Consider the following 56,139-nt stretch of genomic DNA (forward strand, 5'->3'; position numbering starts at 1 on the left):
GTCGGGCAGACCCTCATGGCCGTAGCGCTTGGCCACTTCGCCGGAGAGCATCGCGCCGGCTGAGCGGTCTGAGCTGCGGATCGTCGCCTCGATGGTGACGGCCTCGCCATTCTCGAGCGCAGGCGCGGCCTGCGCGATGAGCTTGCGGTCGAGCACGTCCGCGATGGGATGAAGCTGACGCTCCTGGTGGCGGATCGCCACCTCGGCAGGCACCTCCGGCTTGTGGAACAGCTTCGTGAAGTCGAGGCCCTTCGCCTTCCAGTGATCGATGGCAGCGTTCTTGTCGAGAAGGTCGGACTGGCCGATCAACTCGTCAATCGTGCGGAAGCCCATTTCAGCCATCAGCTCGCGCACTTCCTCGGCCACAAAGAAGAAGTAGTTGATGACGTGCTCGGGCAGCCCCTTGAAGCGCTTGCGCAGAACCGGATCCTGCGTGGCGACGCCGACAGGGCAGGTGTTCAGATGGCACTTGCGCATCATGATGCAGCCTGCAGCGATCAGCGGCGCGGTCGAGAAGCCGTATTCATCGGCGCCGAGCAACGCCGCGATCACCACGTCACGACCGGTGCGGAGGCCGCCGTCGGCCTGCAAGGCCACGCGACCGCGCAGGCGGTTGAGCACCAGTGTCTGCTGCGTTTCGGCAAGGCCGATTTCCCACGGCGAGCCAGCATGCTTGAGCGAGGTGAGGGGAGATGCGCCCGTGCCGCCCTCGAAGCCCGAGATCGTGATGTGGTCGGCGCGTGCCTTGGCGACGCCTGCCGCCACGGTGCCGACGCCCACTTCGGCCACGAGCTTCACCGACACGTCGGCGGAGGGATTCACGTTCTTCAAATCGAAGATCAGCTGCGCGAGATCCTCGATGGAGTAGATGTCGTGATGCGGCGGCGGTGAGATGAGACCGACGCCTGGAGTCGAGTGGCGCACGCGGGCGATCTTCGCATCGACCTTATGGCCGGGAAGCTGTCCGCCTTCACCGGGCTTCGCACCCTGTGCGACCTTGATCTGCATCATGTCCGCATTGACGAGATATTCCGTCGTCACGCCGAAGCGGCCCGAGGCCACCTGCTTGATGGCGGAACGCTTGGAGCGTCCGTCGGATAGCGGACGGAAGCGCTCCGGCTCCTCGCCGCCTTCGCCGGTGTTCGACTTGCCGCCGATGGCGTTCATGGCAAGCGCGAGCGTCTCGTGCGCTTCCTTTGAGATCGAGCCGTAGGACATGGCGCCCGTGGAGAAGCGCTTCACGATCTCCTGCGCGGGTTCGACCTCATTGACGTCAATGGGCGCACGGCCGTTCTCTTCCGCCTTCTTGATGCGGAAGAGGCCGCGGATGGTCTTGAGCTCGTTATCCTGCTCGTTCACGAGACGCGCGAATTCGCGGTAGCGATCCTGCGCGTTGAGGCGAACGGCGTGCTGCAGTGTGGCGACCGTGTCAGTGTTCCAGGCGTGAACCTCACCGCGCTGGCGGAAGGCGTATTCGCCGCCCACATCGAGCGCGTTGCGGTAGATCGGCGCGTCGCCGAAGGCATCGCGGTGACGGCGCAGGTTTTCTTCCGCCACCTCGTCCATGCCGATGCCTTCGATGGAAGTCGCGGTACCGAAGAAGTCGCGGGCCACGAAATCGGACTTGAGGCCGACCGCATCGAAGATCTGCGCGCCGCAATAGGATTGATACGTGGAGATGCCCATCTTCGACATCACCTTGAGAAGGCCCTTGCCGATGGACTTGATGTAGCGCTTTACCGCCTCATCGGCGTCCACTTCTTCCGGCAGCTCGCCGGCCTCGTGCATGGCTTCGATGGTTTCAAAAGCGAGATACGGATTGATCGCTTCCGCGCCGTAGCCGGCAAGACATGCGAAGTGATGGATCTCGCGCGGCTCACCGGATTCGAGCACGAGGCCGACCGAAGTGCGCAGGCCCTTGCGGATCAGATAGTTGTGCACGGCCGCAGTGGCGAGCAGCGCTGGGATCGGAATGCGGTCCGGGCCCACCATGCGGTCGGTGAGGATGATGATGTTGTAGCCGCCATGGACGGCCGCCTCCGCGCGGTCACAGAGACGGTCGAGTGCGCCGTCGAGCGCTGATGCGCCGAGTTCCGCATCATAGGTGATGTCGAGGGTCTTGGTGTCGAAGCGATCCTCGAAATGGCCGATGCAGCGGATCTTCTCCAGATCCTCGTTGGTAAGGATCGGCTGGCGCACTTCGAGACGCTTGCGGCGCGAGGTGCCTTCGAGATCGAGAATGTTCGGACGTGGGCCGATGAACGAGACGAGGCTCATGACGAGTTCTTCGCGGATCGGGTCGATCGGCGGGTTCGTCACCTGCGCGAAGTTCTGCTTGAAATAGGTGTAGAGAAGCTTCGGCTTATCGGAGAGCGCGGAGATCGGCGTGTCCGAGCCCATCGAGCCGACGGCTTCCTGGCCTGTCACGGCCATGGGCTGCATGAGGAGCTTCAGGTCTTCCGAGGTGTAGCCGAAGGCTTGCTGACGGTCGAGAAGCGACACATCGGTGCGTGACTCGCGCGCCTGCACGGGCTTCAGGTCTTCGAGCACGATCTGTGTGCGCTTCAGCCACTCCTTGTAGGGATTGGCCTGCGCGAGCTGCTGCTTGATTTCGTCGTCGGAGACGATGCGGCCCTCTTCCAGATCGATGAGGAGCATCTTGCCCGGCTGAAGACGCCATTTCTCGACGATCTTCTCTTCCGGAATCGGCAGCACGCCCATCTCGGAAGCGAGCACCACGAGGCCGTCATCGGTGACGAGATAGCGCGCGGGGCGCAGGCCGTTGCGGTCGAGCGTCGCGCCGATCTGCTTGCCGTCGGTGAAGCACACGGCGGCGGGGCCGTCCCACGGCTCCATGAGGGCGGCGTGATATTCGTAGAACGCGCGGCGGTCGTCGTTCATGAGCGGGTTGCCGGCCCATGCTTCCGGGATCAGCATCATCATCGCGTGCGACAGCGAATAGCCGCCGCGCACGAGGAATTCGAGCGCATTGTCGAAGCAGGCGGTGTCGGACTGGCCCTCGTAGGAGATCGGCCAGATCTTCGAGATGTCGTTGCCGAAGAGTTCCGAATCGACGGAAGCCTGGCGCGCGGCCATCCAGTTCACGTTGCCGCGCAGAGTGTTGATCTCGCCGTTATGCGCGACCATGCGATAGGGGTGCGCGAGCTGCCAGGTCGGGAAGGTGTTCGTCGCGAAGCGCTGGTGCACGAGAGCGATGGCGCTCTCAAAGCGCGGGTCCTGCAGGTCGAGGTAATAGTCGCGCAGCTGCGTCACCAGCACCATGCCCTTATAGACGATGGTGCGCGAGGAGAGGCTCACCGGATAATAGCCGGCGGTGCGCTCGTCCTTCATGTCGTAGACGGCGTTGGAGATGACCTTGCGGGCGAGGAACAGACGACGCTCGAACGTCTCCTGGTCGTCCATGCCCTTGCCCTTGCCGATGAAGATCTGGCGGTGCAGGGGCTCGGTGGCCTTCACGCTCTCGCCGAGATCAGTGGAATCGACAGGCACCTCGCGCCAGCCGAGAACCTGCAGGCCCTCATCGGTGATCGCCTTGGAGACGATCTCCTCGACGAGCTTGAAGCCCTCAGGATTGCGCGGCATGAACAGGTGGCCGACGCCGTATTGGCCTTCTTCCGGCAGCCAGATGCCGACCTTGGCGCATTCGGCCGCGAAGAACTTGTGCGGGATCTGGACGAGAATGCCGCAGCCGTCGCCCATCTTCGGGTCTGCGCCCACCGCGCCGCGATGGTCGAGATTGTGCAGGATCGACAGGCCCTGCTCGACGATCTCATGCGTCTTGCGGTTCTTCATGTCGGCGATGAAGCCGACGCCGCAGGAATCCTGCTCATTGGAGGGATCGTAGAGCCCTTGGGCCGGAGGCAGGCCCGGATCGCGTACCGTCCGCGGATCCGTTTTGACGGCCGTGCGGCTCGGGACTTTCGCTTCCTGGCTTCTCATCGGCACGTCGCTCATCTTTAGATCCTCACATCCGAACACGTCATCTGAGCATCGGGCCCAAAAGTGGGACGCACTTTTGGGAGCAATCCGATGCTCCGCTCTATTTTCCGCATCGTATGGGACGGAAAACCGGTTCCCACTTTTCCGCACGATGCGGTTCTTCAAGGCGGTTTTCGGGCCGCCGGATGACAGGAGGATCGTCCGGAGTGCCCGCCGCTTTTCAGGGTTTCGAGGGTTTGGGTCCGGCAGGGGAGCCCGCACCTCGCGGGCACCTTTGGGCTGTCTTCAGCCCAGAGTCGCCCGTTCCGCCCACGTTTTGCGGGCGGTTTTCGTGGTATCTCGTTTCGTTCGCGTCAGGCGAAGCATCAAGAAAACCTCAAGGCGAGAGGGTGCAGGCACCCGAAATGGGACAGCATGGCTGTCCTAATGCGGTCAAACTGCCAGAGATCGCGGCACCGCACAAGAGGGTTTAGAAAAATTTTAGACAAAAGTTACAAGCCGCCGACTCGGAATGTAACAAAAGCAATTTTTGGAAAGCCCAAACGAAAGTCTTAGCCGAAGGGTCAATGATCTTGACATGTTGGGGCATGCGTACGGGGAACCCAAGGGAATACATCCCTCGCAGAGGAAGCTATGCATGCATGGCGCCAGGGCAGAGCCCCGGCGCCAGGGTAGCGTCATTGTGCAGCCAGGCTCTGCGCGCCTTCGAGCTTGATGACCGGGGGCGGGTTCCAGCGGCCCGTCAAAGCTGCCGGCATGGGGGCATAGAGCCTCATGGTCAGGTTGAAGGCCCCTTTCGGAGCAGGAAGCCAGTTGGCTTCCCTGTCCTTGCCGGGATTCTCGTTCTGGAAATAGAGATCGAGCGAGCCGTCCATATTGTACTTGAAGGGCATCCAGCTGCTCAATGCGAAGCGGTTGAGGCTGTTCGGGATCTGGAAGCCTTCCGGATCGTAGAGGGTAATCGACCAGAACGCGGCAGCCGGAGGCGTTGCCCCCTTCGCGAAGTGGATCGTGTACCTGTTGGTGCCGTCGAGCGGCTTGCCGGTATCGTCGAACAGGTTGAGTGGGTAGATCGCATCCTCGGGCAGGTTGGCGCCTAGTCCAAGCTGACTCACGATAGCTCGCTTGAGATAGTAATTGCCGTACACGCCCATCGTGTCGGTATTCATCGACCAGCCATTCGCGACGCGGGCCAAGGTCTTCACCTTCCATTCCATGAGCTGCTGTGCACTGGCGGGTGCGGCGTCGAGGGCGCTCTTGACGATGGGTTCAACCTTCTCGACGTCGAAGCTCTTGCCTGCTTCGATGCCGATCCGTTTCATGCGGGCTAAAATCGGCTCGTCGGTCAGGTGGGGTCCGTTGACCTTCAGGAGTTCAGCCGCATAGGCGAAGTACCTGGGGCCCGGCATCGTATCGACTTGGGTCTTGGGCGGTGTCTTCATATCGATGTTCGGATCGATCTTCACTTCGGGCGTTCGCGGGGACTTACCCCACTCGGACAGCGGGGTGACCTTGAGCCCCGCTTGGACCTTGTGGACTGCATCATAATCAGATGGGCCATCTGTTCTGGTCCGGGCGATGATCCAGACATAAGGTGTCGGCGCATCGATACGCTGCGTGCTGGCAGGCAGCCGGAACTCTTCGGCAAATTTCTCGCGCAGATCGGGACGCCAATTGGATGGGGCGACCAGAAACTCACCTGCCTGCGTTCCCGTTGTGCGCCAGCCCGGCGCTGCGAACACATTCGTCCACATGTCGAGCATGGGCAGCAGATAATAGCGGCCGCCCGTGTCCGGAACAGAGACGATCATGGGCTCCTTGGTGAGATCGAGATACGAGACCGAATAGAGCGTATCGAAGTTCGGGCGCACCACGGCCTTGTCATCCGCAGCCGGATAGGTCGGCACATGGTTGAACATGTTCATCGGGCCACGGCCTGGTACTTTGCCCGGTTCGTGGTTGGTGAGCTGCTTGCGCGTCACGTCCATGGTGACGAGCGGATAAAAATACAGATAGGCCTCGACTGCGATGTCGTGCGCCTCCTGATCGGTGAGGGCGGAGGCATCTGTCGCCAACGCTCCAATCCCGAACGCGCTCGCCAGAATTGTCACGCTGAATAACTTGGCAGGGGAATTGAGAAGCCGAGACATGGGATGATCACTCCTTGGAAGATGCCCAGCCCGCTTCTGAAGCTTGATACTACGTCTGTTGGCGCAGGGCTGTGATGTTGAGCACGTGCGCAATCTGGTCGACTCGGGCGCCTCATGCTTGATCGGACGTGACAGAAGCCTGACCATTATGGACAGCCCTGAACCGCATCGCTGCTTCATGAGTATCGCGGGCGGTGCAAGTTGGAGTTACCTTGCTCGATGATGAGGTGCGGCCAGGGAGGGGCGTAGCTGGTCGCAAGGCAGGCTTTCCCGCCCAAAGATGACGGCACTTTGAGCATCCTTCCACCCATGATACTGGCTCCCCATGAGAGCGCATCGACCCTCATCGGGGAGTTTCGCCCAAGGAGATCATTTGATGAATTTCGCAAGCGACAACATCGTGGGTGCCAGCCCTCAGGTTCTGCAGGCTCTGGCTCAGGCCAATGCCGGGGCCATGGCTGCCTATGGGGGCGACGAGATCACCAAGCGGGTGAAGGCGCGCTTCAACGAGATTTTCGAGCGCGAGGTTTCGGTGTTCTTCGTGACCACCGGCACGGCGGCGAACGCGCTGGCACTCTCCTCCGCCGTGCCGCCCTACGGCCTCTGCGTCTGCCATCGCGAGGCGCATATCATCGACGATGAATGCGGCGCGCCGGAATTCTTCATGCATGGGGCGAAGCTCGCAGGCCTCCCCGGCGTTGGAGCCAAGCTTTCGGCCGAGAGCGTTTCGGCTTATCTCAAGAGCCTGCCGAAGGCCGTGAAGCAGATGCCGCCGAAGGCCCTGTCGATTTCGCAGGTGTCGGAATGCGGTCTTGTTTACAGCCGCGAGGAGATCAAGGCGCTTGGCCAAGTCTGCCGCGAGCATAACCTTGCCTTCCACATGGATGGCGCGCGCTTCGTGAATGCGCTCGTGGCGCTCGGCTGCACGCCTGCCGAGATGACCTGGAGGCAGGGCGTCGATATCCTCTCCTTCGGCGGCACCAAGAACGGCTGCCTCATGGCCGAGGCCATCGTGGTGTTCAAGCCGGAGCTCGCAGAGGCGCTGGATTATCGCTCCAAGCGCGCGGGCCAGATCATCTCCAAGGGCCGCCTGATCTCGGCGCAGTTCGAGGGCTATTTCGAAGGCGATCACTGGTATGCCAATGCCCGCCACGCGAACCGTCTGGCAAAGCTGCTCTCGGACGGGCTGTGCGAGCTTCCGGGCGTGCGCCTGGCCTGGGCGACGGAAGCCAACGAGGTCTTCCCGATCATCCCCGCCGCCATGGACAAGGCCCTGCGGGATGCGGGCGTGCTCTACCATCCCTGGACGGAGCTGAGCCTGCCTGCGGGTGAAAAGGTAGGGCAGGGCGAAGCACTGATCCGCCTCGTTCTCTCCTTCGCCACGAAGGAGGACGACGTGCGCAAGGTGCTCGACATTGCCCGCTCTGTGGCCTCCCGCCAGGCGGCGGAGTGATGTTGCCCTAACCTTGCCGCATTCTCCCGCAATCTGTGGCCCATCGAGACCTTACCAACGGGGCCCTCTCCAAGCCCCGGCGGGATACCCAGGACCAGGGTTTCAAAAACAAAAAAGCGCCCCGGATCAACCGGGGCGCTCTTGTTTTGGGCTTCAGGCAAAGACCTTAGGCAGCCTGCTTGGCCTCGATGGCCTGGGAGCCGTTCGCTGAAATCGGGATGAGCTTCGGCTTCTTGGCCTCGGGGGTCTCGCGGAAGAGATCGAGGTGGAGCAGACCGTTCTCGAGGGAGGCACCCGTCACCTGGACGCCGTCGGCCAGCTGGAAGCGCCGGTCGAAGCTGCGGGCCGCGATGCCCTGATGGAGCACCTCAGCCTTGCGCTCTTCATTGGGCTTCTTCTCGCCGCGCACGGAGAGGGTGTTTTCCTTCACCTCGATGGTGAGGTCCTTGTCGGTAAAGCCGGCGACCGCGACCGAGATGCGATAGGCATTCTCGCCGGTGCGCTCGATATTGTAGGGCGGGTAGCTCGGAGCCGCATCGACGCTGACCATCTGGTCGAGCATCGAGAAAAGTCGGTCGAAGCCGACCGTGTTGCGGTAAAGCGGAGCAAGATCGAACTGACGCATGGCATATTCTCCTTAGAAGCAACATGCAGTTTTCGCGATGGACCCACCTTCAAAAGGCTGGGTCCGTAAAGTTGTGACGCCCATTGGGCCGTCACGGTTTCGATGTGGGAATAGGCATCTTTGCTTTCAAGAGGCTCGCCCCAAGCGAAAAAAGCGCCCTATATAGAGAGCAATAGCCTCCCTAGAGATCACGCCCGTGGAATTCTTCCCCACCCCCGACAATCCCGTGCCCGGCGAGCCGGTGCTCACCAGCATCACCACCGCCGACGGCGTTGCCTTGCGCGTCGCCTATTGGATGCCCGAGACCGATCAGCCCAAGGGCACGGTCTGCGTGCTGCATGGACGGGCGGAGTTCATCGAGAAATATTTCGAGACGGTGGGCGACCTTCTGAAGCGTGGCTTTGCCGTGGTCACCTTCGACTGGCGCGGGCAGGGGCTCTCGGGGCGTCAGGTGAAGAATCCGCGCAAAGGCCACGTGCGGCGCTTCGCCGATTACCGGCATGACATCGAGGCCGTGCGCGATCAGATCCTGATGCCGCATATGCCGGAGCCGCATTTCGCGCTTGCCCATTCCATGGGCGGGGCGATTGCGCTCAATGCGGCCTATGAAAGCTGGCTGCCCTTCCGCCGCCTCGTCACCACGACGCCGATGATCGCGCTGTCGATCATCAGGCGCACGGGCGGCGCGGTCTTTCTCGCGCGCTTGTTGAGGATGCTCGGGCTCGGCAAGATGTTCGTTCCAGGCGGCGGCGAAACATCGATCTCGACCCTGCCGTTCAAGGGCAACCGTCTCACGAGCGATCCCGCGCGGTATGCGCGCAATGCGGATGCGGCGACCGCCATCGGTCCCGGCGCCATCGGTGCGCCGACTGTGGCGTGGATCGATGCGGCGTTTCGCTTCATGAAATGCTTCACCGCGCCGAACTACGCGCTGAAAATCCGCCTGCCGACGCTCATCGTCGCTGCCGGCGAGGATCCGGTCTGCGCGACGCCGGCGACGGAGCGTTTCGCAGCGCGGCTGAAAGCGGGCCATGCCATCGTGATCCCCGGCGCGCGCCACGAGATCCTCATGGAGCGCGACGAGATCCGCGACCAGTTCTGGGCGGCTTTCGATGCGTTCATTCCCGGAACGCCCGATCCGGTTTTCGAACCGAAGGCCGAATTGGAGACTATCGGCTGAGCAGCTCGACGGCGGCGGCGTGAACGCGCTTGTCACCTGCCGCCACGATGCGCCCGCCTTGAGCGGCAGAGCCGCCTTCCCAGGTGGTGACGATGCCGCCGGCACCCTCGATGATCGGAACCAGCGCCGCGATGTCGTAGGGCTTGAGGCCCGATTCCACGACGAGGTCGATATGGCCTGCGGCGAGCATGCAATAGGCATAGCAATCGCAGCCATAGCGGGCGAGGCGCGCCACGCTCTCCACACGGTCATAGGCGCGCAGGTCGTCGCCTGCGAAGATGCGCGGGCTCGTGGTTGAGATCACCGCATCCTTCAGCGACGCGCAGCGGCGCGTCATGAGCTTCCGCTCACCGCCGGGGCCGCGATAGGTGGCGCTGCCGCCGTCGCCGAAAAAGCGCTCGCCGGTAAAGGGCTGATGCATCATGCCGAAGACAGGTTGGCCCTTGTAGGTGAGGCCGATCAGCGTGCCCCAGGTCGGCAGGCCCGCAATGAAGGCGCGGGTGCCGTCGATGGGATCGAGCACCCACACGTAATCCGCATTCTCGTTCTCGGAGCCGAACTCCTCGCCGATGATGCCGTGGGTGGGGAAGCTGCGCTTGATGAGATGACGGATGGCCACCTCGGCGGCGCGATCTGCCTCCGTCACCGGATCGAAGGCGCCGCCGCGGGATTTGTCCTCCGTCGCGATGGCCGTGCGGAAGAACGGCAGGATCGCCTGGCCGGACGAGGTGGCAAGCTCGTTGACGAAATGCGTGAAGTCGATGAGCCCCATGCCCGGATGTCCTCGATGTAATCTTAAGCAGGTATCTAACCTTAAGCAGGTCTTGGCCTGCACTCGTCTCGCTTTTATCAAGCGTTTTGCGCGCGGCAAGTGAGCGGCGGCAGATTGAGGGCAAGACATCCATGGATTCTGCAGCCAAGGTTACCCCCAGCCGCTCGGAGACCGCCGCTGTACTCATTGCCGCCCTGGTGGCGATCTATGCGGTGAGCCAGTTCCTGCGCAATTCCGTCGGCGTCATCGCGAATGATTTGGCCCGCGAGTTGAGCCTGTCCGCCACGCAGACAGGGTTCCTGTCGAGCGCCTTCTTCTTCACCTTCGCGGCGGTGCAGATCCCCATCGGCATCCTCATCGACCGCTACGGCCCCAAGCGCGTGACGCTGGCCACCGCCGTGATCGCCGTGGCAGGCACCGTGCTGTTCGCGCTCGCGCCCTCGGCCTCGATGCTGATCGCAGCCCGCGCTCTGATGGGCCTGGGCTGCTCCACCTTCTTCATGGCCCCATTGGTGATCTATGCGCGGCGCTTTCCGCCACAGCGCTTCGCGGCGCTCACCAGCATTCAGATGGGCGGAGCCAATCTCGGCACGCTTGCCGCCACCGCGCCGCTGGCCGCTTCTTCCGCCGCCATCGGCTGGCGCGGCTCGTTCCTGGCGGTTGCTGCCATCACCGTGGTCCTGGCCCTCGTGATCGTGGTTGCGGTGCCGAAGGATTCGGACACGGCCAAGGGTCGCGAGAGCTGGGCCGATGCCTTCAGGGGCGTGGCGCAGGCGGTGAAGGTGCCGTCCTTCCGGTCGGTGTTCTTCATGCATCTCACCACCTATTCCTGCTTCGTCTCCATCGTCGGCCTGTGGGGCGGGCCTTGGCTGACCGATGTGCACGGGGCCGATCTCACGACACGCGGCAACATCCTGCTCCTTGGGGCAGGGGCTCAGATCTGCGGCATGTTTCTCTGGGGGGCGATGGATCGCTTCTGGGGCAGCTATCAGAAACCGGTGCTCATCGGCGGTTCGATGGCCGTCGTGATGATGGCCATCCTGGTCTTCGTGCCTTTGGACCTGACCCTGGTCTCGGTCTGGTTCGTGCTCTTCGGCCTGAGCGTGTCCTGCACGCCGATCCTGACCTCGCATGGGAAGTCCCTGTTTCCGACCCATCTGACCGGCCGAGGGATCACGCTCATGAATATCGGCACCATGGGCGGAGCGTTCCTGTCCCAGAGCGTCACCGGCGTGCTGATCGATGTGATGGGACGTTCAGGAACGGGCGGTTACTCGCCGGAGGGATACCGCCTCGTCTTCGCGGCTTTGGGCGGCTGGCTGCTTCTGAGCTTGTTCTTTTATTTCAAGGCTATCGATCCGCATCCAACCAGATATGCATCTAAGGCATAGCTAAATTGGAATTTTCTATTGATTTTTGTGCGCTGCGAAGCCAATATTGCACTGCGATATGGCGATGGCGTCGCCTTATCGTAAGCCCTTCTTGGGCGTTTCCTCCCTAAACTTCGGGCTGCTGGCAACGGCGGCCTTTTTCTTTTTCTGACCCAGCCTTACTCGGCCGCAATGGGCCTGGTGTTCAGCTCGCCTTCGATATCCGAGATCACCTGGATGAAGGCCTGGAATAGGTCATCCGCCAGCACCGCGAAGCCCGGCTTCTTCTCCATGCTGCGCTCATCCATGTAGAGCGCCCGGTTGATCTCCACCTGCAGAGCATGCCGCCCAAGGGCAGGCTCCCCGTAATGCTCGGTGATGAAGCCGCCCGCATAGGGCTTGTTGCGCACCACCGTATAGCCACGCCCCCTGAGGGCCGCTTCCACGAGATCGATGAGCAGGGTGTGGCAGGCGGTGCCGTAGCGGTCCCCCAGCACGATATCGGCCTTGGGCCCGTCGTCCCGGCTTACGCTGGAGGAGGGCATGGAATGACAATCGATCAGGATGGCCTGGCCGAACAGGTCGGCGGTGCGGCGCACGAGCTGGCGCAGGGACCGGTGATAGGGCTTGTAGAGCCATTCGATGCGATGGAGCGCCTCGTCCACGGGGAGGCGGGAATGGTAGATCTCCTGCCCGTCGGCGACGATGCGGGGGACCGTGCCCAAGCCTCCAGCCACCCGCATGGAGCGGGTATTGGCGAAGGGCGGCAGCCTGCCGTCGAACATGCGGGAATCGAGTTCGTAGGGCTCCCGGTTGACGTCGAGATAGGCCCTGGGGAAGCGGGCGGCCAGGAGAGGCGCGCCGAGTTCCGTCACCGAGGCGAAGAGTTCGTCCACATAGGCGTCCTCCGACCGGCGCAGGGCCACCGCATCGAGCCGCGAGGCGGCCAGGAACGAAGCCGGGTAGACTGCACCGGCATGCGGAGCGTTGAAGACGAAGGGAATCGTCTGCGCCTGAGGCTCATTGAGGACAAAGGGGGGATCGAACTCGTCGACGATGGCTGGCTGCATGAAAATTGGCTGTTCTGGAAAAGAAATCACGTTTCCTGGGTAGTGTAAGGCAGCCGGGCCGCCTGTCCATGACAATATCATGGGGGCGCTGCGTCCTTCTTTCACGGGTTATTTACCCCTCGGACGGCATGAAGGCTCTTAAATCCACTCGCCACGATTCGGGGCTTGGCAGCCGATGAAGATCCTTCTCGCCGAAGACGACAATGACATGAGGCGCTTTCTGGTGAAGGCGCTGGAGAACGCAGGCTACGAAGTGGCCCCGTTCGATAACGGCCTTTCCGCCTATAACCGCCTGCGTGAGGAGCCCTTCGAGCTTCTCCTGACGGATATCGTCATGCCGGAAATGGACGGCATCGAGCTGGCCCGCAAGGCCACCGAGCTCGACCCGGACATCAAGGTCATGTTCATCACCGGCTTCGCCGCCGTGGCCCTGAACCCGGATTCCCAGGCTCCGAAGGATGCGAAGGTGCTTTCCAAGCCCTTCCATCTGCGCGATCTGGTGAGCGAGGTCGATAAAATGATGGCAGCCTGAAAAAGGTTGCCGATCAAGTCTTGCGCATAGGCCCACTTGTGGGTATATCGCCCCCACAGCCGAGACGGGACGTCAAACATCACCGTTTCCCGGGCGCGTAGCTCAGCGGGAGAGCACTACGTTGACATCGTAGGGGTCACAGGTTCAATCCCTGTCGCGCCCACCATTTTCTTTTTTCCGGCCTTCCCGAAGGGCCGCAGGAGACCGGATATGAAGATCCGTAACTCGTTGAAGTCGATCCGCGGCCGTCACCGCGACAACCAGCTGGTTCGTCGCAAGGGCCGGGTCTACATCATCAACAAGACCCAGAAGCGCTACAAGGCTCGTCAGGGCTAAAAGCATCGTCCGGGGAAGTGGACACCGGTTCCCCGAAAAGACGATGCGGCCTTAGAGCCTTTTCGCTGCGGCAACGCCGCGCACAAGATTATGAATTGACCGCGCATGCCGGGATCCTAAAATCCCGGCATGCGCTTTTTTGCGTCTATACTCGTCCTATCGCTGAGCTTGGCCCCGTACCCTTTGAGTGCGCAGGAGCCCGCTCGTCCCAAGGCGCCCGCCAAGGAAGCTCCCAAGGAAAAGCCGCCTGCGCCCAAGCCTGTCACCATCGATGACCTGTTCGACCGTCTCGGCAAGGCCGGGTCCGAGAACGAGGCCGAGGGCATCAGCAAGCTGATCGAGCGGCGCTTCGCCCGCTCCGGCTCCGACACAGCGGATCTGCTCCTCGCCCGGGCGACCCAGGCTTTCGAGGACAAGAATTACCCGCTCGCCGTCGAGCTCCTGGACCGCGTCCTCGCGCTCCAGCCGAACTGGGCGGAAGCCTGGTATCGCCGGGCGACCGTATTCTACCAGATCGACGATCCCGTGGGCGCCATGGCCGATCTCAGCCGGGCGATCAAGATCGAGCCGCGCCATTTCAATGCCTGGACCGGGCTCGGCCATATTCTCATGGCCTCCGACGACAAGGCGAGGGCGCTGCAGGCTTACCAACGTGTCCTGAAGATCAACCCGCAGGAATCGAGCGTCCAGACCATCGTGAACCGCCTGACCCCAGACGTCGACGGGCAGAGCCTCTGACATCCGGGCCGCGATGGATCTCGTCTTAAGCCTTCTGACGGCGCTGTTCATTATTATCGTCACCGGAGCGATCTTCACCTACCTTCATGGCTGGATCATCGAGCGGCTTTACCCGCCGACCGGCCGCTTCATCGAGGTGGATGGCTGCAGGCTGCACTACCAGGACATTCAGCCTCCTACAGTCGCGCGCGGCACCATCGTGCTTCTTCATGGAGCATCGTCCAATCTCGTCGAATCCATGCTGGGATTGGGCTCGCATCTCGCGCAGCATTACCGCGTCATCGCCTTCGATCGTCCCGGACACGGCTGGAGCGAGCGCAAGGGCGGCTTGAGCGCGGCAGAGCCGGCATATCAGGCGGCGTTGATCGCCCGCGCTTTACGCAGGCTCCATGTGCGCGATGCGGTGATCGTCGGTCATTCCTGGTCCGGCACCATCGTTCCGCACTTCGCTCTCGATCATCGGGATGTCACAGGCGCGATCCTCGTTCTCGCGGGCATCACCACACCGTGGCCGGGAGGCTATGTGGGCTGGTACCGGCGCTTCATCGGGTCATGGGCCGGATGGTTCGTCATCCGCACGGTGGCGCTCCCGGTCACCCTGATGCTGCGGCCCTGGATGAAAAGGAAAACCTTTTCTCCGCAGAAGGCGCCCGAGGGTATCGTGCGAAAGGGCTTCATTCCGCTCGCCTTCCGGCCTCGGACTTATGAAGCCAACATGCAGGACTTCGCCGTCATGTACGATGCGGTTTCAAAGCAGAGTTCGCGCTACGGCGAGATTCGCATGCCGGTGATGGTTATCGCAGGAGAATGCGACGAGATCGTTTGGACGGATCTGCACAGTCGCGCCTTCGCGCATGCGGTTCCAGGTGCGGAGCTGACGATCATGCCGGGCATCGGGCACATGCCGCAATATGCGGATGGATCGCGCGTTCTTGCAGCGATCGAGGCTCTGGCCGAACGCATCGCGCCGGCCAGAGCCGAAGTGGATCAGGCCTGAGCGGCGTGCTCCTGATTGACGAAGGCGATGCGCACCATGTTGGTGGCGCCCGGCGTGCCGAAGGGCATGCCTGCCACGATGATGATGCGGTCGCCCACATCCGAGTAACCTTCGCGCAAGGCGAACTTGCACGCGCGGAAAGCCATGTCGTCGATGTCGCTCGCATCCTTCGTGCGGATCGAGTGAACGCCCCACACGAGCGCGAGACGGCGGGCCGTATCCTGGCTCGGCGTCAGCGCGATCACCGTGGAATTCGGACGCTCGCGCGCGATGCGGAAGGCCGTGGAGCCTGAGAAGGTCCAGGCGGCGATCGACTTGAGGTTCAGCGTGTCGGCAATCTGGTGCGCGCCGGCGGCAATCGCGTCGGAGCCGGTGGCTTCCGGCTCCGTGTTCAGCGTGCGCATGATCGACCAGTAGTTCTGGTCCTGCTCCACCTCTTCCGCGATGCGGCTCATGGTGGCCACTGCATCGACGGGATACTGGCCCGAGGCGCTTTCTGCCGAGAGCATCACCGCATCCGCGCCGTCATAGACGGCGGTCGCCACGTCGGAGACTTCCGCGCGCGTCGGCACCGGCGAGGTGATCATGGATTCGAGCATCTGGGTTGCGACGACCACAGGCTTGCCGAGGCGGCGCGCCGCGCGAACGATGCGCTTCTGGATGCCGGGCACTTTCTCGAGCGGCATTTCCACGCCGAGATCGCCGCGCGCCACCATCACCGCGTCCGAGATTTCCATGATCTCGTCGAGGCGCGTGATTGCCTGCGGCTTCTCAAGCTTCGACATGACGAGCGCGCGGCCGCGAGCGACCTTCTTCACCTCGGCCACGTCCTCGGGACGCTGCACGAAGGAGAGCGCGATCCAGTCGACGCCCGCATCGAGAGCGGCTTCGAGATCGGAGCGATCCTTGTCCGTCATCGCCGCAACCGGAATTGTCGTGTCCGGCAGGCTCACGCCCTTGCGGTTCGAGATCTTGCCGGCGACTTCCACGGTAGTGGTGGCAGAACCCTGCTTCACGCTCTTCACGCGCAGGCGCAGCTTGCCGTCGTCGATGAGCACCGTGTGGCCTGGCTCGAGGGACGAGAGAATTTCAGGATGAGGCAGGTGAACGCGATCCTTGCCACCGGGCGTCGTATCCGCATCGAGCGTGAAGGACTGGCCGGGCTGCAGCATCGCGCCGTCGCCTTCGAAGGCGCCGACGCGCAGCTTCGGCCCCTGCAGGTCGGCGAGGATGGCGATGGGGCGCTTGAACTTCGCTTCCACCGCGCGGATCATCGCCACGCGTTCCTTCAGTTTCTCACGCGGCAGATGGCTCATGTTCAGGCGGAAGACGTCGGCACCTGCCTGAAAGAGCTTCTCCAGCATCTCCTGAGACTCGGAAGCCGGTCCGAGAGTTGCGAGAATCTTTGTGCGCCTTGAGCGTCTCATGGTTGTAGTCCCCCACGGTTCGTGTCTGTGAGCTGAATAGTCCAGCTCTTCTGTTCTCCGGTATCGACTTCAAAGAAGCCGCTGCGATCAAAGCCTCTGGCGAGGCAATCTTCGGTGCCGCGGATCGTGAACTCCCGCTCGCGGGTGCACATGAAGGAGCGTCCGCTCCATTCGCCGCCCCGGTCGTAGTCGATCGCGTAAATGTAATAGAAGCGGCCGCCGAGCTGCCCCTTGAGCAGGGTCTCGCAGCCGCGCGCAGTGAGGTTCCACCAGCCTTCCGTGACCCAGCCCTGCGCATCGCGATAGCCGATGGCGATGCCGACGCGGCTCGGGGTCATGTTGCACAGACGCAGGTCCGCGCGCGCGGGCGTCGCGGCCAGGAAAAGGCCGCCGAACAGGAAAGCCGCCAAAGCAAGGCTTTTCTGCCAGCGCAAAGCCGATGTGAGGAAAGGGGCCTTCATGGATTCGGTTCGGTCAATAGGTCAGGAATGAAATCGCACAATGCTTCGAGAATGATGTCGATTCCTTGTCGGTCAGAAGACGAGGCGCATCAAGACAAAATCCGCACCGGCGAGACATTTAGCCTGCTAAAAATTTTCGTCCTGTCACCTGCAGGAGCCAAAAGGGGCTCTTTCCTCCTCGTTTGAAGAGGAAATCGCGGACTCAAGTCTGTGGGCGTGCCACCCAAATTCCCAACAGAATCAAGGCGCCGCCCAGGGATTGGACCAGGGTGAGCGGCTCGCCCAGGATCGCCCAGCCGAAGACCGCGGCGGCCACGGCCTCGAGAAAGATCACGAGGGACGAGAACACGGCAGGCAGGCTGCCCAGGGCAATGGAGAGCAGGCCCTGGCCACCGGCGTGGCTGACATAGGACATGGCGAACAGAGCGGCTGTCCCCTGCCAGGTCTGGGGCATCAGGCGGCTTTCGAAGATCAGCGTGAACGCGAGAAGGCAGACGGATGTGATGAGGCTCGCCTCGAAGGTCACCCGTGCCGCGCCTGCGGTCTGACGCGCCTTGCTGGCCATGATGAAGTAAAGGCCGAAGAAGAAGGCCGTGGCGAGGCCGTAGAAGTCGCCGGCCAAGCGGGTCGGATCGGTCCGCATGCTCTGGCCGATCAAGGCCGCTCCGCCGAGAAGGCAAAGCCCCAAGCCGATGAAGGTGCCGCGCGACACTTTCTGGCGCAGCACGAGCCACACCACCAGCACCACGAAAAGCGGGGCCATGGTGGCGAAGAAGGTGGCGTTGGCGACCGTCGTGTTGAGGATGGCGAGATGCCAGAACAGGAGATCGCCCGTGAAGACGAGACCGGCCAAGATTGCTGCTTTCGAGAACGGGATTCGCGGCGCGCCCTTGGGCGCCTTCCGCTCCTCGATCCGCATCCAAGCATAGAGCAGCGGCAGGCAGAGCGTGACGCGCCAGAAGGCGCTGGCGAAGGGTCCCACATCGGCGGGCGCTCCGTCCATGCTGGAGGAGGCGAAGCGCACGAAGATCGGCGAGATGCCCATGGCCACCGCGCCGAGGCACAGGGCTGCGAAAGCGGTGGCAAACCCTGGCTTGAGGGCAGCAGATGTGGATGTGGCGGACATCTTGTCTTTCGTGAGGATGTTGCGCGGAACGTCGCGTTGTCACGGATCGGGGCGCAGGGTAAGGATTTTCCTCCACCGATCAACGCCTTGTTTCATAAGCCTCCCGCCATGTCCGCCTCTGCCGCGCTCAAGAGCGCCGAGCCCGCCCTTGAGCCCCATCCCGTCGAGATCGTCGAAGGCGCTCTCGAATCCGGTCTTCTCATCCTCTGCGATCACGCTTCCAACGCCGTGCCGCCCGACCTGGGCGATCTCGGCCTGCCGGAAACCGAGTTCCAGCGCCACATCGCCTATGACATCGGAGCGGCGGCGGTGACCCGCTCGCTCGCCCGCCGCCTGAACGCGCCGGCGATCCTCACGCAGTTCTCTCGCCTCATCATCGATCCCAACCGGGGGCGGGACGATCCGACCCTGGTGATGCGCCTCTCCGACGGCGCGGTGGTGCCGGGCAACGCCAAAGTGGACGAGGCGGAGGTTCAGCGCCGCATCGAGCGCTTCTACGACCCCTATGACGCCGCGATTTCCACAGCCATCCACAGGGCGATTGCCGCAGGTCACCCTCCCGCCATCGTGACGGTTCACAGCTACACGCCGGTCTGGCGTGGATGGCCGCGTCCCTGGCATGTGGGTATCCTCTGGGATGCGGATGACCGCTATGCCAAGCCGCTGCTCGAGGGCCTGATGACGGAAGAAGGACTCGTGGTCGGCGACAACGAGCCTTATGATGGCGCGCTTGCGGGCGACACGGTCGACCGGCACGCCACGATCCGCGGTCTCGCTAATGCGCTGATCGAGATCCGGCAGGATCTGATCGCGTCCGACGAAGGCGCGGAGGAATGGGCCGAGCGCTTCGCGCGTCTTCTCAAACCCCTTGCGGCACAAGGAGATTTGAGAAAGCCGGCAATCTTCGGCACGCGCACTCGCGAACGTTTGCGCCAGCAGTAAAGGGGAGGGCTGTTCTGATGAAGGATCTCGATGCGGCAACCCGCACGGAGCTCGAAGCGGCAGCTTTCCGCAGGCTTCTGGAGCACCTGCGCGAACGTACCGACGTGCAGAATATCGACCTCATGAACCTTGCGGGCTTTTGCCGCAACTGCCTGTCGAATTGGCTGAAAGACGCTGCGGATGCCAAGGGCGTGGCGCTCTCCAAGGATGAAAGCCGGGAATACGTTTACGGGATGCCGTACGACGAATGGAAGGACCGCCACCAGAAAGAGGCGTCCCCCGCCCAAATGAAGAGTTTTGAGGAATCGAAGCCGTCGCATTAAAAGGGCTTCAACCAAATCGAGAGTAACACTGGCTTCAACGCCATCAATCAAAAGGGGCTCATCATGGATGACGCAGCTTTCAACACCGAATCCGTCGCCGCCGACCAGCTGAAGGCCTTCATCGAGCGCATCGAGCGTCTCGAGGAGGAAAAGGCCGGTATCGCCGGAGATATCAAGGACGTCTATGCCGAGGCCAAGGGCAACGGTTTCGACACCAAGGTCCTGCGCAAGATCGTCTCCCTGCGTAAGCGCGACTACGCCGAGCGCCAGGAAGAGGAAGCGATCCTCGAGCTCTACATGCAGGCTCTCGGCATGGCCTAGAAGCTGGTGCGGCCTTTACGGGTATTTGAAAAGCGGGGCCTCGACCCCGCTTTTTCTATGCCCTGCGCAGCCACTCGCGTGGATCGCTGAGCCGGTTCGACTCACCGGACAAAGCCCGGCAGAGCTGCTCCATCGATGCCATGTTGTGAATGGGGCGGAATTCATCGACATGAGGCAGCATCGCCTTGATGCCGGAAGCCCGCGCCTCGAAAGCGTCGAAACGCAGCAGCGGGTTCAGCCATACTAGGCGACGGCAGGAGCGCCTGAGACGGTCCATCTCGAAGGTCAGCTCTTTCGTGACCTCCCGTTCGAGCCCGTCCGTGAACAGAAGAACGATGGCGCCCTGGCCGAGAACGCGGCGGGACCAGTGACGATTGAAGTCATGCAGCGCATGGGCGATCCGCGTTCCTCCCTCCCAATCCTGCACGCGCTTCGACGCGCGGGCGAGAGCATCATCCGGATCGCGGCTCGTCAGCTCGCGGCTGATATTGGTGAGACGCGTGGCGAAGACGAAGGAGTGAACGCGCCGCCTTTTCTCCGCGATGGCATGGAGAAAATGCAGAAAGAGTTTCGAGTACTCCGCCATGGAGCCCGAAATGTCGATGAGCGCCACCACCGGCGCATGACGGACAGCGGGAGAGCGATAGGCGAGATCGATGACCGCGCCGCCGCCGCGTAGCGAGCGCCGGAATGTCTTACGCGGATCGATCCGTCGGCCTCGCGGATCGGGCAGGAAACGACGCGTGGTCACCTCGTCCTCAGGCAAGGACATGGCGGCGACGAGGTGCTTGGCCGTTGCGATTTCAGCAGCCGACATCTGCGCGAAATCCTTCGTCTTCAGAATCTCACGATCCGAGACGGTAAGGCGGGCGGAGAATTCGGTTTTCTCGACCGGATCCGGTTTCTCCTGTCGGGGTGTGGCCAAGGCTTCTGCCACACGCAGCGCACCCGCCTGCGGTTTCTTCTCCTCCTGCCCGCCGGGTGCGAGAGGCGACATCTGCGCGATAAGCTTTTCGATCAGCCCGCGCCGACGCCAGAAAATCCTGAAGGCCTGATCGAAGAGAATGCTGTGCTCATGCCGTTTCACGAAGACGGCATGAAGCGTCCAATAGAAATCATCACGCGTTCCGATCCGCGCTGCATCGACGGCTGCGAGCGCATCGAGAACCGCGCCGGGGCCGACGGGCAGGCCCGCATGGCGCAAGGCTCGCGCGAAGTAGGCGATGTTATCCGCAAGGCGGCCTTCGCCGGTCACCCCGCTGTCCTCAACGCGTCCTGAATCCGGTCGAGCATGTCCTTCGCCCGGCTGCCCTGCATTTTCTGAATGTCGTCCTGATATTTCAGAAGAACGCCGAGTGTGTCGGAGACCAAAGCCGGATCGAGCGCGACCGCATCGAGCTCCACGAGGGCCGAGGCCCAATCCAGAGTTTCGGCGACGCCGGGAGCCTTGAACAGGTCTTCCTTGCGAATTGCCTGAACGAAAGCGACAATCTCCTGCGACAGCCGCTCCGGCATTGTCGGCGCGCGGCTTCTCAGGATGGCGAACTCCCGTTCCGCATCCGGGTAATCGACCCAATGATAGAGACAGCGGCGCTTCAACGCGTCGTGAATCTCACGCGTGCGGTTCGAGGTAATGATGACGATGGGTGGATGCTCGGCGGTGATGGTGCCGAGTTCCGGAATCGTGATCTGAAAATCGGACAGCACTTCGAGAAGAAAAGCCTCGAACGCCTCGTCGGTGCGGTCGAGCTCGTCGATGAGCAGAACCGGCGCTCCCGCCGTATCGGGTTCGAGGGCCTGCAGGAGCGGCCGCTTCACCAGATAGCGCTGCGAGAAGAGATCACTCTCCAGCGTATCGCGATCCACAGTTCCACCGGCTTCGGCAAGCCGGATGGCCATCATCTGTCCGGCATAGTTCCACTCGTAGACGGCCGAGGCGACATCGAGCCCTTCATAGCATTGCAGGCGGATGAGGCGTCGTCCGAGCCCCGCCGACAGCACCTTCGCGATCTCCGTCTTGCCGACACCAGCCTCACCTTCGAGGAAAAGCGGACGCCCGAGCTTCAGGGCGAGAAAAAGTACCGTCGCAAGCGGACGGTCGGCGACATAGCCTGTATCTTTCAGCAGAGCCAATGTCTCGTCGATGGAACCGGGTTGTTCAGCCACGGATTCGGCTGCTCCTCAAGAATATGATGCCCGGGCAAGGCCGGGCATCGTTCGATGATCTTCCGTCGTGCGCTCAGCCCAGCGTGGCGGCCTGCACAGCCCGGCGGGCCATGACGCCGACGAGATGCGCGCGGTAGGCGGCATCCGCATGAATGTCGCCGTTCATCTCGTCTTCCGCGACCGAGATGCCGTTCAGCGCATCGGCGGCGAAGTTTCGGGAAAGCGCATCCTCCATCTCCGCCACGCGGAATACGCCGTTGGAGCCTGCACCTGTCACGGCGACGCGCACGCCGTCCGTGTGTTTCGCCACGAACACGCCGACCAGTGCATAGCGCGAAGCCGGGTGGCGGAACTTGGCATAGGCGGCTTGTGATGGAATCGGGAACGAGACCTGCGTGATGATCTCGCCCTCGTCCAAAGCCGTGGTGAAGATGCCCTGGAAGAAATCGTCCGCTGCGATCTTGCGCCTGTCGGTGACGATCGTCGCGTTCAGGGCGAGGCAGGCCGCCGGATAATCCGCGGAAGGATCGTTGTTGGCAATCGAGCCGCCGATCGTGCCGCGGTGGCGAACATGAGGATCGCCTACGAGCTCGGTCATTTCGACGAGGGCCGGGATCGCATCACGGACTTCGGCTGAGTTCAAGACCTCGACATATCTGGTCATGGCGCCGATCGTGAGCGTGTCGCCGGATCTCGTGATCCCACGCAGTTCGGCGATCTGACCGAGATCGATCAGGTTGGCGGGTCCTGCAAGCCGCATCTTCATGGTTGGCAGCAGGGTGTGTCCGCCGGCAATGAACTTCATGTCATCTGCTTGGCCAGCGAGTTTGGCTGCCTCGCTCACGCTCGTCGGGCGGTGATATTCGAAAGCGTACATTGAGCGTCCTCCCTTATTCTGCCGCCATGGGCATGCGCGTCTTCTGCGCCGCGCGCCAGACAGCCTGGGGTGTTGCGGGCATGGCGATATCCTCGTGTCCGAGGGCATCCGTGATCGCGTTGATGACGGCGGGTGGCGCCGCGATGGCACCAGCTTCGCCGCAGCCCTTGATGCCGAGCGGATTCGAGGGACACGGCGTGACCGTCATGCCGACCTGGAACGACGGCAGGTCGATGGCGCGCGGCATGCAGTAATCGTTGAAGCTGGCGGTGATGAGCTGGCCGCTCTGATCGTAGAATGCGCCTTCGAGCAGCGCCTGCCCGACACCCTGCGCGATGCCGCCATGAACCTGACCCTCGACGATCATCGGATTGATGATCACGCCGAAATCGTCCACCGCCGTCCAGCGTTCGATCTTGGTGACGCCGGTATCGGGATCGATCTCCACCTCGCAGATATGCACGCCGGCGGGGAAGGTGAAGTTGGTGGGATCGTAGAACGCTCCCTCCTTCAAGCCGGGCTCCAGATCCTGGCCCGAGAACTTGTGGGCGATATAGGCCTGAAGCGCCACTTCGCCGAAGCCGAGGGTCTTGTCCGTTCCGGCCACGCCGAACTTGCCGTCTTTGAACTCGATGTCGCCTTCGGACGCTTCGAGAACATGGGCCGCGACCTTCTTGCCCTTCGCGATCACCTTGTCGATGGCTTTCGCGATGGCCGACATGCCGACGGCGCCGGAGCGCGATCCGTAGGTTCCCATGCCGAACTGCACCTTGTCGGTATCGCCATGGACGATGCTGACCTGATCGATGGGAATGCCGAGCCGATCAGAGACGAGCTGCGCGAAAGTGGTCTCGTGGCCTTGGCCGTGGCTGTGCGAGCCCGTGAGCACCTCGACCGATCCGGTGGGATTGACGCGCACTTCCGCGGATTCCCACAGGCCCACGCCTGCGCCGAGAGAGCCTACCGCTTGCGAGGGCGCGATGCCGCACGCCTCGATATAGCTGGAAAAGCCGATGCCACGTAGCTTGCCGCGCCGGGCGCTCTCCTGCTTGCGCTGCGGGAAGGTCTTGTAATCGGCAAGTTCCAGCGCCTTGTCGAGCGAGGCGGCATAATCGCCCGTGTCATAGGCCATGATGACAGGGGTCTGATGCGGGAATTGCGTGACGTAGTTTTTGCGGCGCAGCTCCGCCGGGTCCTGGCCGAGTTCGCGCGCGGTCTTCTCGACGAGGCGTTCGACAACGAAGGTGGCCTCGGGCCGTCCCGCGCCGCGATAAGCATCGACAGGCGCGGTGTTTGTATAGACCGCATCCACTTCGCAATAGATCGCCGGAATGTCGTATTGCCCCGACAGGAGCGGCGCATAGAGATAGGTCGGCACCGAGGATGAGAAGGTGGAGAGATAGGCGCCGAGATTGGCGATGGTGTGAACCCGCAATCCGATGATCTTGCCGTTCTCGTCCGTCGCCATCTCAGCATGGGTGACATGGTCGCGACCATGGGCATCCGACAGGAAAGCCTCGGTGCGATCCGACGTCCATTTCACCGGACGCTTCACCTTCTTCGCCGCCCAGACGCACACCGTCTCTTCGGCATAGATGAAGATCTTGGAGCCGAACCCGCCACCCACATCGGGAGCGATGACGCGGAGCTTGTGCTCCGGGGCGACGCCGATGAAGGCCGACAGAACGAGCCGCGCCACATGGGGATTCTGGCTCGTCGTGTAGAGCGTGTAATTGTCGTTGCCTGGATCGTACTCGCCCAGGGCCGCGCGCGGCTCGAGCGCATTGGGCACCAGCCGGTTGTTGACGAGGTCGATCTTGGTCACGTGCTTTGCCCGCGCGAAAGCCGCTTCCGTCTCGTCCTTGTTGCCGAGATGCCAGTTGAACACCGTGTTGTCGGGCGAGACGTCGTGGATCTGCACCGATGACTTGGTGGCCTGCGCGGTGTCGGCAACGGCGGGAAGAACCTCGTAATCGACCACGATGGCTTCCGCGGCGTCCTTGGCCTGGGCGAGCGTTTCGGCGATCACTACCGCCACATGGTCGCCCACATAGCGCACCTTGCCCTGCGCAAGCGCCGGGTGAGGCCCCGCCTTCATGGGCGAGCCGTCCTTGGAATGGATCATCCAGCCGCAGATGAGACCGCCGATCTTGTCGGCGGCGAGATCATCGCCCGTGAAGATGGCCACGACACCCGGCATGATCTTGGCGGGGCCGGTATTGATGGACCTGATAGTCGCATGAGCATGCGGCGAGCGCAGGAAATACGCATAGGTCTGGCCGGGACGATTGAAGTCGTCGACATAACGTCCTTGGCCCGTGACGAAACGCTGATCCTCTTTCCGGCGCACGGGGGCGCCGATTCCTGTTGCGGTCATGAAATCATCTCCTGTCTTCGTTGGCCCTCACCGGGCGGAGACGAGGCGGGATCATCGAGGAAGGCTTTTCAAGAAAGGCGCCTGCTCGAAGGCTCACCTGCGCTCGCACCTGTCCGGGAAGGCGCTGTCCTTTGGATCAGCGTGCCGGATTGACTTATTCCGCCGCCTGCCTCAGCGGCGTTTGAGCCATTGCCTGCGCGCCGGCTGCAACAGCCTTGACGATGTTGTGATAGCCCGTGCAGCGGCACAGATTGCCTTCGAGCTCGGTTCGGATGGTCTGCTCGTCGAGCGCGTTTCCTTTCCGGTTCACGATATCGATGGCCGCCATGATCATGCCCGGCGTGCAATAGCCGCATTGCAGGCCATGATGCTCGCGGAAGGCCGCCTGCATCGGGTGCAGCTCTCCTCCTTGGGAAATGCCCTCGATGGTGGTGACGATATTGGCATTCGCTTGCACAGCGAGAACCGTGCAGGACTTCACGGCCTGTCCGTTGAGATGCACGACACAGGCGCCGCATTGGCTGGTATCGCAGCCCACATGGGTTCCGGTGAGGCGTAGATTGTCGCGAAGAAACTGAACGAGCAGGGTGCGGGGATCGACGTCTGCGGTGACGGATTGACCGTTCACCGTCAGGGAGACGGTGGTCATGCGGGGCTTCCTCCTCAAATACCGGGAGTCAGGCCAACCTTCAGGTGGTCTCAGACACCGGCAGGTTTCTTGTTGGACGACCGCACGGATGCAGTCAGTCGAAGCCGAGTGTGAACCTCCCTCAATGAGCGGTCAAGTATTGGAAAAACGTAACAGCTGCCCTAGTGCATCGTGCGGAAAAGTGGACCCGGTTTTCCGGACACACGATGCACCCTCCAAAGAAGAGAGCATCGGATTGTCCCAAAAGTGCATACCACTTTTGGGTCCGAGGCTCTGTAGGCGATCACGCGGCGGATTCTTCGGGCGACAGGATCTTGGCGAAGTTGCCGAAGAATTCGTCGGCATATTTCTTGGCGACGCCGTTGATCAGACGCCCGCCAAGCTGTGCGATCTTTCCGCCCACATTGGCTTCCACGTCATAGACCAGCTTGGTGCCGCCCTCGATGTCTTCAAGGCGAACCGTCGCGCCGCCCTTAGCCCAGCCGGCGATGCCGCCCTGTCCCTCGCCGCTGATGGTGTAGCCGTTGGGCGGGTCGAGATCGGAGAGGGTGACGCCGCCCTTGAACGTCGCCTTCACGGGGCCGACTGCGACTTTGGCAATTGCCTGAAATTCCGTGTCGCTGATCTTCTCGAGTTCCTGGCAGCCGGGAATGGACGCCTTGAGAACGTCCGGATCGTTGAGCGCCGCCCATACCGCTGCCCGATCGGCGGGAAGGGTGACCTCACCCTGCATCGTCATTGCCATGCGGATGTCTCCTCCTGTCTGCCAGTCCAGTAGAAGAGTATGGGCAAATCAGGGCGCACGTCACCTCCCAAGCGTTGCTGCAATGCACACTCGAAAGAGGTACGCGTGGGTGAATTATCACTCATTACCGAGGTGGCTCTTCCGGGCCGCCTCGATCTGAGCGAGCGCATCGGCAACCGCATCGAAGGTGAGAAGAATGGAGGCGTGGCGGGCTTTGAGATCCCGCGCGGGTTCCAGCAGGGCGAGTTCCGCCCACTTGCCGGAAGGCGGCTTACCGCCCGCTTTCAGCATGCGCTGCATCTCTTCCCGAACGTTCCGGAGTTCCGCGACCGTCGAGCCGATCACATGGCGGGCCATGATTGATGAGGAGGCCTGACCGAGGGCGCAGGCCTTGACCTCGTGGGCGAAGCCGCTGACGACGTCGCCGTCGAGCTTCAGTTGCACCGTGACGGTGGATCCGCACAGCTTGGAATGCGCCTTCGCGCCGGCATCCGCATCCGGCAGGATTCCCTGAAGCGGGATATCGGCTGCAAGTTCCAAGATCCGCCGGCTGTAGATATCGTTCAACATCCTGCCCGCGCGCCGCCCGAAAATGGTGACTTTCAAGAGGGATGAGACGCCGCATCAGCATACCTGTCAATGCGTCTCGCCGACGTCTCTCGCATGCCTGTTGCCGGATGAGGGGAGCCGGTGGCACTATCACTCATCGATGGCGGCTCCTCTGGCCGGGAGGTCTCATGCACGCGACTGATACGGATATTCTGAAGGCGGCGGAAGCCTGGAGGCGCGAGGGCAGGAATGTCGCGATCGCGACGGTGGTCGAGACCTGGGGCTCAGCGCCGCGCCCCGTCGGCAGTCATCTGGTAATCGATCAGGATACGAACTTCCTCGGTTCCGTCTCTGGCGGCTGCGTCGAAGGCGCGGTCATCACCGAAGCGCTCGATGTCATCGCCGACGGAAAATCCCGTATGCTCGAATTCGGCGTCGCCGATGAGACCGCCTGGCAGGTCGGGCTATCGTGCGGAGGGCGGATCAAGGTTTATGTCGAGCGGGTGGACTAGAATGCGCTGGAGTTCTCTGATGTGGAGGCGGCGGAACGCATGCGGCTGAGCCTCCTGTCCGCTCTCAACGCGGAGCGCGCCGCGCGGCGTGCCGCCGTTCTCGTGACTGACATTGCTTCCGGCGAGCAGCGTCTCGTTCGGGAGGCGGAAATTGCGGGCGATCCGCTGGCGCAGGAGCTGGAAGAGAAGCTACGCCAGGGCAAGAGCGGCCTGATCGAGCAGGGCGGAAATCAATTCTTCCTCACCGTGCAGACACCGCCGGTGCGATTGCTCGTGATCGGCGCCGTGCATATCAGCCAGGCGCTGGCGCCCATGGCGAAGGGCGTGGATTTCGATGTGACCATCGTCGATCCGCGCACAGCTTTCGCGACACCGGAACGGTTTCCCGATGTGCCTGTTCTGGCCGAATGGCCCGATGAGGTTCTGCCGCGTTTCGGCATCGACCGATATACGGCTGTCGTGGCGCTCACACACGATCCGAAGATCGACGATCCCGCACTCGGCATGGCCCTGAGATCGGAGTGTTTCTATATCGGCGCGCTCGGCTCGCGCAAAACCCATGAGCGCCGCGTGCAGCGTTTGACGGATGCCGGTTTCACGGAATCCGACATCGCCCGCATCCATGCTCCCATCGGTCTCGATATCGGAGCCATCTCGCCTGCGGAGATCGCGGTGTCTATCCTGGGCGAGGTCGTCGCCTCATTGCGCAAAGAGCGGAGGCGCTCGGCGTGAAATTCGGACAGGTCCCTGTTGAGGAAGCCATCGGCGCTCTCGCCGCTCACAGCGTGCGGGCGGGCGACATGGTGGTGAAGAAGGGGACCGTCATCTCGCCTGAGATCGCGATACAGCTCACACACGCCGGAATCGAAACCATCATCGCAGCACGGTTCGAGCCCAGCGACGTGACCGAGGACGCGGCGGCCTTCAGGCTGGCGGGCATTCTCGCCGGAGAGAATATCATCGTGGAGGCGCCCTTCACGGGACGCTCCAATCTTCACGCCGAAACCGCGGGCGTTCTCGTGATCGATGCCAATGCGATCAATCGGCTCAATGCTATCGACGAGGCCATGACCGCCGCCACTCTGCCGGCTTTCAAGCCGGTCGTCGCGGGAGAGATGGTCGGCACCGTCAAGATCATTCCCTATGCCATTCCGGATGTTCTGCTGCAGAGAGGAATCGCTGAAGCAGGCAGCGGGGCTTTGCGGGTCGCGCCCTATAGGCGCCGCTCGGTCGGAGTCGTGTCGACGCTCCTTCCCGGCCTTAAACCCAACGTGATCGACAAGACACTTGCGGTGCTCTCGAAACGGCTGGAGTCTGCCCATGCAGCAATCGTGTGCGACCGGCGCGTGCCGCATGAGACGCAGGCCCTTGCGCAGGAGCTTGGCCGTCAGGCCCAGAGTGATGCCCAGATCATCGTGATCTTCGGCGCTTCCGCCATTGCCGATCGCAGGGATGTCATTCCCTCCGCCATCGAGATGGCGGGTGGAAGGGTGGAGCATTTCGGGATGCCCGTCGATCCCGGTAATCTGCTTCTCATCGGAGAGATCGGCGGCAGGCCCGTCATCGGTGCGCCCGGCTGTGCCAGATCGCCGAAGGAGAACGGGTTCGACTGGATCCTGCATCGCCTCCTGGCGGATGTTCCCGTCACACGCGCTGACATCATGTCGCTCGGAGTCGGAGGGCTTCTTATGGAGATCGTTTCTCGGCCGCAGCCACGCGAAGGCGGCAAAAGCGAGAACGACGAATGAGCCCGACGACGAGCCCCGTGGCGGCCATCGTTCTGGCGGCGGGACGTGGCACGAGGTTCGGCGAAGAGCCGAAGCTGCTGGTGCAGATCGGCGGCAAGGCTCTCGTCCGTCATGTGGCTGAGGCCGCCGTTCACTCTATCGCGGATCCAGTGATCGTCGTGACGGGCCATCGCGCCGAAGACGTCCACTCGGCCCTGCTCGGGCTTCCGGTTCAGATCATCCACAATGCGCAATTCGCGCAAGGACTCTCCACGTCCTTGAAAGCCGGATCTGTGGCGCTTCCTGACACCGCCCGCGCCGCGATCATCCTTCTCGCGGATATGCCCTTCGTGAAAGCCGATCTCATCGATGCTCTCTGCAAAGGCTGGCATGAGAGGGGAGAGCCGGCAGCCCTTATCCCGACATTGAAAGGCCGGCGCGGGAACCCGGTCGTGATCTCGCGCAAGCTGCAAGGTCTGATCGAAGATCTCTCCGGAGATGTCGGCGCGGGGCCGATCCTTCGGGGAAGATCGGATGTGGAGGAATGGCCGACCGATGACGTCGCTGTCGTTCAGGACATCGATACGAAAGAGACATTCGCCGAGCATCATCGCGAATGAAGATGTGGCGACCGGCGGATCATGGATGAGGCCGCCGGCCGCATGATGACGTTTAGTCCCAGGCCAGCGCGCCGCCGCTCTGGTAATCGATCACACGGGTCTCGAAGAAGTTCTTCTCCTTCTTGAGATCCATGGCCTCCGACATCCAGGGGAAGGGGTTCTCCGTTTCGGGGAAGACCGCCATCAGGCCGAGCTGGCCGCAACGGCGGTTGGCGATGAAGTGCATGTATTGCTCGCAGAGCGCTGCATTCAGGCCCAGAAAACCTCTCGGCATCGTGTCCCGGCCGTAGGCCGCCTCCAGCTCGGCGCCTTCGCGCAGCATGGTACGGATCTCTTCCTGGAAGGACGGCGTCCAGAGATGCGGATTTTCGAACTTGATCTGGTTGATGACGTCGATGCCGAAATTCAGGTGAATGCTCTCGTCGCGCAGGATGTACTGATACTGCTCGGCAATGCCCACCATCTTGTTGCGGCGGCCCAGCGCGAGAATCTGCGCGAAGCCGGTATAGAACCACATGCCCTCGAAGATCACGTAGAAGGCCACGAGATCGCGCAGGAAGGCCTGGTCCGCTTCCGGTGTGCCGGTGGCGAACGAGGGGTTTTCGATTCCCTGCGTATGCTTGAGCGCCCAGGCCGCCTTGTCGGTGATCGAGGGAACCTCGCGATACATGTTGAACAATTCGCCCTCGTCGAGACCAAGGCTCTCGACGATGTATTGGAAGGTGTGCGTATGCACGGCCTCCTCGAAGGCCTGGCGCAGCAGATATTGGCGGCATTCGGGATTGGTGAGGTGGCGGTAGATCGCCAGCACGATGTTGTTGGCGACAAGGCTCTCGGACGCGGCGAAGAAGCCGAGATTGCGCTTGATCATGCGCCGCTCGTCTTCCGTCAGGCCATCGCGCGACTTCCACAGGGCGATATCGGCCTGCATGGAAACCTCGGTCGGCATCCAGTGATTGTTGCAGGCCGCGAGATATTTCTCCCAGGCCCATTTGTATTTGAGCGGCAGAAGCTGGTTTACGTCGGCGCGGCAATTGATCATCGCCTTGTCATCGACGCTGACGCGGCCGCCCGCACGGTCAATGTCGCCGAGACCGGTGGTCTCGGTGGATGAGGCAGGAATGTGCGATGGGACAGGTCGCTTTTCGGACCAATCGAGCATGAGAGGAATCCTTGAATTGAGAAACGGGAGCCGCACCGACGCGGTGCGGCTCGAGAAGGGAAGGGAGGCTTACTGACAGGCCTCGCATTCGGGATCGTCGATGGAGCAGGCCTTGCCGTCGGGGACGACGCTTGCCGGCATGACGATGGGCGCCACCTGCACTGCATTGAGCTTGCCGTCTGTGCCCTTGAGCGTGGATTTCTCCACATGGGTCGCGGAGGTCGCGCGCAGATAATAGGTAGTCTTCAGTCCGCTCTCCCAAGCCAGCCGATACATGGCGTCCAGCTTCCGACCGTTCGGATTGGCGATGTAAAGATTCAGCGACTGCGCCTGGTCGATCCACTTCTGGCGACGTGCTGCTGCTTCGATCAGCCAGGACGCCTCGATCTCGAAAGCGGTGGCGTAAAGCGCCTTGAGATCGTCCGGCACCCGATCAATCTGGGCAAGACTGCCATCGAAATACTTCAGGTCCGCGATCATCACCTCGTCCCACAATCCACGCGCCTTCAGGTCGTGGACGAGGGCGGGGTTCACCACGGTGAAGTCTCCCGACATGTTGGCTTTGACGTAGAGATTGCGGAAGCTCGGCTCGATGGATTGCGAGACGCCGCAGATGTTCGAGATCGTCGCTGTCGGCGCAATCGCCATGCAGTTCGAGTTGCGCATGCCGGTTGTCTTCACCTGCTCACGCAGGCCCGTCCAATCGAGGCGGGACGAGCTTTCCAGGGCGACACCGCGCGAATCGGCAAGCAACTGCACGGAATCGATGGGCAGGATTCCCTTCGACCACAGCGACCCGTCGAAGCTCGGATAGCGGCCACGCTCGGCGGCAAGCTCGACCGAGGCCGAGATGGCATGGAAGGAAATGGCCTCCATGCTCTCATCGGCAAAACGCACTGCTTCATCAGAAGCATAGGGCAGCCTCAAGGCTTGCAGCGCATCCTGGAAGCCCATGATCCCTAAGCCCACTGGGCGGTGGCGCAGGTTGGAGCGCCGCGCCTCCGGAATGGTGTAGAAATTGATATCGATCACGTTGTCGAGCATGCGCATGGCAATGCGCACCGTGCGCTCCAGCCGCTTCATGTCGAGGCCGGAAGCCGTGACATGGCGGGCGAGATTGACCGAGCCGAGATTGCAGACGGCCACTTCATCGTGGGACGTGTTGAGGGTGATCTCCGTGCAGAGATTCGAGGAATGCACGACGCCCACATGGCCCTGCGGCGAGCGGATGTTGCACGGGTCCTTGAAGGTGATCCAGGGATGACCCGTCTCGAACAGCATGGTCAGCATCCGCCGCCAGAGATCGACGGCGCGAACCTGCTTGAAGATCTTGAGGCCGCCCTGCGCGGCCTTCGTCTCATAGGCCTCGTAGGCTGTCTTGAAAGCAGAACCGTAGAGATCGTGCAGGTCCGGCGTCTCGTCCGGCGAGAAAAGCGTCCATGCGCCGTCTTCAGCCACGCGCTGCATGAAGAGATCCGGCACCCAGTTCGCCGTGTTCATGTCATGTGTGCGGCGGCGATCATCCCCGGTGTTCTTGCGCAAGTCCAGGAATTCCTCGATGTCGATGTGCCATGTTTCCAGATAGGCGCAGACCGCGCCCTTGCGCTTGCCGCCCTGGTTGACCGCGATGGCGGTGTCATTCGCGACCTTAAGGAACGGCACCACGCCCTGGCTTTCGCCATTCGTGCCCTTGATATGCGCGCCAAGCCCGCGCACCGGCGTCCAGTCGTTGCCGAGGCCGCCGGAATATTTGGCGAGCAGCGCGTTGTCCTTCACGGCCTTGAAGATGCCGTCGAGGTCGTCGGGAACAGTCGTGAGGAAGCAGGAGGAGAGCTGCGGGCGCGTCGTGCCCGAATTGAACAGGGTCGGCGTCGAGGCCATGAAATCGAAGGAGGAGAGAAGATCGTAGAACGCAATGGCCTTCTCTTCCCGGTTGATCTCGCGCAAAGCCAATCCCATCGCGACGCGCATGAAGAAAGCCTGCGGCAATTCGAAACGCGTGCCGTCCACATGCAGGAAGTAACGGTCGTAGAGCGTCTGAAGACCGAGATACTGGAAAGACAGATCGCGCTCTGGCTTGAGCGCCGCAGAAAGGCGAGCCAGATCGAAGCGGGCGAGTTCCGGATCGAGCAGTTCCGCCTCGATGCCTTTTCTCACATAAGCGGGGAAGTACTCGGCATAGCGCTCTGCCATCTCTCCCTGCGTCGCCTGCTGGCGTGAGCCATGCACCGCGCTCAGCGCCTCACGGCGCAGGCTGTCGAGCAGCAGCCGGGCGCTGGCAAAAGCATAATCGGGCTCGCGCTCGACCAGAGTGCGCGCCGCCATCACGGGCGCCTGAGCGAGTTCCGCTTCCGTGATGCCGTCATAGAGATTGCGCATCGTCTCGGTGAGGATCGCCTCGGGCGATACGTCGGAGAGACCCTCGCAGGCTTCCGTGACAAGCGTCTGAAGGCGTGTTTGATCGAAAGCAACTCGGGTTCCGTTTTCCAGGGTGACGTGCAGAGCAGCGCTCTTGGGAGCATCGGCTGCGGGCGTTGTCTTGGCGCGCTCAGCACTACGCTGCTCGCGATAGAGCACATAGGCGCGCGCCACCTTGTGATGGCCGGAGCGCATCAGCGCGAGTTCAACCTGATCTTGCACTTCCTCGATATGGAAGGTGCGGCCAGCCTCCGCACGCCGGGTGAGATTCGCCACGATCTCCTGCGTCAGCTCCTCCACGGTTTCATGCACGCGGCGCGAGGCGGCGGCGGTGGAGCCTTCAACGCCGAGGAAGGCCTTGGCGAGGGCCACGCCAATCTTCGAGGCGTCGAAGGGAGTCACCGCGCCGTTGCGGCGGATGATCTGATAGCTCGGTTCCGCACGCGAGGTCTTCGGCGTAGCGGGCGAGACGGGCAACGCCGCCGGAGCGGCGTGATCGGTGAGAGGAGAAGAGGACATTCGGCAACCCCAAAATGTTGGGGGCATGGGCCGAGGAGCGCGTATCGTGACCGCACAGGGAAGTGCGGTTCGGCAAGCGATCCATCGGGGCACCCCGCCCGAGGACATGATCGTCAGCCCTGGGCAGGTCTCCTGGCTCGCGGGTCGTTGCTTCCTGCCGGCCTTCCCGGTGATTGTTCACCAGTGACGCTGAAATGGCAGAAAGCTCGTCGCTTACAGTTGCGGGGGCAGCCCCGGATTCGCCCAAAGGCTCACCGGGTTCCCTCTTAGCCCCAGACGCGAATCTGGGGACCCATGACTACAACATATAGTGCTTGGACGGGCGCTCGCGTCAAGATGTGCGAATGAACGGTTTCGGCTTATCCAGATGGGAAATGCGTTCAGCGTGAGGGCGCGGCATCCGGCACGTTGCTCTCCAGCTCCTCCAGCCAGATCTGGGACCCCGCATCCGAGGGAGCGCGCCAGTCGCCACGAGGAGACAGGGAGCCGCCGGACGAGATTTTCGGGCCGTTGGGCATGGCGGTGCGCTTGAACTGGCTCGTGAAGAAGCGCGACAGGAAAACGCGCAGCCAGCGCTTGATCTCGGGAAGATCGTAGGCGCGATGCGCGCTGTCCGGAATGTTAGGCGGCCATGTGCCGGCTTTTGCATCGGCCCAGGCATGCCACGACAGATAAGCGATCTTCGACGGACGATAGCCGAAGCGCGTGAGGTAATAGAGGTTGAAATCCTGCAACGCATAAGGACCGATCATCGCTTCCGTCGATTGGATCTGTCCTGTTGCATCCTGCGGAACGAGTTCCGGTGAAATTTCAGTTGCGAGGATCGCGTGCAGAATATCGGCGGTTGATTTGTCGACATCGCCGGAGGCTGCGACGAAGCGGATCAGATGCTGAATGAGCGTCTTCGAGACGGAGGCATTCACATTGTAGTGGGACATCTGATCGCCGACGCCATAGGTGCACCAGCCGAGACCGAGTTCGGAGAGATCGCCCGTGCCCACCACGATGCCCCGGTTGTGGTTGGCGAGGCGGAACAGGTAATCGGTGCGCAATCCCGCCTGCACGTTCTCGAAGGTCACGTCGTAGACAGGCTTCCCCTCGGCGAAGGGATGATCCATGTCCTTGAGCATCTGCTTCGCGGCAGGACGGATGTCGATCTCCGCCGCGCTCACGCCGAGCGCGCGCATCAATGCCCAGGCATTGCCCTTCGTGCCTTCGCTGGTGGCGAAGCCGGGGAGCGTATAGGCAAGGATGTTGGTGCGCGGCAGCGACAGCTTGTCCATGGCGCGGCAGCAGACGAGAAGCGCCTGCGTGGAATCGAGGCCGCCCGACACGCCGATGACGACCTTTTCCGTGCGCGTGGCCTGCAGGCGCTTCGCCAGCCCCTGAACCTGAATGTTGTAGGCCTCGTAGCAATTCTCCGCGAGCTTCGACGGATCGGATGGCACGTAGGGGAAACGCTCGATGGGACGTTTGAGCGGAAGGTCCTCTTCCGGCGCATCGAGGTTGAGCTCAATGGTGCGGAAATCGCTCGGGGTTACATCGAGTACGCGGCCATTGTCGCCGAAGGTGACGCGACGCATGCGCTCCGCCCGCAGACGGCCCAAGTCCACATCCGCAATCGCCATGGTGGAGTCTGACGGAAAGCGCTCCGTTTCCGCAAGGCGCAGTCCATCTTCGAAGATGCCGCCATGTCCATCCCAGGCAAGATCGGTGGTTGACTCGCCGGGGCCCGCCGCCGAATAGGCATAAGCCGCGATGCAGCGCATGGATTGCGAGCCGCACAGCAACCGTCGGTCATCGGCCTTGCCGATGGTGATGTTGCTGGCGGAGAGATTGAGCAGCACCTCCGCTCCCGCAAGGGCTGCGAGCGTGCTCGGCGGCTGCGGCACCCACATGTCCTCGCAGACCTCCACATGGAACGTGAAGGCGCAGGTGCCGCCCGAGCGGAACAGCAGATCGACGCCGAATGGCACGCGGCTGCCTGCTATCTCAATCTCCTCGCCATGGATCGTGGCTCCCGGCGCGAAATAGCGGCGCTCGTAGAACTCGCGGTAATTGGGCAGATAGGCCTTCGGCACGACGCCGAGGATGCGACCGTCATGGATCACGATGCCCGTATTGTAGAGGCGGTTCTGCCAGCGCAGCGGCGCTCCGACCACGAAAACGGGAAAGAGGCCGACGCTCTCGGTGACCAGGCGCGCGATGCTCTCCTCGACCGCGTCCAGCAGGGCATCCTGATGCAGCAGGTCGTCGATGGCGTAGGCCGAGAGGCCAAGCTCGGGAAACACCATGAGGGCGATGCGCTCCCGGTCGCCCTGGCGCAGAAGCTCGAGGGTTTGCTCCCCGTTGAAGCGCGGGTTCGCCACGTCCATCTGCGGCACGCAGGCCGCGACGCGAACGAAATCGTGGCGATAGGGCGAGAAGAACGAGACCATTCCACATCCGATCCAGATTGCCTCTGACCGAGGGCTTGTATCACAGGTCAGAGGGAGAATGCGGGTGTGGCCGAAAGTTCCGTTCTTGGGAAGAGGGGCGCTCAAGTCGCGATGAGGAATGCCACCACGAACATGCCAATGGCAGCCGACAGCCCGACCCAATCCATCACATGCGCCAGGCGGTCGTCCACCGGCGATTCGGATGGACCTTTCACGATCTTGCCGTCCTCGTCCGTCACGGCGGCCTCACGGGTTCTTGCTGCGCCGCCGGTGATATTGGGGCCGTGCTTTCATCGCGGCGAGGGCTTTTGATCAGCCTCACCCATCATGGTCAGAAAGCGGCCCCGAGGGAGTACCGGCTCCGAGCTAAGGCAGAACTCAGAGCGTATCGGCCAGACGGAGGCTTTCCAGGATGGCGAGGGCATCAGACGGGAGCGGCGTGGAGCGGCGGGTCTGTTTGTCGACCATCACGATCGTGGCTTCCACTGTCGCGGCGAGAACGCCCTTGCTGAAAATGCCCTGCGCCAGGGTGAAGGAACTCCTGCCGATCTTCAGAACGCCGGTGCCGATATCGACCATGCCTGGCCAGAGCAGTTCCGAGCGGAAATCGATCAGCAATCGTGCGATCACGAAGCTCGTATCCTTCGAGGCGAGAGGCCGCGCCGGATCGTACATGAAGGCCACGCGGCCGATCTCGGAATAGGTGGCGAAGACCGCGTTGTTCACGTGCCCCTGCCGGTCGAGATCGGCATAGCGGATCTCGGCGGAGCTGTGATGCGGATAGGCCTCGGCGGCGCGTAGCGGGTTCGGGTCGATCATGGATAATCCTCAAGCGGCCGGCATCAAACAGCAAACGGGGCAGCGACAAAAGCCCTGTTGCGGAACTCTTGTCTTGTCGCCGCCTGTGCGGCGCTTCTATACCCAGCAAAGTGAACAATGCAGGTCAGGAGACAGCGATGAAGCGTGCGCGTAACGAAGTGACAGAGCCTCAGGATGCCGAAGCGCGCCGCAGGATCGCCCCCGTCATCTGCTATCCTGTCGAGACCCTGCCGCGCCCGAACCTCGCTGCTTACCAAGCAGCGCGCGAAGGCTGGGAGAAGGTGGACGAGGTGGTCGTGCCGCCGCGCGAGGCGCGTTGCTTCTCGGTGCCGGCGGGTTCCTTCTTTCGCATCGTGAGCATCGAAGGCCCGCAGGTGGGCGACCTGAACCTCTGGGCGACCGGTGATCTCAACGAGCGCTTCTTCTCCGGCAAGACGCGCGCGCTGCACGGCACGCATCTGTCGACGGGCGACCAGCTCTGGTCGTGCCTGCCTTACCTGCGGCCGATGGCGACGATCACGCATGACACGCTCGACTGGTACGGCTTCGACGAATTCGGCGGATCGGTGCATGACGTCATCGGCACGCGCTGTGATCCCTACACGCACAAGCTCTTGTCGGGTCAGGAATATCACCATTGCTGCCATTCCAACCTCACCCGCGCACTCGCCGATCATGTCGGCTGTTCGCGCGAGGCGGTGGAACCTGCGGTTCATGATGTGCTCAACGTTTTCATGTGCACGGGTTTCACGCGCGATACGGGTCAGTACTTCATGAAGGCGAGCCCCGTGCGTCCTGGCGATTATCTCGAGTTCTTCGCGGAGATCGATCTGACGGGCGCCTTGTCCGCGTGCCCTGGTGGCGATTGCAGCACGGAGCATTCGAGCGATGTGGCCGTGTGCCATCCGCTCCAGGTGGAAATCTACAAGCCGAAAGCCGCGCCCGAGGGCTGGAGCCCCGCACCGCGGAACGGCTACAGCCGCAAGCACGGCGACTGAGAATACGCAACAACCTCATCCTGAGGAGCCGCTGCAAGCGGCGTCTCGAAGGATGATCCAGTGCTCTCTGAAACCTCCTTCGAGACGCAGACTTCGTCTGCTCCTCAGGATGAGGTTCAGGTTTTGTTGAATACATTCAATGAAAAGGGCCCCGAGAGGGGCCCTTCTTTTTATCGCACCAGCGGCTTTACCGCCGGGCCTGTGAACTTGTTCGTCGCCAGATCGCCGATGGGCTTGTTGGAGAAGCCCATATGCATGCTGGGCTCCGCCGACATCAGCGCGCTCAGCGCGGTCGCCGGTTTCTGCGGTGCGTGAATCGGCGCGGGTTTGACCGCAGGGGCAGCCGTCGTCCTGGTCTCTTTCGGCAGGGCCTTCGGTGTCGATCCCGTCACCGGAATATCGACAGGGCCTGCGGCGGCCACCGCAATGCCGCGGTCGGGACGCGGCGGCGGGAGGGGAACCGCGCTCGCGACCGTGATTTCCGTCGCGCCGCGCAATTCGCTCAGGACCGGGATCGGATTCGTTGCGGCGAGTGAGCCGGGACGCGCGGGCGGCAGCGGAGCATAGGCGAGAACGGTGGTCGCTTCAGGCGGCTCGTCCGCATCCGGACGGCGCGGCGGGATCGGCGCGAAGTTCATGCCCTTGCCGATCGCCATCTCGTTCTGCCCACCCGGTCCCTGCTGCCAGGCGAGCGCCGGGCCGTCCGCTGTCGCGACGGTGCTCGGCGCCCCGTTGATGCGGGTCGGCGGCAGAGGAGCCGATGCGGGCGGCGAGAAATCCTCACGCAGGGCGGGAGCCATCGCGGCCACCACGGTGGGCGAGGGCGGCGGCTCGGGCCGCGTCTGCGCAACTGCCACCTGGCGGGAGGCCGGTGCGTTGTTCCGGTTCTCGTATTGCTGCAGCACGGCCTGAGGCGACATGTCATCCGTGTAGGAGCTGCCCGGCGCGCTGCGCGAGGCCATGATCGCACGGCCCGGACGTGACGCGACGCGGATTTCCTCCGCATCCTCGTCCTCGTCGCTGCCGCCGAACAGGGTGGCCCAGAAACTCTTGCGGCGCGGCTGCTGCGCCTCGATCGCCTCTTCCGCATCCGCATAAGCCGAGTAGCCCGCCACGGTGCCGCCCTTGGCGAGCACTTCGGCGCGGGCGACGTCGTAACCCGGGAGGGGCTTGCCGTCGGCGGGAATATGCACGGTCTTCCCGTCCGGGAAAATGCTCACGAGCTGGTCGCGGGTCATGCGCGGCCAGGCACGTACGCTGCCGACGTCGAGATGGACGAAAGGCGTGTAAGCGTTCGGGTAATAGCCGACGCCACCATTCTGCAGCTTCATGCCGACCGCGCGCAGACGCGAGGCAGACACGTCGGGGAGATAGAAGTCGAGGGCCTTGCCCAGCATGTGCTGGCTGTTCTTGGCGACCACGCTGGAGCGGCGGCGCAGCATGGAATTGGTCTGAGGCGAGCGATAGGCCGAGTTCACATGCACGGGCCCGCTGGAGCCCACTTCGCGATAAACCTCCCACACGGTGTCGAACAGGCGCGGGTCCATGCGGGTCGGCTCGTCCCGCCGCCAGTCGCGCAGAAACCAGTTGAGCTGCTGCAGGCCGGCGGAATCGTATTGTCCGTTGCGCCGGAATGTGACGGTCAGCGTTTCCTTGGTGTTGTTGTGATAGAAGGTCAGCGTGCGTGTATCGCCGTTGGCCGCGGCATCCTGAGTGCCGCGCACGCCGCCGACGATGACGACCAAAAAGGCCGCAAGACCAATGCCGGCGCGACGCGCCAACCCGTCGGAACGCAATACTCTCACTGTGATACTCGTCTGTACTCGCTGCACCGGGGAGATGCAGTAATCACGTATAGTGAAGGGATCTTTGCCGAAGACGGTTACCTTCAGGTTAAGTGGCCAACAAAAAAGCGGCCCGGAGGGGCCGCTTTGTGAGGGATTACCGGGCGAGGCCGAGGGCTATGCGCACCTTCTGGTCCAGGCCGTAGAGGTCGGGGAAGGATTTGAGGCCTCCCTTCCCGTCGGCGGCGACAGTGAAATAGGCCAGGTGCACGGGAAGGGGCTTGGGCAAGAACACCGTGCGCTCGCCCTTGCCGATGAGGCTCTTGAGCTTCTTCTCATCCCATTTGGCGCCTTCGCCCATCACTGCCTCGGCCAGCTCGAAGGGCTTGTCCACGCGCACGCAGCCATGGCTGAAGGCGCGTTTGGAGGCGGAGAAGAGGTTGCGGTTGGGCGTGTCGTGCAGATAGACCGCGTGCTGGTTCGGGAACATGAACTTCACGAAGCCCAGCGCATTGCGCTCGCCTGGAGGCTGTTGCACCGAGATGGTGTTGCCACGGCGGATGATTCTGTAGCCCTTCCTCGCGGCATAATCCGGATCGCTCGCCAGTGCGGGCAGAATCTCTTTCTTCATGATGGAGGGCGGGATCGTCCAGGATGGATTGACCACGAGGTATTTCATTTCCTCGGAGAAGATCGGCGTCTGGGACTGTTCCTTGCCGACGATCACCCGCGCCTCGTGGGTGGCCTTGCCATCCTCCATGAGCTGCAGGCGGAACTCGGGCACGTTCACGAGGATGTGGCGCTCGCCCAGATCTTCGGGCAGCCAGCGCCAGCGCTCCATGTTGGCGATCAGCTCCGCCTCGCGCTGGGCCAGCGAGGGGCCCGACAGGGCGGCGACCGTCTGCTGCGTCAGGACGCCGTTGGTCGGCAGGCCCTTTTCCTTCTGGAAGGCGGCCACCGCCGAGGCGAGGCGCTCATCATAGACATTCTGGTCGCTGTCGTCCTTCAGGTTGAAGCGGGCGCGGATCAGCGGCACGCGCGGATCCTTCATGCCGACGCGAAGCGCCGGGCCCTTGGGCACGCGCACGCTCGGCTGAGAGGGATGACTGGCGCGCAGGTCAGCCAGCCGCTCCCGCAGGGCGCGATAGCCCGCATGGGAGGGGTTGTAGGAGGAGAGCGCCGCATTCGCATCCTTCGCGAAGGCCACCTTCCGCAGAACTTCGGCGGCTTCGGGAATCGCCAGCTTCGGGGTCGCGAGCTTTGAGAGGCTCGACGGATCGATGCGTCCGCCCCTGGCATCGCGCGCATAGCGGATCACGGAGGCCGAGAGCTTCAGATCGGCCTCGGCCCATTGGGCGGGCGAGGCACTTTTAAGCAATTTCAGATCGGGCAGGGGATAGGACGTGGAATCGAGCCCGTCCTCGTCCGCAGCCTTTAGGCGTGCGACGACACCCATGGCGGCGGGCGTGAAAGCTCCGTCCTGCGCCCAGGCGAGGGGGCGCTCTGCCTGCGCGTAGAAAGCCGTGAGGGACTCGCGTTCCTTCCTGTTCAGGCGCAGATCGCGCATGGCCGCATCACTGGCGAGCAGGTTCTGCATCGCGATGCGCAACACGTCCTGCTGCATCAGTGCGGTGACGGGCGCTGCCTCGGGCAGGGGAATGCTGATGGCGGGCTCGGGCTTCAGGTCGGCCTTATCGAGAGTGACGGGCGCAGGCTCGGGGAGCGGGATCGTCTCCGTTGCCGCCTTCTGCATCGGCGCGCCGGGCATCGCCACATCGTTAAACGAGGGCTCCGCAGGGCTCTGCGACAGTGCGAGGTCATTGTCGAGGGTTTGGGCTATTGCCGTGAGAGGCAGGAGCGACACCGATCCGAACAGGCCCAGCCACAATGCTGTCTTGCGCCAATCACGCATGGCCCATCTCCTTCTCGCAATGGGTGGAGGACTTTTTCATCCTCCCGTTCAAATGAAAATTCGTCAGTGTGCAGAGACACGTCTGCTACGCTTAACGCACGAAGGCGTCATGCGGCTGCATCGTTTAGGCCAAGTTCTTTCAATTTTCGGTAAAGGGTCGAACGCCCGATTCCGAGATGGCGCGAAATGGCCGATAGATGCCCTTGATAATGCACGAGCGCGAAGCGGATGGCGCGCTCTTCGAGTTCCGCGAGGGTGAGCATCTCGCCGCTCTCACGAACAAGTGACAGGGCGTGCGGATCTGCTGGTGCGGATGATTCCTGCTCGCGAATGGGCGCAAGAATCCGCGCCGCCGGAACGGGCGGGATCGCGATGCGGAAGCCGTCCACTCGGGCGGCTATTTGTGGAAACTCCGATGGCGTCAAAAAAGCTCCATCGGCGAGGATCACCGCGCGATAGATGGCGTTCTCGAGCTGCCGCAGATTGCCTGGCCAGTCGTAGCGCGTAAGAAGGGTGAGAGCGTCCGCGCTCAATCCCCGGATCGTCTTGCCCTCGTCCTGCGCGAAGCGCTCGGCGAACAGGCTCGCCCATTCCGCGATCGCCTCCCGTTGCGCCCTTAAAGGGCGAAGGGCCAGGGGCATCGCCTGGAGCCGGTAATAGAGATCGTGCCGGAAGGAGGCCTCGCGAACCCGGTCGGCCAGGTCGAAACCGGCGCTCGCGATGATTCGCACGTCGAGACGCCGGGCCGGGCGTGCGCCTTCCTGGGGAAACAGCGCCTCCATCAGTCGCCCTTGCGCGTCCTGGGGCAGGTGTCCCGCGTCGTTGATGAAGAGGGTACCGCCATGGGCGTTTCTGATGTTCCTCAGGAGGGCCGTTGCCTGGGGCTCGCCGCCGGATGCGGCCTCTTCCGCCCGGAAGACGATGAAGGGGCGAGCCTTGCGTTCGCTCCCCTCGTGGATCGCCTGGGCCAAGGCCTTGGCGCCGCTGCCGGCCTCCGTCTCGATCAGGACGGGGAGGGCGGAGCGCGCCGCCCTGTCCGCGAGACGAGCCGTCCTCTCCCGTTCCGAGCCCGGCTCGAATGCAGCCGCGCCCTGGCGAAGGGCGCGGATATCGTCTGCGAAGAACCGGTGGAGGGGCATGAAGGGCCGAGGGTCGGGGAATCGGGTGAAGGCGATGCTGGGCGACAAGGGTAAACCGCGCCTTAACGCTCCCGCTTTCGGCGGCCCCGATCCCTATCGCCTGGGTTGATCCCAGGCCTCAGGCAGCCAATATGTGGATCACTTGTTTCAAACAGCGTCCAGCCATGCCTCAGAAAGCTTTTCCCGTGTCCCAGACCTCCTCTACCGGCGCCTCCCAGGTCGATCTCGGCTCATTGCCTGAGTGGAACCTGACCCATCTCTATCCGGGCATGGAGAGCGAGGCGTTCAAGAACGACCTCGCGAAGGCCGAGGCCGAGTGCAAGGCTTTCGCGGAAGCTTATCGCGGCAAGCTCGACAATATGGTGCGGGCCGAGAATGCTCCGCAGGCTCTGACCGATGTGATCAAGCGCTATGAGGCGCTGGAGGATCTACTCGGACGCATCATGTCCTATGCGGGCCTCGTCTATTCAGGCGACACCACCGATCCGGTGCGCGCGAAATTCTATGGCGACACGCAGGAGCGCCTCACCGCCGCTTCCACTGAGCTTCTGTTCTTTGGCCTCGAACTCAACCGCATCGACGACGCGGTGCTCGACAAGGCCGTGTCCCAGGCGCCGCTGTCTCACTACAAGCCGTGGATCGAGGATCTGCGCAAGGACAAGCCCTATCAGCTCGACGACAAGATCGAGCAGCTCTTCCACGAGAAATCCGTGACCGGCCGTTCCGCCTGGAACCGCCTGTTCGACGAGACCATCGCGTCCCTGCGTTTCGATGTGCGCGGCGAGGAACTGCCCATCGAGCCGACGCTGAACAAGCTGCAGGATACGGACGAGAGCGTGCGCAAGGACGCCTCCGACGCGCTCGCCAAGACCTTCAAGGAAAATCTGCGCACCTTCACGCTGATCACCAACACGCTCGCCAAGGACAAGGAAATCTCCGACCGCTGGCGCAGCTTCCAGGACGTGGCGGATTCCCGCCATCTCGCCAATCGCGTCGAGCGCGAAGTGGTGGATGCGCTGGTCGCTGCCGTGCGCGAGGCCTATCCGCGCCTGTCGCATCGCTATTACGCCCTGAAAGCCAAGTGGTTCGGCAAGGACAAGCTCGACCATTGGGACCGCAATGCGCCGCTCCCCAAGGTGGAGCAGCGCACCATTCCCTGGAACGATGCGCGTGATACGGTGCTCTCCGCCTATTCCGCTTTCTCGCCGAAGATGGCCGACATCGCGCGCCGCTTCTTCGATGAGGGCTGGATCGATGCGCCGACGCGCCCCGGCAAGGCACCTGGCGCCTTCGCGCATCCGACCGTTCCGTCAGCGCATCCTTATGTGCTGCTCAACTACCAGGGCAAGCCGCGCGATGTGATGACGCTCGCGCACGAGCTCGGTCACGGCGTGCATCAGGTTCTCGCCGCGCCCAACGGAGCGCTCATGGCGCCGACGCCGCTGACCCTCGCCGAGACGGCGAGCGTATTCGGCGAGATGCTTACCTTCCGCCGCCTGCTCGACCAGACCACGGACCCCGTGCAGCGCAAGGCGATGCTGGCGGCCAAGGTCGAGGACATGATCAACACGGTGGTGCGCCAGATCGCGTTCTACTCGTTCGAGCGCAAGGTGCATCTGGAGCGCCGCAACGGCGAGCTGACCGCCGACAAACTGTGCGAACTCTGGATGTCCGTGCAGGATGAATCGCTTGGCCCGTCCATTCGTCTCGGCGAGGGTTACGAGACCTTCTGGACCTACATCCCGCACTTCATCCACTCGCCGTTCTACGTCTATGCCTATGCCTTCGGCGATTGCCTCGTGAACTCGCTCTACGGCATCTACGAGCGCTCGAACGAGGGCTTCGTGGATCGCTATTTCGCGCTGCTTTCGGCAGGCGGCTCCAAGCCCTATGGCGAGCTGCTCGCGCCCTTCGGCCTCGATGCGAAGGACCCGTCTTTCTGGCAGATCGGTCTCTCCATGATCGAACGGCTCATCGGCGAGCTGGAGGCCATGGAGAAGGCGGCCTGATCCTTGTTCTGGCGCAAGGAGCCGAGACGCGCTTTCTAACGAGACGCGCTTTCTAAGAAGAGCGTCTCGGTCTCATCTGCATTTCATCGGAAAGAAACCTGCCCATGGCCGACCATGACAACGAAGCGAACCGCTTCTCCGCCCGTGCGGCCCGCTATGCGCGGGTCGGCGCCAATATGGGCGGCGTGGCGGCGCGCATGGCGGGTGCGCGCCTCTTCGGCGGCGATGCGCGCGATGCCTCCAGCGCGGCGGCGCTCGCGCAGGCGCTCGGCGGGTTGAAGGGGCCGATCATGAAGGTGGCGCAGCTGCTTGCCACCATTCCCGATCTCATCCCGCCGGAATATGCCGCCGAGTTGCAGAAGCTGCAGAGCGAAGCGCCGCCCATGGGTGCGGCTTTCGTCAAGCGCCGTATGCAGGCGGAGCTGGGGCCGCAATGGAAGGCCCGGTTCGGCTCGTTCGATTTGAACCCGTCGGCCGCCGCGTCGTTGGGCCAGGTTCATCGCGCAACGACACAGGATGGCGAGGCGCTTGCCTGCAAGCTGCAATATCCCGACATGCAATCGGCCGTGGAGGCTGATCTCAAGCAGCTCGAGTTCGTCTTCGCTCTCCATCGCCGCATGGACCCCGCCATCGATACCCGCGAGATCGCGCAGGAGATCGGCGAGCGCGTGCGCGAGGAGCTCGATTACGAGCGCGAGGCCAAGCACGCGGCGCTTTATGCGCACACGCTCGCTGATGTGGAGGAGGTGCGCGTGCCGCGTGTGCATCCCGAATTGTCGACCAGGCGGCTTCTGTCGCTTCAATGGCTCGAGGGTGAGAAGATCCTGCAATTCGTGGAGAGCCCGGTCGAGATCCGCAATCGTCTGGCCATCGCGATGTTCAAGGCGTGGTGGCATCCCTTCAGCCATGCGGCGGTGATCCATGGCGATCCGCATCTCGGCAATTACACCGTCTTCTCCGAGGGCGGAGAGGCGAAGGGCATCAACCTTCTCGATTACGGTTGCGTTCGCATCTTTCCTCCCCGCTTCGTCGGCGGTGTGGTCGATCTCTATCGCGGGCTGCAGACGGATGACCGCGCGCGCATCGTTCATGCCTACGAGACCTGGGGCTTCAAGAGCCTGTCCAACGAGCTGATCGACATCCTCAACATCTGGGCGCGCTTCATCTATGCACCGCTCCTCGATGACCGGGTTCGCACGGTGGCGGATGGGGTGAAACCCAGCGAGTACGGCCGGCGACAGGCTTTCGAGGTGCACAAGGCGCTCAAAGAGAAGGGGCCGGTCACGGTCCCGCGCGAATTCGTCTTCATGGACCGCGCGGCGGTAGGCTTAGGGGCCGTGTTCCTGCATCTGCGGGCGGAGCTGAATTATCACCAGCTCTTCGAGACGGAGATCGACCGGTTTTCGCTTCAGGGCCTTGCTCACCGTCAGGCCGAGGTCCTGCAAGCTTCCGGTTTACCGATTCCTATGTAATGAGGTTGCATCTTGTGCGGTAAAGCCTTACAGAGCTTACCAAACGTAAGGGGCAGCCGATGAAGATCGCTTTCGTTCACCAGAATTTTCCGGGCCAGTTCCTGCGCCTTGCCCAGACCTTCGTCGCCGAGGGGCATGAGGTGGTGGCCCTTGGCATGACCAAGGGCTGTGAACTCAAGGGCGTGAAGTATTTCCCCTACAACCCGGTCCCCGGTCCCGAGGACCCGCAGCACGAAGCTCGCTATTCCCCGGTCATTCCGCGCCTGCGCCGGGCCTATGGCGTCGCCCACAAGGCCTGGGAGCTTGCCAAGCAGGGTTTCGAGCCTGACGTGGTGGTGGTCAACACGGGTTGGGGCGAGAACCTGTTCCTGAAGGACGTCTGGCCCAAGGCCAAGCATGTGGCCTATTTCGAATATTACTATCACGCCAAGGGCCAGGACCTCGATTTCGATCCCGAGTTCCCCGTCACCAATGAAGAGGTGATCTGGCGCCTTCGCCTGAAGAACTCCATGCAGCTCGGCGCTCTCGACGCCGCCGACGTGGCCGTGGCTCCGACCCGCTACCAGCGCGATACTTTCCCGACCTATCTGCACGACCGGGTTGCCATCATCCATGACGGCATCGACACCAAGCGCCTCGTGCCGGCTCCCACTCTCGGCATCCAGATTGGCCAGAACGGCCCCAAGCTCACCCGTCAGAAGCCGGTGGTCACCTATGTGACCCGCAATATCGAGCCGATGCGCGGGGCTCACATCGTCTTCAAGAGCCTGCCGTATCTCCTCGATATCCATCCCGATCTCCAGGTCGTGGTCATCGGCGGCAAGGGCAACAGCTATTCAGGCCAGGCTCCGGGCGGCAAGTCCTGGTACGACCATTTCGTGTCCAAGATCGACCGGCCGGTGGATTGGTCACGAGTCCATCTCGTCGGAAACCTGCCCTACGACCAGTTCGTGAAGGTTCTGCAGGTCTCCTCGGCCCATATCTACATGACCTATCCCTTCGTGCTGTCCTGGTCCTCCATTGAATCCATGGCCCTCGAATGCCGGATCGTGGCATCCGATACGGCCCCGGTTCGCGAGATCATCACGGATGGGGTCAATGGCCGCCTCTTCCCCTTCTTCGACCACAAGGCCTTGGCCGAGCGGGTCCGCGAGACGCTGGAAGAAAAGGAAAAATCCGCCGCCATGGCGAGAGAAGCCCGCCGGATCGCTGTGGAGCGTTACGATTACGAGACGGTCTGCCTGCCGCAATGGCGGGAGTTTCTTGGGATAAAATAACAGTTTCGCGCGTTCATAAAGTTTTCCCGAAACGTGCTGCGAAAGATTGCGGCGTCCCACCGCATGGGTTAAACGCAGCAATTAACAATCGAAGTGAATAGGGCGTTGATCATGGCCGATACAAAACATGCGCCGCATGGGGGTTACAGTCCGGATATGGACGGCCCCGCCCATGAGGTGACCTACAACGGATTCGTGCGGTTTGCCGAGATCGGCACGGCCGTCGTCATCTGCCACGTGCTGGCCCTTGCGGTCGGCGGCATCAAGCATGCCTGGCTGACGGCGATCTTCGGAGTCATCCTGTCGCTTGCTGCCGGCGCCATCGGGGCTATCGCTCCCTCGATCGGGGTTCGCGCCCCGGCCGCCGTGGGCGTGCTTCTGCTTCTGGCTCTCGTTCTCTACTGAGCAGCAAAAGGCCCTGTTTTCAGGGCCTTTTCTTTGTCTCAACCATTCGCAGGGGGCAATTCATGCGTATCGCCGTTCTTTCCGAAACCGAGGGAGCGGAGACCCGCGTCGCCGCGACCCCTGAAACGGCCAAGAAATACAAGGCCCTGGGTGCCGACGTGGCAATCCAGGCCGGCGCCGGCGCCAAGGCCGGCATCCCGGATGCCGAATTCGAGGCCGCAGGCGCCTCCGTCGTGGCTTCCCGCGAGGAGGCCCTCAAGGATGCCGACATCATCCTCAAGGTGCGCCGCCCGGCCGAGGGCGAGCTTGCCGGCGCGAAGCCCGGCGCGCTCCTCATCGCGATCATGGATCCCTACGGCCAGGAAGCGGCCCTCAAAGGCCTCGCCGATTCCAAGGTCGCTGCCTTCTCCATGGAGCTGATGCCCCGCATCACCCGCGCCCAGGTGATGGACGTTCTCTCCTCCCAGGCCAATCTCGCGGGTTACCGCGCCGTGATCGACGCCACCGCCGAATACGGCCGCGCCATGCCGATGATGATGACGGCGGCCGGCACCGTGCCGGCGGCCCGCGTCTTCGTCATGGGCGCAGGCGTCGCGGGCCTCCAGGCAATCGCCACGGCCCGCCGCCTCGGCGCGGTGGTGACCGCCACCGATGTGCGCCCCGCCGCCAAGGAGCAGGTGGAAAGCCTTGGCGCCAAGTTCATCGCGGTGGAGGACGAGGAGTTCAAGCAGGCCGAGACGGCCGGTGGCTACGCCAAGGAGATGTCGGCGGAGTACCAGGCCAAGCAGGCGGCCCTCGTCGCCTCCCACATCGCCAAGCAGGACATCGTCATCACCACGGCCCTCATTCCGGGCCGTCCGGCTCCGAAGCTCGTGACCAAGGCCATGGTGGAAACCATGAAGCCCGGCTCCGTGATCGTCGATCTTGCGGTCGAGCGCGGCGGCAATTGCGAGGTGTCGAAGCCCGGCAAGGTCGCGGATTACAAGGGCGTGAAGATCGTCGGTCACCTCAACGTGCCCGGCCGCCTCGCGGCGACCGCGTCCAGCCTCTACGCCAAGAACCTCTATGCCTTCGTCGAGACCCTCGTCGACAAGGAGAGCAAGGCGCTCTCCGTGAAGTGGGACGACGAACTCGTGAAGGCGACCTGCCTGACCCGGGACGGCGCGGTGGTTCACCCCGCCTTCCAGCCCAAAGCTTAAAATCAAAGGGGGAACCCTCATGGCGACACTCACGCCCGAACAGGCTGTCGAGCAGGCCCGCGCAGCCGCGGAAACCGCCCAGCGCGCGGCCGATACCGCGCAGGCCCTGGCTGATCAGGTGGCTGCTGCCGCAGGCGCGGCCGTTTCCACCGTCACGCATGGTGCGGTGGATCCTACCGTGTTTCAGCTGGCCATCTTCGTGCTGGCGATCTTCGTCGGCTATTACGTGGTTTGGCAGGTGACGCCTGCGCTGCACACGCCGCTCATGTCGGTGACGAACGCGATCTCCTCGGTGATCGTGGTCGGCGCGCTGCTCGCGGTCGGCGTCAATCTCGCCGACGGCATCGGTGACGGTCCGGTCTGGGCGCGGGGGCTCGGCTTCATCGGCCTCATCCTCGCCAGCATCAACATCTTCGGCGGCTTCCTGGTGACCCAGCGCATGCTCGCCATGTACAAGAAAAAAGATGGTGCGCCTGGCTCACGAGCTGGAAAGCACTGACGATGACGCTCCCACGAGGCTTTCCTGCTTTGCTCAAGGGCATGCAAGCGATGGTGATGCTTGCTGCTCTGGTCATTGCATTTGCCATGACGGGACCTGCAGAAGCTCGTGACCTGACAGCCGCCGAGCGCGCAGCACTTGATCAAACCCTGCTGGATTTTCAAAAAGCCATCACCGGACGGCAGATGGAGCAAGTTCTTGCGGTGGTTCCCCCACGGATCATGGAGCATATCGCGAAGCAAAGCTCTCTCGATACTGCAACGGTCCGCAAGGGCGTGATCGATAAGATGAGCGAGGCATTCGCAAACGTATCGATACGCTCGTTCAAAATGGACATGGCAACAGCCGACTTTCGTCAGCTGCCGAGCGGCACTCCTTACGTTCTGATTCCGACAGAGCTGACGATGGAGGTCAACGCCAAGGCCGTGGAAGCGAAGTCGCAGACCTTGGCGATCATCGATGACAGCGCCTGGTACCTGCTGGACCTCAGCGCGAAGCCACAAGTCAGCATCTTTACCCAAGTCTATCCTGAATTCGCCGGCGTTGAGTTCGGCGGCAAGACAATGAAGGCGGTGCCCTGATGGTATCTGCAAATACCTCCAATCTTCTCTATCTCGTCTCCGGCGTCCTCTTCATTCTGGCGCTGCGAGGCCTGTCTCATCCCACCACGTCGCGCCAGGGCAATCTGTTCGGCATGGTGGGCATGGCCATCGCCATCCTCACCACGCTCATGGTGGCTCCCCCGAACGGCTTCGGCGGCTGGTTCCTGGCCTTCTGGGGTCTCGTGATCGGCGGCACCATCGGCGCGACGGTGGCTCGCCGCGTGCCCATGACGGCGATGCCGCAGCTTGTCGCCGCCTTCCACTCGCTCGTCGGTCTCGCCGCCGTGCTGGTTGCGGCAGGCGCGCTCTATGCGCCGCAGGCCTTCGGCATCGGCGTGGCCGGTGCGATCCATGGCGGTTCGCTCTTCGAGATGGCGCTGGGTGTCGCCATCGGCGCGATCACCTTCACCGGCTCCGTGATCGCGTTCCTGAAGCTCGACGGACGCATGTCCGGCAAGCCGATCCTGCTGCCCTCGCGCCACCTCATCAATATCGGCCTGGGACTGGCGCTGCTGGTGCTGCTCGTCATGTTCATCCGCACCGAGAGCCACGCCATATTCTGGCTCATCGTGTTGGTGAGCTTCGTGCTCGGCGTCACGCTCATCATCCCCATCGGCGGCGCGGACATGCCGGTCGTGGTGTCGATGCTCAATTCCTATTCGGGCTGGGCAGCCGCAGGCATCGGCTTCACGCTGGGTAACCTCGCGCTCATCATCACCGGTGCGCTGGTGGGCTCGTCCGGTGCGATCCTGTCCTACATCATGTGCAAGGGCATGAACCGCAGCTTCATCTCAGTCATCCTCGGCGGCTTCGGCGGCGAGACGGCTGCTGCAGCCGGCGGCGCTGCCGAGACGCGCCCCGTGAAGCATGGCTCCGCGGACGATGCGGCCTTCATCATGAAGAACGCCTCGAAGGTCATCATCGTGCCGGGCTATGGCATGGCGGTGGCGCAGGCGCAGCACGCGCTTCGCGAGATGGCGGACGAACTGAAGGCTGAAGGCGTGGAAGTGAAATACGCCATTCACCCGGTGGCGGGCCGTATGCCCGGCCACATGAACGTGCTGCTCGCGGAAGCCAACGTGCCTTACGACGAGGTGTTCGAGCTGGAAGACATCAACGGCGAATTCGCGCAGGCCGACGTGGCCTTCGTGATCGGCGCGAACGACGTCACGAACCCGGCGGCGAAGACGGATCCCGCATCGCCAATCTTCGGCATGCCGATCCTCGACGTGGAGAAGGCCAAGACCGTGCTCTTCATCAAGCGCGGCATGGGCTCAGGCTATGCGGGCGTCGAGAACGAGCTGTTCTTCCGCGACAACACCATGATGCTCTTCGGAGATGCCAAGAAGGTGGTGGACGAGGTTCTGAAGAACCTTTGATCTGACATCGCATCGGATTGCAGAATGCCCGGCCTAGTGCCGGGCATTTTCGTTTTGGCCCTTTCAAAGGCGATGTTTCGGGAATGACGAAGCCTCCGAAAGCTGGTTTAAGGAAGGCGACTTTCGGTTGTCTTCAGGTTTGCCATGTCCTCGATCTCTCTCCGCACCGCTCTCCCGCAAGACCGCGACATTGTCGTCGAGCTGATCCATCAGCTCAATGTGTTCGAGGCCGATCTGGTGGGCGACCGGCGGCGTGACCATGCCGGGGCGAATGCCTATTACGACGAGCTCATCGCGCGCCTCACCCAGCGCAACGGACGCATCGTGCTGGCCGAGGAGAACGGCGTCGTCGTTGGCGCCATGGGCCTCTCCTTCGACCGGGATGCTGCCTATGTCTCGGCCGATGTCCGCAACCACGGCACGGTGACGGACCTGATCGTGCATGCGGCATGGCGCGGAAAAGGCATCGGCCAGATGCTCCTGAACGAGGCCGAACGGCTGACGAAGGAAGCAGGCCTCAAGCGTCTCATGATCGGCGCTCTCGTCGCCAATGACCGCGCGGTTCGCACCTATACGCAATTCGGCTTCGAGCCTTACGTGGCGTTCCTGAAGAAGGAGCTATGACGCAGGCTCAAGAGCCGCGTCGATGAATGTGAGCTTTGGCCAGCGGGCCGCCCAATCCTTGGAGCGGATGCGCTCGCGGTAGATATTCATCTTGTGCGCGAAAGCGGGGGGCGGTCTCACGATGAGATTGACGAGATCCTCGATGCCGTGGGGTGCCATCACCTCAACTCGGCCACGCACCATTCTCGCGGCGATGGCTGTTGCCGTCTCCGGCCAGCAAGCGATGGCCTCATATGTGCTCCGGTACGGTGCATCTCCGTTGCGCTGATACATCCGAGCTTGGTTGCGCACCTGCCAGGGAATATCCGAAGCCAGATCGCGCAGGCGATCCTCGATCGCCAGGTCCTGCGCCTCGCTCGCATCGGCATGGTCGAGAAAAACCACGTCAACATCGTTGAGACGCGAGACATCCACCTCGCGTCCGTGAAGCGCATCCCACACAGCGTTGCGAATGAGGCCGGCACCGATCCATGCATCCGGGAGATCGAGGCTCTCCACATGCAAAAGAAGCGCATGCAGGCTCGCATGCGCTTCGAGAAATCGTGCGATGTCGGAAAGGTCGCGAAAGTGAGGGGCGGCGAATGTCATGCCGCGCCTCTCTCCACCGATCAGCGGAACAGACCCGCCACGCCGCCCTGGAGGCGGGAGCTGCCCTGACGTGCCACCGAGTTCGATGAGTCGAGGGCGAGAGCGCGGGAATAGCTCTCGACGGCGCCCTGCTTGTCACCCTTGCGTTCCATCGCCACGCCGCGCCAAGCCCAGGAATCGGCGTCCTTGTTGTTGACGTTGAGGGCCGCGTTGAAGTCCTCGATGGCCTTGTCGAACTGGTTCGTCGCCACGTAGCTCTGGCCGCGGGCGGCATAGGGGGCCGCCACGAAGGGGTTGCGGTCGATGGTGGCGTCGAAATCCAGGATTGCCTGCGGGTGCATGTTCTGGCGCTGATAGAGCAGGCCGCGCGAATGGAGCGCCTCAGCCGATTCGGGCAGAAGGCGGGTGGCCATGTTCAGGTCGTTCAGGGCTTCCTGGAAATTGTTCTGGGCGCGCAGCAGGTTGGCGCGGCCGATATAGGCCGGTCCGTAATTCGGGTCCGCCTGGATTGAACGGGTGAAATCCGAGAGTGCCTGGTCGTTGCGGCCCGTCTGGCGAAGGGCCAGCGCGCGGTTCGTATAGGCCGGGGCGTAATTGGGATCGAGCTGGATCGCCTTCGTGAAGTCCGTCATGGCATCCGAATAGCGGCCCACGCGGGCATAGGCCGCGCCGCGGGTGTTGTAGGCGCTCGGATCGTTCGGATTGCGCGAGATCACGTCGGACAAGGACGAGATATTCACCTGGCTCGTGCCTTGCGTGTCCTCTTCCACCACGGCGATGCGCTGGGTGGGGGCACCGCCCGTCGTGCTGCAGGCGGCAAGGCTAAGGGTGGTCAGGGCCAGGCTCAGGGGCGCAAAGCGGCGAATCGATGGGGCGATCACCTTCGTCTCCAACTTCTGTACTCAACTAGTGAGGGGCGGTTTAAAGGATAAACCTTAACATCCGTGAAACACGGCAACAGAAAGGCGGGGAAGAGGATTATAGTCCGATCTGCGGCAGGGGGAGGGGGTCAAAACGTCGCCGCAGAGAGGATGGGATGGTCCTGAAATGCAAACAGCGCCCCTGCTGGCGCAGAGGGCGCTGATTCACAATCGACGGGCTGGCCGTTAGGCCTGCGTATCGGTCTTAGCGAGCCGTGGGGCGCGGCTTCGAAGGCAGAAGGCCTTCGCGCTGCATGCGCTTACGGATCAGCTTGCGGGCGCGGCGGACGGCCTCGGCCTTCTCGCGGGCCTTCTTCTCAGACGGCTTCTCGTAGTGGCCGCGGAGCTTCATCTCGCGGAAGATGCCCTCACGCTGCATCTTTTTCTTGAGAGCGCGGAGCGCCTGATCGACGTTGTTATCCCGGACAAGAACCTGCACGCGAATTCCTCGTGTTTTGAACCGTTTCGATTGTGTAAAAGAAAACGAGGCGCGTCATGCGCACCTCAATCTTGGTGGGCGTCGATACCAGAAGAAGCCTTACCTGTCCAGGGTTCGTTCCGACAAAAGCGCCACGCCAGGGTGATAACGCCGGCAAAATCGTAAGGTTTCAGCCCTTTTCAGGAAAAACGCGGGTCACGTGGCCCATCTTGCGGCCCGCTCTTGCTTCCGCCTTGCCGTAAAGCTGCAGATAGGCCCCCGGCTCGGCCAGGATCCGCTCCCACTCGTCCACATCGTGGCCGATGAGGTTCTGCATCTCGACCTGGCCGAGGCGGACGGCAGAGCCCAAGGGCCAGCCGCAGACGGCGCGGATATGCTGCTCGAATTGCGAGGTCGTGGCCCCGCCCAGGGTCCAGTGGCCGGAATTATGCACCCGGGGGGCGATCTCGTTCACCACCAGACGCTCGGAGCCGTTCTCCGAGACCAGGAACAGCTCGACGGCGAGCACGCCCACATAATCCAGGGCGTCGGCAATTGTCTTGGCGATCCGCATGGCCTCCGCCTCGGTTGGGGCCGAGACGCCTGCCGGAACCCGGGTGGTGTCGAGAATGTGGTGCTTGTGCTCGTTGGCGCACAGATCATAGGCCGCGAAGGCGCCGGAGGCCGTGCGGGCGCCCACCACCGAAACCTCGCGTTCGAAGGGCACGAAGCCTTCGAGGATCGATGGCGCGCGGCCGATCTCTGCCCAGGCGGCGGCCGGGTCGGTGCCGGGCCGGATCATGACCTGGCCCTTGCCGTCATAGCCGAAGCGGCGGGTCTTGAGCACGGCGGGGCGGCCGAGCCGCTCCACGGCCTCGAGCAGCTCCGCCTCGTTGGCGAAGGCCGCAAAAGGAGCCACCGGAATGCCGAGGCCGGAGATGAAGGTCTTTTCCAGGAAACGGTCCTGCGAGACGGCAAGCGCCTGGGCATTGGGCGCGAGCAGGGTATGGGCGCTCAAGGTCGCGGCGGTCTCGCTCGGCACGTTCTCGAATTCATACGTCACTACGTCGACGGACTTGGCGAAGCGCACCAGCGCCGCCTCGTCCTCGTAAGGGGCGACAGTGATGTCGGCGGCCACGTCGAAGGCGGGGCTGTTCTCTTCAGGGGCGTAAATATGCGCTCTCAATCCGAGCTGGGCGGCGGCGATTGCCATCATGCGGCCAAGCTGCCCGCCTCCGAGGATTCCGATGGTGCAGCCGGGACGGATCATGGATTTTTCAACCTTCGTCGGAGGGGCGTTCGGCGACGCTGTCGCTCTGGCGCTTGCGCCAGGCATCGAGCCGCTCTGCAAGGCCCGAATCGTGGAGGGCGAGCACGGCGGCGGAGAGAAGGGCCGCATTCACGGCGCCGGCCCGGCCGATGGCGAGGGTGCCGACCGGAATGCCGGCGGGCATCTGCACGATGGAGAGCAGGCTGTCCTGGCCGGACAGGGCCTTCGATTCCACCGGCACACCGAAGACGGGGAGGGGGGTCATAGAGGCCGCCATGCCGGG

General features: G+C 62.8%; 52 protein-coding genes, 1 tRNA gene and 1 riboswitch (2 of these 54 cut by a window edge). Of the genes, 25 read left to right on the top strand and 28 right to left on the bottom strand.

Annotation, left to right across the window (positions count from 1 at the left end):
* Together gltB and MJ639_RS15305 are read right to left on the bottom strand one after the other, a co-directional pair.
* On the bottom strand, positions 1-3,975 hold the 5' portion of the coding sequence (gene gltB, locus MJ639_RS15300) for a glutamate synthase large subunit (RefSeq protein ID WP_423790808.1). The gene continues 741 nt to the left of window position 1, outside the view; 3,975 of the gene's 4,716 nt are visible here — the first part of the coding sequence; the start codon lies at positions 3,973-3,975; the stop codon falls past the left edge of the window.
* A gap of 662 nt (positions 3,976-4,637) precedes the next feature.
* Complete coding sequence (locus MJ639_RS15305) at positions 4,638-6,110, bottom strand: DUF1254 domain-containing protein (protein WP_243374615.1); 1,473 nt, start codon at positions 6,108-6,110, stop codon at positions 4,638-4,640.
* 376 nt (positions 6,111-6,486) lie between these two features.
* Between MJ639_RS15305 and MJ639_RS15310 the strand changes: the two genes are divergently transcribed.
* Positions 6,487-7,563, top strand: coding sequence for a threonine aldolase family protein (locus MJ639_RS15310; protein WP_243374616.1), 1,077 nt, complete (start codon positions 6,487-6,489; stop codon positions 7,561-7,563).
* A 166-nt stretch (positions 7,564-7,729) separates the two neighbouring features.
* Here MJ639_RS15310 and MJ639_RS15315 read toward each other — a convergent pair whose 3' ends face one another.
* Positions 7,730-8,188, bottom strand: coding sequence for an Hsp20 family protein (locus tag MJ639_RS15315; RefSeq protein WP_243374617.1), 459 nt, complete (start codon positions 8,186-8,188; stop codon positions 7,730-7,732).
* Positions 8,189-8,384: 196 nt separating this feature from the next.
* Here MJ639_RS15315 and MJ639_RS15320 point away from each other — a divergent pair, with 196 nt between their 5' ends.
* Positions 8,385-9,368, top strand: coding sequence for an alpha/beta fold hydrolase (locus tag MJ639_RS15320; RefSeq protein WP_243374618.1), 984 nt, complete (start codon positions 8,385-8,387; stop codon positions 9,366-9,368).
* Here MJ639_RS15320 and hisN read toward each other — a convergent pair.
* The gene (gene hisN / locus MJ639_RS15325) at positions 9,358-10,140 is read right to left on the bottom strand and encodes a histidinol-phosphatase (protein ID WP_243374619.1); all 783 of its coding nucleotides are present in this window, start codon (positions 10,138-10,140) and stop codon (positions 9,358-9,360) included. The two genes, MJ639_RS15320 and hisN, sit on opposite strands and share 11 nt — an antisense overlap.
* 131 nt (positions 10,141-10,271) lie before the next feature.
* On the opposite strand from hisN, the gene MJ639_RS15330 reads away from it, so the two are divergent.
* Entirely contained in the window at positions 10,272-11,531 is a 1,260-nt protein-coding gene (locus MJ639_RS15330; RefSeq protein WP_243374620.1) for an MFS transporter, read from the top strand.
* Between the two features lie 158 nt (positions 11,532-11,689).
* Here MJ639_RS15330 and MJ639_RS15335 read toward each other — a convergent pair whose 3' ends face one another.
* A complete protein-coding gene (locus MJ639_RS15335) occupies positions 11,690-12,580 on the bottom strand; it encodes an N-formylglutamate amidohydrolase (RefSeq protein WP_243374621.1) in 891 nt (296 codons plus the stop codon).
* 175 nt (positions 12,581-12,755) lie between these two features.
* Here MJ639_RS15335 and cpdR point away from each other — a divergent pair, with 175 nt between their 5' ends.
* From cpdR to MJ639_RS15360, 5 genes are all read left to right on the top strand, one after another.
* Positions 12,756-13,112, top strand: a complete 357-nt coding sequence (cpdR, locus tag MJ639_RS15340; RefSeq protein WP_243374623.1) for a cell cycle two-component system response regulator CpdR — start codon at positions 12,756-12,758, stop codon at positions 13,110-13,112.
* Between the two features lie 91 nt (positions 13,113-13,203).
* Positions 13,204-13,278 (top strand) — tRNA-Val (locus MJ639_RS15345).
* A 44-nt stretch (positions 13,279-13,322) separates the two neighbouring features.
* Positions 13,323-13,448, top strand: coding sequence for a type B 50S ribosomal protein L36 (gene ykgO / locus MJ639_RS15350; RefSeq protein WP_009763379.1), 126 nt, complete (start codon positions 13,323-13,325; stop codon positions 13,446-13,448).
* Between the two features lie 168 nt (positions 13,449-13,616).
* Positions 13,617-14,186, top strand: a complete 570-nt coding sequence (locus MJ639_RS15355; RefSeq protein WP_243374625.1) for a tetratricopeptide repeat protein — start codon at positions 13,617-13,619, stop codon at positions 14,184-14,186.
* Positions 14,187-14,199: 13 nt separating this feature from the next.
* Complete coding sequence (locus MJ639_RS15360; RefSeq protein WP_243374627.1) at positions 14,200-15,183, top strand: alpha/beta fold hydrolase; 984 nt, start codon at positions 14,200-14,202, stop codon at positions 15,181-15,183.
* Here MJ639_RS15360 and pyk read toward each other — a convergent pair.
* From pyk to MJ639_RS15375, 3 genes are all read right to left on the bottom strand, one after another.
* On the bottom strand, positions 15,174-16,610 hold the full coding sequence (pyk, locus tag MJ639_RS15365) for a pyruvate kinase (RefSeq protein WP_243374629.1): 1,437 nt from the start codon (positions 16,608-16,610) through the stop codon (positions 15,174-15,176). The two genes, MJ639_RS15360 and pyk, sit on opposite strands and share 10 nt — an antisense overlap.
* Positions 16,607-17,071: a DUF1036 domain-containing protein gene (locus MJ639_RS15370; RefSeq protein ID WP_243374631.1), complete on the bottom strand. Its 465-nt coding sequence runs from the start codon at positions 17,069-17,071 to the stop codon at positions 16,607-16,609. Before MJ639_RS15370 ends, pyk begins: the two co-directional genes overlap by 4 nt.
* Before the next feature lie 202 nt (positions 17,072-17,273).
* Positions 17,274-18,197 (bottom strand): DMT family transporter, encoded by a 924-nt coding sequence (locus MJ639_RS15375; protein ID WP_243374633.1) that lies wholly within the window; start codon positions 18,195-18,197, stop codon positions 17,274-17,276.
* 108 nt (positions 18,198-18,305) lie between these two features.
* Here MJ639_RS15375 and MJ639_RS15380 point away from each other — a divergent pair, with 108 nt between their 5' ends.
* The 3 genes from MJ639_RS15380 to MJ639_RS15390 all read left to right on the top strand — a co-directional run bounded on the left by MJ639_RS15380 (position 18,306) and on the right by MJ639_RS15390 (position 19,783).
* Positions 18,306-19,139, top strand: coding sequence for an N-formylglutamate amidohydrolase (locus MJ639_RS15380; RefSeq protein WP_243374635.1), 834 nt, complete (start codon positions 18,306-18,308; stop codon positions 19,137-19,139).
* Between the two features lie 17 nt (positions 19,140-19,156).
* A complete protein-coding gene (locus MJ639_RS15385; protein WP_243374637.1) occupies positions 19,157-19,462 on the top strand; it encodes a DUF1244 domain-containing protein in 306 nt (101 codons plus the stop codon).
* A gap of 63 nt (positions 19,463-19,525) precedes the next feature.
* Entirely contained in the window at positions 19,526-19,783 is a 258-nt protein-coding gene (locus MJ639_RS15390; RefSeq protein ID WP_243374640.1) for a DUF2312 domain-containing protein, read from the top strand.
* Between the two features lie 55 nt (positions 19,784-19,838).
* Here MJ639_RS15390 and MJ639_RS15395 read toward each other — a convergent pair whose 3' ends face one another.
* The 7 genes from MJ639_RS15395 to MJ639_RS15425 all read right to left on the bottom strand — a co-directional run bounded on the left by MJ639_RS15395 (position 19,839) and on the right by MJ639_RS15425 (position 27,167).
* Positions 19,839-21,038 carry a vWA domain-containing protein gene (locus tag MJ639_RS15395; protein ID WP_243374642.1) on the bottom strand — a complete coding sequence of 400 codons (1,200 nt, stop codon included), beginning with the start codon at positions 21,036-21,038 and terminating at the stop codon, positions 19,839-19,841.
* Complete coding sequence (locus tag MJ639_RS15400; protein WP_243374644.1) at positions 21,035-21,949, bottom strand: AAA family ATPase; 915 nt, start codon at positions 21,947-21,949, stop codon at positions 21,035-21,037. The genes MJ639_RS15395 and MJ639_RS15400 overlap by 4 nt, the downstream gene beginning before the upstream one ends.
* 73 nt (positions 21,950-22,022) lie before the next feature.
* Positions 22,023-22,826, bottom strand: a complete 804-nt coding sequence (locus MJ639_RS15405; RefSeq protein ID WP_243374646.1) for an FAD binding domain-containing protein — start codon at positions 22,824-22,826, stop codon at positions 22,023-22,025.
* Positions 22,827-22,839: 13 nt separating this feature from the next.
* A complete protein-coding gene (locus MJ639_RS15410; protein ID WP_243374648.1) occupies positions 22,840-25,203 on the bottom strand; it encodes a xanthine dehydrogenase family protein molybdopterin-binding subunit in 2,364 nt (787 codons plus the stop codon).
* Positions 25,204-25,357: 154 nt separating this feature from the next.
* Complete coding sequence (locus MJ639_RS15415; RefSeq protein ID WP_243374650.1) at positions 25,358-25,852, bottom strand: (2Fe-2S)-binding protein; 495 nt, start codon at positions 25,850-25,852, stop codon at positions 25,358-25,360.
* Between the two features lie 283 nt (positions 25,853-26,135).
* A complete protein-coding gene (locus MJ639_RS15420) occupies positions 26,136-26,597 on the bottom strand; it encodes an SRPBCC family protein (protein ID WP_243374652.1) in 462 nt (153 codons plus the stop codon).
* A 117-nt stretch (positions 26,598-26,714) separates the two neighbouring features.
* Positions 26,715-27,167, bottom strand: a complete 453-nt coding sequence (locus tag MJ639_RS15425; RefSeq protein WP_243374654.1) for an iron-sulfur cluster assembly scaffold protein — start codon at positions 27,165-27,167, stop codon at positions 26,715-26,717.
* A gap of 167 nt (positions 27,168-27,334) precedes the next feature.
* Here MJ639_RS15425 and MJ639_RS15430 point away from each other — a divergent pair, with 167 nt between their 5' ends.
* From MJ639_RS15430 to MJ639_RS15445, 4 genes are read left to right on the top strand one after another with little or no spacing between them, the layout of a single operon-like run.
* On the top strand, positions 27,335-27,658 hold the full coding sequence (locus MJ639_RS15430) for an XdhC family protein (protein WP_243374656.1): 324 nt from the start codon (positions 27,335-27,337) through the stop codon (positions 27,656-27,658).
* Positions 27,659-27,697: 39 nt separating this feature from the next.
* On the top strand, positions 27,698-28,390 hold the full coding sequence (locus MJ639_RS15435; protein ID WP_243374658.1) for an XdhC family protein: 693 nt from the start codon (positions 27,698-27,700) through the stop codon (positions 28,388-28,390).
* Positions 28,387-29,406 carry a molybdopterin-binding protein gene (locus MJ639_RS15440; RefSeq protein ID WP_243374660.1) on the top strand — a complete coding sequence of 340 codons (1,020 nt, stop codon included), beginning with the start codon at positions 28,387-28,389 and terminating at the stop codon, positions 29,404-29,406. Before MJ639_RS15435 ends, MJ639_RS15440 begins: the two co-directional genes overlap by 4 nt.
* Positions 29,403-30,005 carry a nucleotidyltransferase family protein gene (locus MJ639_RS15445; protein ID WP_243374663.1) on the top strand — a complete coding sequence of 201 codons (603 nt, stop codon included), beginning with the start codon at positions 29,403-29,405 and terminating at the stop codon, positions 30,003-30,005. Before MJ639_RS15440 ends, MJ639_RS15445 begins: the two co-directional genes overlap by 4 nt.
* A gap of 52 nt (positions 30,006-30,057) precedes the next feature.
* On the opposite strand, the gene MJ639_RS15450 is transcribed toward MJ639_RS15445, so the two are convergent.
* The 5 genes from MJ639_RS15450 to MJ639_RS15470 all read right to left on the bottom strand — a co-directional run bounded on the left by MJ639_RS15450 (position 30,058) and on the right by MJ639_RS15470 (position 37,361).
* A complete protein-coding gene (locus tag MJ639_RS15450; protein WP_243374665.1) occupies positions 30,058-31,167 on the bottom strand; it encodes a ribonucleotide-diphosphate reductase subunit beta in 1,110 nt (369 codons plus the stop codon).
* 69 nt (positions 31,168-31,236) lie between these two features.
* The gene (locus MJ639_RS15455) at positions 31,237-34,104 is read right to left on the bottom strand and encodes a ribonucleoside-diphosphate reductase subunit alpha (RefSeq protein WP_243374666.1); all 2,868 of its coding nucleotides are present in this window, start codon (positions 34,102-34,104) and stop codon (positions 31,237-31,239) included.
* A 105-nt stretch (positions 34,105-34,209) separates the two neighbouring features.
* Positions 34,210-34,415: riboswitch (cobalamin riboswitch) on the bottom strand.
* Positions 34,416-34,484: 69 nt separating this feature from the next.
* Entirely contained in the window at positions 34,485-36,542 is a 2,058-nt protein-coding gene (locus MJ639_RS15460) for an NAD(+) synthase (RefSeq protein ID WP_243374668.1), read from the bottom strand.
* Positions 36,543-36,643: 101 nt separating this feature from the next.
* A complete protein-coding gene (locus MJ639_RS15465) occupies positions 36,644-36,781 on the bottom strand; it encodes a hypothetical protein (protein WP_243374670.1) in 138 nt (45 codons plus the stop codon).
* Positions 36,782-36,920: 139 nt separating this feature from the next.
* Positions 36,921-37,361, bottom strand: coding sequence for an acyl-CoA thioesterase (locus tag MJ639_RS15470; protein WP_243374677.1), 441 nt, complete (start codon positions 37,359-37,361; stop codon positions 36,921-36,923).
* Positions 37,362-37,498: 137 nt separating this feature from the next.
* Between MJ639_RS15470 and MJ639_RS15475 the strand changes: the two genes are divergently transcribed.
* Positions 37,499-38,359 (top strand): urea carboxylase-associated family protein, encoded by an 861-nt coding sequence (locus MJ639_RS15475; RefSeq protein WP_243374679.1) that lies wholly within the window; start codon positions 37,499-37,501, stop codon positions 38,357-38,359.
* Between the two features lie 170 nt (positions 38,360-38,529).
* Here the strand turns inward: MJ639_RS15475 and MJ639_RS15480 are convergent, their stop codons facing one another.
* From MJ639_RS15480 to MJ639_RS15490, 3 genes are all read right to left on the bottom strand, one after another.
* Complete coding sequence (locus MJ639_RS15480; protein WP_243374681.1) at positions 38,530-40,164, bottom strand: peptidoglycan L,D-endopeptidase MepK; 1,635 nt, start codon at positions 40,162-40,164, stop codon at positions 38,530-38,532.
* 136 nt (positions 40,165-40,300) lie between these two features.
* Positions 40,301-42,055 carry a L,D-transpeptidase family protein gene (locus tag MJ639_RS15485; RefSeq protein ID WP_243374683.1) on the bottom strand — a complete coding sequence of 585 codons (1,755 nt, stop codon included), beginning with the start codon at positions 42,053-42,055 and terminating at the stop codon, positions 40,301-40,303.
* Between the two features lie 107 nt (positions 42,056-42,162).
* The gene (locus MJ639_RS15490; RefSeq protein WP_243374685.1) at positions 42,163-43,194 is read right to left on the bottom strand and encodes a sigma 54-interacting transcriptional regulator; all 1,032 of its coding nucleotides are present in this window, start codon (positions 43,192-43,194) and stop codon (positions 42,163-42,165) included.
* A gap of 164 nt (positions 43,195-43,358) precedes the next feature.
* On the opposite strand from MJ639_RS15490, the gene MJ639_RS15495 reads away from it, so the two are divergent.
* The 9 genes from MJ639_RS15495 to MJ639_RS15535 all read left to right on the top strand — a co-directional run bounded on the left by MJ639_RS15495 (position 43,359) and on the right by MJ639_RS15535 (position 52,660).
* Positions 43,359-45,203, top strand: coding sequence for a M3 family oligoendopeptidase (locus MJ639_RS15495; protein ID WP_243374687.1), 1,845 nt, complete (start codon positions 43,359-43,361; stop codon positions 45,201-45,203).
* 104 nt (positions 45,204-45,307) lie between these two features.
* On the top strand, positions 45,308-46,675 hold the full coding sequence (locus tag MJ639_RS15500; protein ID WP_243374689.1) for an ABC1 kinase family protein: 1,368 nt from the start codon (positions 45,308-45,310) through the stop codon (positions 46,673-46,675).
* 59 nt (positions 46,676-46,734) lie between these two features.
* Positions 46,735-47,952 (top strand): glycosyltransferase, encoded by a 1,218-nt coding sequence (locus MJ639_RS15505; protein WP_243374691.1) that lies wholly within the window; start codon positions 46,735-46,737, stop codon positions 47,950-47,952.
* Between the two features lie 111 nt (positions 47,953-48,063).
* Complete coding sequence (locus MJ639_RS15510) at positions 48,064-48,357, top strand: aa3-type cytochrome c oxidase subunit IV (protein WP_243374693.1); 294 nt, start codon at positions 48,064-48,066, stop codon at positions 48,355-48,357.
* Positions 48,358-48,419: 62 nt separating this feature from the next.
* Complete coding sequence (locus MJ639_RS15515; RefSeq protein ID WP_243374695.1) at positions 48,420-49,556, top strand: Re/Si-specific NAD(P)(+) transhydrogenase subunit alpha; 1,137 nt, start codon at positions 48,420-48,422, stop codon at positions 49,554-49,556.
* 19 nt (positions 49,557-49,575) lie between these two features.
* Positions 49,576-50,055 carry a proton-translocating transhydrogenase family protein gene (locus tag MJ639_RS15520; protein ID WP_243374697.1) on the top strand — a complete coding sequence of 160 codons (480 nt, stop codon included), beginning with the start codon at positions 49,576-49,578 and terminating at the stop codon, positions 50,053-50,055.
* Positions 50,056-50,057: 2 nt separating this feature from the next.
* On the top strand, positions 50,058-50,636 hold the full coding sequence (locus tag MJ639_RS15525; RefSeq protein ID WP_243374699.1) for a hypothetical protein: 579 nt from the start codon (positions 50,058-50,060) through the stop codon (positions 50,634-50,636).
* On the top strand, positions 50,636-52,036 hold the full coding sequence (locus tag MJ639_RS15530; protein ID WP_243374701.1) for an NAD(P)(+) transhydrogenase (Re/Si-specific) subunit beta: 1,401 nt from the start codon (positions 50,636-50,638) through the stop codon (positions 52,034-52,036). Before MJ639_RS15525 ends, MJ639_RS15530 begins: the two co-directional genes overlap by 1 nt.
* 144 nt (positions 52,037-52,180) lie before the next feature.
* Positions 52,181-52,660: a GNAT family N-acetyltransferase gene (locus tag MJ639_RS15535; RefSeq protein ID WP_243374704.1), complete on the top strand. Its 480-nt coding sequence runs from the start codon at positions 52,181-52,183 to the stop codon at positions 52,658-52,660.
* Here the strand turns inward: MJ639_RS15535 and MJ639_RS15540 are convergent.
* From MJ639_RS15540 to purE, 5 genes are all read right to left on the bottom strand, one after another.
* Entirely contained in the window at positions 52,655-53,248 is a 594-nt protein-coding gene (locus MJ639_RS15540; RefSeq protein WP_243374706.1) for a nucleotidyltransferase family protein, read from the bottom strand. The genes MJ639_RS15535 and MJ639_RS15540 overlap by 6 nt on opposite strands.
* A 20-nt stretch (positions 53,249-53,268) precedes the next feature.
* The gene (locus MJ639_RS15545; RefSeq protein ID WP_243374709.1) at positions 53,269-54,129 is read right to left on the bottom strand and encodes a tetratricopeptide repeat protein; all 861 of its coding nucleotides are present in this window, start codon (positions 54,127-54,129) and stop codon (positions 53,269-53,271) included.
* A gap of 244 nt (positions 54,130-54,373) precedes the next feature.
* Positions 54,374-54,607 carry a 30S ribosomal protein S21 gene (gene rpsU / locus MJ639_RS15550; protein ID WP_091137512.1) on the bottom strand — a complete coding sequence of 78 codons (234 nt, stop codon included), beginning with the start codon at positions 54,605-54,607 and terminating at the stop codon, positions 54,374-54,376.
* A gap of 169 nt (positions 54,608-54,776) precedes the next feature.
* Positions 54,777-55,856, bottom strand: a complete 1,080-nt coding sequence (locus MJ639_RS15555) for a 5-(carboxyamino)imidazole ribonucleotide synthase (RefSeq protein ID WP_243374711.1) — start codon at positions 55,854-55,856, stop codon at positions 54,777-54,779.
* 7 nt (positions 55,857-55,863) lie between these two features.
* On the bottom strand, positions 55,864-56,139 hold the 3' portion of the coding sequence (purE, locus tag MJ639_RS15560) for a 5-(carboxyamino)imidazole ribonucleotide mutase (RefSeq protein WP_243374713.1). 216 nt of this gene lie beyond the right edge of the window; the window shows 276 of its 492 coding nt (coding positions 217-492); its start codon lies off the right edge, out of view — the gene reads right to left on this strand; the stop codon is at positions 55,864-55,866.

The organism is Microvirga solisilvae, from assembly GCF_022808595.1.
In the GTDB taxonomy this organism is placed as follows: Bacteria; Pseudomonadota; Alphaproteobacteria; order Rhizobiales; family Beijerinckiaceae; genus Microvirga; species Microvirga solisilvae.

What these genes read in the sequence shown, in the direction of transcription:
- MJ639_RS15330 (WP_243374620.1), top strand. Translation starts at nt 10,272, where the DNA reads ATGGATTCTGCAGCCAAGGTTACCCCCAGCCGCTCGGAGACCGCCGCT.
- MJ639_RS15315 (WP_243374617.1), bottom strand. Translation starts at nt 8,188, where the DNA reads ATGCGTCAGTTCGATCTTGCTCCGCTTTACCGCAACACGGTCGGCTTC.
- MJ639_RS15535 (WP_243374704.1), top strand. Translation starts at nt 52,181, where the DNA reads ATGTCCTCGATCTCTCTCCGCACCGCTCTCCCGCAAGACCGCGACATT.
- MJ639_RS15450 (WP_243374665.1), bottom strand. Translation starts at nt 31,167, where the DNA reads ATGCTCGATTGGTCCGAAAAGCGACCTGTCCCATCGCACATTCCTGCC.
- MJ639_RS15455 (WP_243374666.1), bottom strand. Translation starts at nt 34,104, where the DNA reads ATGTCCTCTTCTCCTCTCACCGATCACGCCGCTCCGGCGGCGTTGCCC.
- MJ639_RS15385 (WP_243374637.1), top strand. Translation starts at nt 19,157, where the DNA reads ATGAAGGATCTCGATGCGGCAACCCGCACGGAGCTCGAAGCGGCAGCT.
- MJ639_RS15495 (WP_243374687.1), top strand. Translation starts at nt 43,359, where the DNA reads ATGCCTCAGAAAGCTTTTCCCGTGTCCCAGACCTCCTCTACCGGCGCC.
- MJ639_RS15405 (WP_243374646.1), bottom strand. Translation starts at nt 22,826, where the DNA reads ATGTACGCTTTCGAATATCACCGCCCGACGAGCGTGAGCGAGGCAGCC.
- MJ639_RS15425 (WP_243374654.1), bottom strand. Translation starts at nt 27,167, where the DNA reads ATGTTGAACGATATCTACAGCCGGCGGATCTTGGAACTTGCAGCCGAT.
- MJ639_RS15415 (WP_243374650.1), bottom strand. Translation starts at nt 25,852, where the DNA reads ATGACCACCGTCTCCCTGACGGTGAACGGTCAATCCGTCACCGCAGAC.
- MJ639_RS15540 (WP_243374706.1), bottom strand. Translation starts at nt 53,248, where the DNA reads ATGACATTCGCCGCCCCTCACTTTCGCGACCTTTCCGACATCGCACGA.
- MJ639_RS15445 (WP_243374663.1), top strand. Translation starts at nt 29,403, where the DNA reads ATGAGCCCGACGACGAGCCCCGTGGCGGCCATCGTTCTGGCGGCGGGA.
- MJ639_RS15490 (WP_243374685.1), bottom strand. Translation starts at nt 43,194, where the DNA reads ATGCCCCTCCACCGGTTCTTCGCAGACGATATCCGCGCCCTTCGCCAG.
- MJ639_RS15435 (WP_243374658.1), top strand. Translation starts at nt 27,698, where the DNA reads ATGCGGCTGAGCCTCCTGTCCGCTCTCAACGCGGAGCGCGCCGCGCGG.
- MJ639_RS15305 (WP_243374615.1), bottom strand. Translation starts at nt 6,110, where the DNA reads ATGTCTCGGCTTCTCAATTCCCCTGCCAAGTTATTCAGCGTGACAATT.
- MJ639_RS15525 (WP_243374699.1), top strand. Translation starts at nt 50,058, where the DNA reads ATGACGCTCCCACGAGGCTTTCCTGCTTTGCTCAAGGGCATGCAAGCG.
- MJ639_RS15460 (WP_243374668.1), bottom strand. Translation starts at nt 36,542, where the DNA reads ATGGTCTCGTTCTTCTCGCCCTATCGCCACGATTTCGTTCGCGTCGCG.
- MJ639_RS15390 (WP_243374640.1), top strand. Translation starts at nt 19,526, where the DNA reads ATGGATGACGCAGCTTTCAACACCGAATCCGTCGCCGCCGACCAGCTG.
- MJ639_RS15520 (WP_243374697.1), top strand. Translation starts at nt 49,576, where the DNA reads ATGGCGACACTCACGCCCGAACAGGCTGTCGAGCAGGCCCGCGCAGCC.
- MJ639_RS15380 (WP_243374635.1), top strand. Translation starts at nt 18,306, where the DNA reads ATGTCCGCCTCTGCCGCGCTCAAGAGCGCCGAGCCCGCCCTTGAGCCC.
- MJ639_RS15510 (WP_243374693.1), top strand. Translation starts at nt 48,064, where the DNA reads ATGGCCGATACAAAACATGCGCCGCATGGGGGTTACAGTCCGGATATG.
- MJ639_RS15310 (WP_243374616.1), top strand. Translation starts at nt 6,487, where the DNA reads ATGAATTTCGCAAGCGACAACATCGTGGGTGCCAGCCCTCAGGTTCTG.
- pyk (WP_243374629.1), bottom strand. Translation starts at nt 16,610, where the DNA reads ATGAGACGCTCAAGGCGCACAAAGATTCTCGCAACTCTCGGACCGGCT.
- MJ639_RS15530 (WP_243374701.1), top strand. Translation starts at nt 50,636, where the DNA reads ATGGTATCTGCAAATACCTCCAATCTTCTCTATCTCGTCTCCGGCGTC.
- MJ639_RS15515 (WP_243374695.1), top strand. Translation starts at nt 48,420, where the DNA reads ATGCGTATCGCCGTTCTTTCCGAAACCGAGGGAGCGGAGACCCGCGTC.
- MJ639_RS15470 (WP_243374677.1), bottom strand. Translation starts at nt 37,361, where the DNA reads ATGATCGACCCGAACCCGCTACGCGCCGCCGAGGCCTATCCGCATCAC.
- MJ639_RS15500 (WP_243374689.1), top strand. Translation starts at nt 45,308, where the DNA reads ATGGCCGACCATGACAACGAAGCGAACCGCTTCTCCGCCCGTGCGGCC.
- MJ639_RS15475 (WP_243374679.1), top strand. Translation starts at nt 37,499, where the DNA reads ATGAAGCGTGCGCGTAACGAAGTGACAGAGCCTCAGGATGCCGAAGCG.
- hisN (WP_243374619.1), bottom strand. Translation starts at nt 10,140, where the DNA reads ATGGGGCTCATCGACTTCACGCATTTCGTCAACGAGCTTGCCACCTCG.
- MJ639_RS15485 (WP_243374683.1), bottom strand. Translation starts at nt 42,055, where the DNA reads ATGCGTGATTGGCGCAAGACAGCATTGTGGCTGGGCCTGTTCGGATCG.
- MJ639_RS15410 (WP_243374648.1), bottom strand. Translation starts at nt 25,203, where the DNA reads ATGACCGCAACAGGAATCGGCGCCCCCGTGCGCCGGAAAGAGGATCAG.
- MJ639_RS15555 (WP_243374711.1), bottom strand. Translation starts at nt 55,856, where the DNA reads ATGATCCGTCCCGGCTGCACCATCGGAATCCTCGGAGGCGGGCAGCTT.
- cpdR (WP_243374623.1), top strand. Translation starts at nt 12,756, where the DNA reads ATGAAGATCCTTCTCGCCGAAGACGACAATGACATGAGGCGCTTTCTG.
- MJ639_RS15370 (WP_243374631.1), bottom strand. Translation starts at nt 17,071, where the DNA reads ATGAAGGCCCCTTTCCTCACATCGGCTTTGCGCTGGCAGAAAAGCCTT.
- MJ639_RS15375 (WP_243374633.1), bottom strand. Translation starts at nt 18,197, where the DNA reads ATGTCCGCCACATCCACATCTGCTGCCCTCAAGCCAGGGTTTGCCACC.
- MJ639_RS15505 (WP_243374691.1), top strand. Translation starts at nt 46,735, where the DNA reads ATGAAGATCGCTTTCGTTCACCAGAATTTTCCGGGCCAGTTCCTGCGC.
- MJ639_RS15360 (WP_243374627.1), top strand. Translation starts at nt 14,200, where the DNA reads ATGGATCTCGTCTTAAGCCTTCTGACGGCGCTGTTCATTATTATCGTC.
- ykgO (WP_009763379.1), top strand. Translation starts at nt 13,323, where the DNA reads ATGAAGATCCGTAACTCGTTGAAGTCGATCCGCGGCCGTCACCGCGAC.
- MJ639_RS15430 (WP_243374656.1), top strand. Translation starts at nt 27,335, where the DNA reads ATGCACGCGACTGATACGGATATTCTGAAGGCGGCGGAAGCCTGGAGG.
- MJ639_RS15420 (WP_243374652.1), bottom strand. Translation starts at nt 26,597, where the DNA reads ATGGCAATGACGATGCAGGGTGAGGTCACCCTTCCCGCCGATCGGGCA.
- MJ639_RS15335 (WP_243374621.1), bottom strand. Translation starts at nt 12,580, where the DNA reads ATGCAGCCAGCCATCGTCGACGAGTTCGATCCCCCCTTTGTCCTCAAT.